At 33.6% G+C, this 57,671-nt stretch carries 49 protein-coding genes (2 of these 49 cut by a window edge); 7 read left to right on the forward strand and 42 right to left on the reverse strand.

Annotation, left to right across the window (positions count from 1 at the left end):
* The 12 genes from BN2390_RS12080 to BN2390_RS12135 form a co-directional block, all read right to left on the reverse strand.
* A protein-coding gene (locus BN2390_RS12080) for a sodium-dependent transporter (protein WP_053984603.1) crosses the window boundary here: on the reverse strand, nt 1-1,061 show its 5' portion. Its footprint begins 253 nt before the window's first position; 1,061 of the gene's 1,314 nt are visible here — the first part of the coding sequence; it begins with the start codon at nt 1,059-1,061; its stop codon lies beyond the left edge, outside the window.
* 367 nt (nt 1,062-1,428) lie between these two features.
* Nucleotides 1,429-1,731, reverse strand: coding sequence for a hypothetical protein (locus tag BN2390_RS12085; protein ID WP_053984604.1), 303 nt, complete (start codon nt 1,729-1,731; stop codon nt 1,429-1,431).
* 71 nt (nt 1,732-1,802) lie between these two features.
* Nucleotides 1,803-2,801: a tryptophan--tRNA ligase gene (gene trpS / locus BN2390_RS12090; protein WP_053984605.1), complete on the reverse strand. Its 999-nt coding sequence runs from the start codon at nt 2,799-2,801 to the stop codon at nt 1,803-1,805.
* Nucleotides 2,802-3,217: 416 nt separating this feature from the next.
* Nucleotides 3,218-4,228, reverse strand: a complete 1,011-nt coding sequence (locus BN2390_RS12095; RefSeq protein WP_053984606.1) for a phosphotransferase — start codon at nt 4,226-4,228, stop codon at nt 3,218-3,220.
* 22 nt (nt 4,229-4,250) lie between these two features.
* Nucleotides 4,251-5,552, reverse strand: a complete 1,302-nt coding sequence (locus BN2390_RS12100) for an RNA polymerase sigma factor (protein WP_053984607.1) — start codon at nt 5,550-5,552, stop codon at nt 4,251-4,253.
* 169 nt (nt 5,553-5,721) lie between these two features.
* Nucleotides 5,722-8,361, reverse strand: coding sequence for a translation factor GTPase family protein (locus BN2390_RS12105; RefSeq protein ID WP_053984608.1), 2,640 nt, complete (start codon nt 8,359-8,361; stop codon nt 5,722-5,724).
* Nucleotides 8,362-8,532: 171 nt separating this feature from the next.
* Nucleotides 8,533-9,402 (reverse strand): YitT family protein, encoded by an 870-nt coding sequence (locus BN2390_RS12110; protein ID WP_053984609.1) that lies wholly within the window; start codon nt 9,400-9,402, stop codon nt 8,533-8,535.
* 47 nt (nt 9,403-9,449) lie between these two features.
* Nucleotides 9,450-10,436, reverse strand: a complete 987-nt coding sequence (locus BN2390_RS12115; RefSeq protein ID WP_053984610.1) for an ADP-ribosylglycohydrolase family protein — start codon at nt 10,434-10,436, stop codon at nt 9,450-9,452.
* A 25-nt stretch (nt 10,437-10,461) separates the two neighbouring features.
* Nucleotides 10,462-11,973, reverse strand: a complete 1,512-nt coding sequence (locus tag BN2390_RS12120) for an extracellular solute-binding protein (RefSeq protein ID WP_053984611.1) — start codon at nt 11,971-11,973, stop codon at nt 10,462-10,464.
* A 41-nt stretch (nt 11,974-12,014) separates the two neighbouring features.
* The gene (locus BN2390_RS12125) at nt 12,015-12,905 is read right to left on the reverse strand and encodes a carbohydrate ABC transporter permease (protein ID WP_053984612.1); all 891 of its coding nucleotides are present in this window, start codon (nt 12,903-12,905) and stop codon (nt 12,015-12,017) included.
* Between the two features lie 13 nt (nt 12,906-12,918).
* Nucleotides 12,919-13,884 carry an ABC transporter permease gene (locus tag BN2390_RS12130; protein WP_242847671.1) on the reverse strand — a complete coding sequence of 322 codons (966 nt, stop codon included), beginning with the start codon at nt 13,882-13,884 and terminating at the stop codon, nt 12,919-12,921.
* Between the two features lie 165 nt (nt 13,885-14,049).
* On the reverse strand, nt 14,050-15,060 hold the full coding sequence (locus BN2390_RS12135; RefSeq protein ID WP_053984613.1) for a LacI family DNA-binding transcriptional regulator: 1,011 nt from the start codon (nt 15,058-15,060) through the stop codon (nt 14,050-14,052).
* Between the two features lie 268 nt (nt 15,061-15,328).
* Between BN2390_RS12135 and BN2390_RS12140 the strand changes: the two genes are divergently transcribed.
* From BN2390_RS12140 to rbsK, 4 genes are read left to right on the forward strand one after another with little or no spacing between them, the layout of a single operon-like run.
* Entirely contained in the window at nt 15,329-16,687 is a 1,359-nt protein-coding gene (locus BN2390_RS12140) for an acyclic terpene utilization AtuA family protein (RefSeq protein WP_053984614.1), read from the forward strand.
* A 2-nt stretch (nt 16,688-16,689) separates the two neighbouring features.
* Nucleotides 16,690-16,998 carry a DUF4387 domain-containing protein gene (locus tag BN2390_RS12145; RefSeq protein ID WP_053984615.1) on the forward strand — a complete coding sequence of 103 codons (309 nt, stop codon included), beginning with the start codon at nt 16,690-16,692 and terminating at the stop codon, nt 16,996-16,998.
* A 28-nt stretch (nt 16,999-17,026) separates the two neighbouring features.
* A complete protein-coding gene (locus BN2390_RS12150) occupies nt 17,027-19,132 on the forward strand; it encodes an ADP-ribosylglycohydrolase family protein (protein WP_053984616.1) in 2,106 nt (701 codons plus the stop codon).
* A gap of 31 nt (nt 19,133-19,163) precedes the next feature.
* Entirely contained in the window at nt 19,164-20,066 is a 903-nt protein-coding gene (gene rbsK / locus BN2390_RS12155; protein WP_053984617.1) for a ribokinase, read from the forward strand.
* A 58-nt stretch (nt 20,067-20,124) separates the two neighbouring features.
* Here rbsK and hemL read toward each other — a convergent pair whose 3' ends face one another.
* The 19 genes from hemL to BN2390_RS12250 form a co-directional block, all read right to left on the reverse strand.
* Entirely contained in the window at nt 20,125-21,417 is a 1,293-nt protein-coding gene (hemL, locus tag BN2390_RS12160; RefSeq protein WP_053986318.1) for a glutamate-1-semialdehyde 2,1-aminomutase, read from the reverse strand.
* A 16-nt stretch (nt 21,418-21,433) separates the two neighbouring features.
* Entirely contained in the window at nt 21,434-22,393 is a 960-nt protein-coding gene (hemB, locus tag BN2390_RS12165) for a porphobilinogen synthase (protein WP_053984618.1), read from the reverse strand.
* Nucleotides 22,394-22,628: 235 nt separating this feature from the next.
* A complete protein-coding gene (gene cobA, locus BN2390_RS12170; RefSeq protein WP_053984619.1) occupies nt 22,629-24,125 on the reverse strand; it encodes a uroporphyrinogen-III C-methyltransferase in 1,497 nt (498 codons plus the stop codon).
* Entirely contained in the window at nt 24,122-25,027 is a 906-nt protein-coding gene (hemC, locus tag BN2390_RS12175) for a hydroxymethylbilane synthase (RefSeq protein ID WP_053984620.1), read from the reverse strand. Before hemC ends, cobA begins: the two co-directional genes overlap by 4 nt.
* Nucleotides 25,028-25,105: 78 nt before the next feature.
* Complete coding sequence (gene hemA, locus BN2390_RS12180; protein WP_053984621.1) at nt 25,106-26,338, reverse strand: glutamyl-tRNA reductase; 1,233 nt, start codon at nt 26,336-26,338, stop codon at nt 25,106-25,108.
* Nucleotides 26,339-26,557: 219 nt separating this feature from the next.
* Nucleotides 26,558-27,607: a sulfite reductase subunit C gene (asrC, locus tag BN2390_RS12185; RefSeq protein ID WP_053984622.1), complete on the reverse strand. Its 1,050-nt coding sequence runs from the start codon at nt 27,605-27,607 to the stop codon at nt 26,558-26,560.
* Between the two features lie 11 nt (nt 27,608-27,618).
* Nucleotides 27,619-28,413: an anaerobic sulfite reductase subunit AsrB gene (asrB, locus tag BN2390_RS12190; RefSeq protein WP_053984623.1), complete on the reverse strand. Its 795-nt coding sequence runs from the start codon at nt 28,411-28,413 to the stop codon at nt 27,619-27,621.
* The gene (gene asrA, locus BN2390_RS12195) at nt 28,406-29,440 is read right to left on the reverse strand and encodes an anaerobic sulfite reductase subunit AsrA (RefSeq protein WP_053986319.1); all 1,035 of its coding nucleotides are present in this window, start codon (nt 29,438-29,440) and stop codon (nt 28,406-28,408) included. The genes asrB and asrA overlap by 8 nt, the downstream gene beginning before the upstream one ends.
* Before the next feature lie 252 nt (nt 29,441-29,692).
* Nucleotides 29,693-30,574, reverse strand: coding sequence for a LysR family transcriptional regulator (locus BN2390_RS12200; protein WP_053984624.1), 882 nt, complete (start codon nt 30,572-30,574; stop codon nt 29,693-29,695).
* Between the two features lie 317 nt (nt 30,575-30,891).
* Nucleotides 30,892-31,908: an A/G-specific adenine glycosylase gene (mutY, locus tag BN2390_RS12205; protein ID WP_053984625.1), complete on the reverse strand. Its 1,017-nt coding sequence runs from the start codon at nt 31,906-31,908 to the stop codon at nt 30,892-30,894.
* Nucleotides 31,909-31,952: 44 nt separating this feature from the next.
* Complete coding sequence (locus tag BN2390_RS12210; RefSeq protein WP_198524910.1) at nt 31,953-32,438, reverse strand: hypothetical protein; 486 nt, start codon at nt 32,436-32,438, stop codon at nt 31,953-31,955.
* Between the two features lie 59 nt (nt 32,439-32,497).
* Nucleotides 32,498-33,451 (reverse strand): beta-galactosidase small subunit, encoded by a 954-nt coding sequence (locus BN2390_RS12215; protein ID WP_053984627.1) that lies wholly within the window; start codon nt 33,449-33,451, stop codon nt 32,498-32,500.
* On the reverse strand, nt 33,435-35,321 hold the full coding sequence (locus BN2390_RS12220) for a glycoside hydrolase family 2 TIM barrel-domain containing protein (protein WP_053984628.1): 1,887 nt from the start codon (nt 35,319-35,321) through the stop codon (nt 33,435-33,437). The genes BN2390_RS12215 and BN2390_RS12220 overlap by 17 nt, the downstream gene beginning before the upstream one ends.
* 30 nt (nt 35,322-35,351) lie before the next feature.
* The gene (locus tag BN2390_RS12225) at nt 35,352-36,185 is read right to left on the reverse strand and encodes a carbohydrate ABC transporter permease (protein ID WP_053984629.1); all 834 of its coding nucleotides are present in this window, start codon (nt 36,183-36,185) and stop codon (nt 35,352-35,354) included.
* Nucleotides 36,178-37,080, reverse strand: coding sequence for a carbohydrate ABC transporter permease (locus tag BN2390_RS12230; RefSeq protein ID WP_053984630.1), 903 nt, complete (start codon nt 37,078-37,080; stop codon nt 36,178-36,180). The genes BN2390_RS12225 and BN2390_RS12230 overlap by 8 nt, the downstream gene beginning before the upstream one ends.
* A 66-nt stretch (nt 37,081-37,146) precedes the next feature.
* Nucleotides 37,147-38,529 carry an ABC transporter substrate-binding protein gene (locus tag BN2390_RS12235; protein ID WP_053984631.1) on the reverse strand — a complete coding sequence of 461 codons (1,383 nt, stop codon included), beginning with the start codon at nt 38,527-38,529 and terminating at the stop codon, nt 37,147-37,149.
* A 160-nt stretch (nt 38,530-38,689) separates the two neighbouring features.
* Entirely contained in the window at nt 38,690-40,951 is a 2,262-nt protein-coding gene (locus BN2390_RS12240; RefSeq protein WP_053984632.1) for a helix-turn-helix domain-containing protein, read from the reverse strand.
* 172 nt (nt 40,952-41,123) lie between these two features.
* Nucleotides 41,124-41,927: an ECF transporter S component gene (locus tag BN2390_RS12245; RefSeq protein WP_053984633.1), complete on the reverse strand. Its 804-nt coding sequence runs from the start codon at nt 41,925-41,927 to the stop codon at nt 41,124-41,126.
* Nucleotides 41,928-41,948: 21 nt separating this feature from the next.
* Complete coding sequence (locus BN2390_RS12250) at nt 41,949-42,770, reverse strand: pyridoxamine kinase (RefSeq protein WP_053984634.1); 822 nt, start codon at nt 42,768-42,770, stop codon at nt 41,949-41,951.
* A 161-nt stretch (nt 42,771-42,931) separates the two neighbouring features.
* Here BN2390_RS12250 and pdxR point away from each other — a divergent pair, with 161 nt between their 5' ends.
* From pdxR to BN2390_RS12265, 3 genes are all read left to right on the forward strand, one after another.
* Nucleotides 42,932-44,338, forward strand: a complete 1,407-nt coding sequence (gene pdxR / locus BN2390_RS12255) for a MocR-like pyridoxine biosynthesis transcription factor PdxR (protein WP_053984635.1) — start codon at nt 42,932-42,934, stop codon at nt 44,336-44,338.
* Nucleotides 44,339-44,430: 92 nt separating this feature from the next.
* Nucleotides 44,431-44,733, forward strand: coding sequence for a hypothetical protein (locus BN2390_RS12260; RefSeq protein ID WP_053984636.1), 303 nt, complete (start codon nt 44,431-44,433; stop codon nt 44,731-44,733).
* A gap of 87 nt (nt 44,734-44,820) precedes the next feature.
* Nucleotides 44,821-45,153 (forward strand): winged helix-turn-helix transcriptional regulator, encoded by a 333-nt coding sequence (locus BN2390_RS12265; protein ID WP_053984637.1) that lies wholly within the window; start codon nt 44,821-44,823, stop codon nt 45,151-45,153.
* A 2-nt stretch (nt 45,154-45,155) separates the two neighbouring features.
* Here the strand turns inward: BN2390_RS12265 and BN2390_RS12270 are convergent, their stop codons facing one another.
* The 11 genes from BN2390_RS12270 to BN2390_RS12315 form a co-directional block, all read right to left on the reverse strand.
* Nucleotides 45,156-45,977, reverse strand: coding sequence for a metallophosphoesterase (locus BN2390_RS12270; protein WP_053984638.1), 822 nt, complete (start codon nt 45,975-45,977; stop codon nt 45,156-45,158).
* 289 nt (nt 45,978-46,266) lie between these two features.
* Nucleotides 46,267-46,437, reverse strand: a complete 171-nt coding sequence (locus tag BN2390_RS21725; protein ID WP_154668822.1) for a hypothetical protein — start codon at nt 46,435-46,437, stop codon at nt 46,267-46,269.
* An 85-nt stretch (nt 46,438-46,522) separates the two neighbouring features.
* Nucleotides 46,523-47,665, reverse strand: a complete 1,143-nt coding sequence (locus BN2390_RS12275; RefSeq protein WP_053984639.1) for an HlyD family secretion protein — start codon at nt 47,663-47,665, stop codon at nt 46,523-46,525.
* Nucleotides 47,666-47,701: 36 nt separating this feature from the next.
* Nucleotides 47,702-50,002: an ABC transporter permease gene (locus tag BN2390_RS12280; RefSeq protein WP_053984640.1), complete on the reverse strand. Its 2,301-nt coding sequence runs from the start codon at nt 50,000-50,002 to the stop codon at nt 47,702-47,704.
* Between the two features lie 74 nt (nt 50,003-50,076).
* Nucleotides 50,077-50,778, reverse strand: a complete 702-nt coding sequence (locus BN2390_RS12285) for an ABC transporter ATP-binding protein (protein WP_053984641.1) — start codon at nt 50,776-50,778, stop codon at nt 50,077-50,079.
* Nucleotides 50,779-50,802: 24 nt separating this feature from the next.
* The gene (locus BN2390_RS12290; RefSeq protein WP_053984642.1) at nt 50,803-51,663 is read right to left on the reverse strand and encodes a cation diffusion facilitator family transporter; all 861 of its coding nucleotides are present in this window, start codon (nt 51,661-51,663) and stop codon (nt 50,803-50,805) included.
* Nucleotides 51,664-51,849: 186 nt separating this feature from the next.
* Nucleotides 51,850-53,763 (reverse strand): ABC transporter ATP-binding protein, encoded by a 1,914-nt coding sequence (locus BN2390_RS12295; protein WP_053984643.1) that lies wholly within the window; start codon nt 53,761-53,763, stop codon nt 51,850-51,852.
* Nucleotides 53,753-55,489 carry an ABC transporter ATP-binding protein gene (locus tag BN2390_RS12300; RefSeq protein WP_053984644.1) on the reverse strand — a complete coding sequence of 579 codons (1,737 nt, stop codon included), beginning with the start codon at nt 55,487-55,489 and terminating at the stop codon, nt 53,753-53,755. Before BN2390_RS12300 ends, BN2390_RS12295 begins: the two co-directional genes overlap by 11 nt.
* Before the next feature lie 131 nt (nt 55,490-55,620).
* The gene (locus BN2390_RS12305; RefSeq protein WP_082238776.1) at nt 55,621-56,064 is read right to left on the reverse strand and encodes a MarR family winged helix-turn-helix transcriptional regulator; all 444 of its coding nucleotides are present in this window, start codon (nt 56,062-56,064) and stop codon (nt 55,621-55,623) included.
* 65 nt (nt 56,065-56,129) lie between these two features.
* Nucleotides 56,130-57,125, reverse strand: coding sequence for an SH3 domain-containing protein (locus BN2390_RS12310; protein ID WP_053984645.1), 996 nt, complete (start codon nt 57,123-57,125; stop codon nt 56,130-56,132).
* 170 nt (nt 57,126-57,295) lie between these two features.
* A protein-coding gene (locus BN2390_RS12315) for an ABC transporter ATP-binding protein (protein ID WP_053984646.1) crosses the window boundary here: on the reverse strand, nt 57,296-57,671 show its 3' end. 422 nt of this gene lie beyond the right edge of the window; only the last 376 of its 798 coding nucleotides appear in the window; its start codon lies beyond the right edge, outside the window; the stop codon is at nt 57,296-57,298.

Genomic DNA, 57,671 nt, shown 5'->3' on the forward strand with positions numbered 1-57,671 from the left:
AATGCTAGTATAAAACTTATACCTCCAATGACTGCACATGCTACTACACGAGATTTTTTTGTCCATGCCATGAAAGCTTCCATACTACCTTCTAACATATTAACAGATGATGAAATGGCTGCAAAAATAATACTTAAGAAGAATAATCCACTAAGTACATTACCGTATGGCATCGCTTGGAATACTTGAGGTAATGTAATAAAAAGTAAAGATGGTCCTGCTGCTGGATCAAGTCCAAATGCAAATACAGCTGGCATAATCATAAATGAAGCTAAAAGTGCTGCTAATGTATCAAATAAAGCTGTGCTAAATGCTGCACTTGGAATATCAAATTTCTCACTAATGTAACTACCATATACAACCATTCCACAACCATTCAGTGAAACCGTGAAGAATGCTTGCCCAAGTGCCATAACCCATGTCTCAACCTTCAATAAGTATGACCAATCAGGAGTCATTAAGTATTTAACCCCTTCCATAGCACCAGGTAATGTAATACCTCTAATGGTTAATACAATGAAAAGTACAAAAAGTAATGGCATAATCCACTTATTTAATTTTTCGATTCCTTTTGTAATCCCTAAAGATACGATAACAACTGTTAAAAGCATTGCAATAAAGAAGTATGGTACACTGCTCATAGTTCCTGAAAAACTATCAAAATATGTAGCTGGATTAATCTGCATAAGCTCCCCTGTTACACTCATTGAGAAGTATTTTAAAATCCATCCAATAACAACACTGTAAAACATTAATACACCCATAAGACCAATTGGTGGAATTAATCCAACCACTTTACCACCTTTAAAGTTGCGTCTTTTAAAGACTTCTCTTATCCCTGTATAAGACCCGCCTTTGAAATGACGCCCAAACGCAAACTCGATAATAAGCCCTGTTGATCCTAGTACAAAAACGAAAATAAAGTATGGAATTAGAAATACTGGTCCTCCATATGCCCCTAACCTATAAGAGAACATCCATATATTCCCTAGCCCTAGTGCTGCTCCTACACAAGAAATAATAAATCCAAATTTGTTTGAAAAGCTTTCTCTTTCTTTCATCTCGATCCTCCCAATATTTTTATCACCTATAGAAGTTACTTTTAAAAATATAAAAAAGCAGGCCTCATAGTAAATTCTATGTAGCCTGCTTTTGTCTTGTAATATCAAAAGGCCACATAGTTTTTCTATGTGGCCTGCTCTTATCTCACGCAAAGTAAGCCATCATAGATACAACGTTTTGTTGACGTTTGTATCTATGATGATCTCTATATCATAAATACAAACCTATCTATAATAGCCATAATAAAAGTTATTAAATTTTACTTGGTTGAAAGTAATAGTTAAGTTCATGTTTATTCTCCTATAAATAATATTGTTTTAAATTGTATTATATATTTTACATAATGTCAACGATTATTTTTAATAATTAATAATAATCTATCAATGACAACTGCTCATGCTTCTTCTTTTCAACACTAAACCATAGTTTAAAACTACGTGGAAATTCTTTACGTTGTAGTACGCGTAGAAGATTAATAAGGTTTTGTTCATCAACATTCTCATAGCTTCTCTTCTCAAATCCATCTTGTACTATATCATAGCCTTCTTCTTTCTTCGTAACCATAATATGTCTATCTTTTTTAAAAGAACTTGCTATAATTTTTTCTCCCCACTCTAGCCTTTTTAATGTTTTTATGGTGACCTCTATAAACGCCTCATTTTCTATCATCGTTGAAGTACCTCTATTTTCTTTTATTCCAATTCACAATTAAAATAAAGTATTAATGACATATAGCTTTATTATAAATGAATGTTCATGGCTTCTTTTATATGTCTTACAGTTTCATTACCTATTTGATTAGCCTTATCACTTCCTGTTTGAACAATTTCTTTCACTTCATCTAGGTGTTCTTCATAGTAAGCACGCTTTGTTTGAACGGGTTCAAGAATATCATTAAGTGCCTTACCTAGCTGCTTCTTACAAGCTACACATCCTATTTTTCCACTACGACACATATCACATATATTATTATATTCTCCTGGATTAAAAGCTTTATGATACTGGCTTACACTACAAATATCCGGATTTCCTAAATCGGTTATACGAATACGGTTTGGATCTGTAACAGCTCCATTAATCTTCTGCTTAATCACCTCTTGTGAATCAGAAAGATAAATAGCATTACCTAAACTTTTACCCATTTTACTTCCACCATCTAATCCAATAAGTCTTGGTGTTTCACTAAGTAAGGCATCTGGCTCTCTTAATATTGATTCACCATGTCCATATAAATCATTAAAGCGCCTCACTATCTTTCTTGTCAACTCCATATGTGGCAATTGATCTTCCCCTACAGGTACTAAATCAGCATGACAAAATGTAATATCCGCTGCTTGACTTACTGGGTATCCTAAGAATCCATAGGTCAAATCATCATATCCATACTGCGCTGCTTCTGTCTTAACTGTTGGGTTATGTCTGAGTACATTTACTGGTACAAACATTGAATAAAATACAGTTAACTCTGCTATTGCCGCAATTTGAGATTGTTGTACAAATGTTACTTTGTTAGGGTCTAACCCTACAGATAAATTATCTATTGCAACCTGATAAATGCTATCCTTAAGCATACTAGGATTCTTGAAATGAGTTGTTAATGCTTGTATATCTGCTAAAAGTATAAAAGTTTCATAGTCATTTTGTAGTTTCACTCTGTTTTGCAAACTTCCTACATAATGTCCCAAATGTAACCTACCCGTTGTTCTATCACCTGTTAAAATTCTTTTTTTATTTTCCATTGTTATTCGCTCCTTTGTTATAATGTATTCTCTAGCCACCACCAATCATCCGACATATCCACCATCTCCTTTTATCAAATTTATGACAATAAAAAAACTCCCATTCCTAAAATTAGGAACAGAAGTCTAAATGTCTGTTAGCCACCTAAAAAGGTCTTATCACATACTATCATATGCTCTCATCATAACGGTTAGAGTTTCCGTGAACGCCTACTGTAGTTTAATTAACTTTTCAGGTTCCCCTCGTAAGCCCATTCACTATAACTTGAAATATTGCATCCCACCACCTGCAACTCTCTGGAATTTCTCTGCTATAACTACTCTTCTTACTCATTGGTTTTAGATTTATGTTATTTATAGTATATCTTATTCTTCTTGAATTATTCTGTCAATATCTTTTATTAAGCTTTCTTTTATTACATCTCTAAAATAATATTAATTAATTTTAAAACCTTATCTACATGTTGATGTTTTAAGAGCATTGAATTCCATAAACATACGTTAGGATAAAAGGACATATAAATAATCTTTTTATAATACCTCCACGCAGTATGTTCTAAACTATTTAATTGATAGCATTTCAGTATTTCAGATAGCATTTTTTCTTGTTCTTGCTCCATCTTACTAAATATTTCTTGCACTGTTAAGGTATCAAAATCTACTTTTTCTAAATAGTACATCGTTTCATTCAGAAAACAATTAATATTAACCTCTGTACCAAACATATTAAAATCAATAATCCCTTTGAATACTCCCTCATCATCAACTAGAATGTTTCTCTCATTTAAGTCACCTTGGTAGACGCATCTAGGTAATTGCTCAAGAGACTTCTCAATCTGTTTTCTAATTTGCTGATTGGCTATTATTAATTTTTCTGCCAATATATCTTCTTGGCATTTTTTCAGCGCATTAACAAGGGTATCGAAATTTTCTTGTTTTTCATCTCTATCTATATCAAATGGGCCTAATTCAATAAGTGACCACATTGATTTAGTTTGTGATAAATTAATATTAGAAAATAGTCTCGCTAACTTTCCAAGATGTCCTATGACAGCTTTCTTAAATGTATAGTCTATAGTATTACCTTTTGATGAATAAACTTTATAGGGAGCGCACTCTTCTACATAACAAGCATAGTGTATATCTTCCTTTTCATAAAAGTAAACTAATTTTCCACTTTCATCTTTTATTAAGCTTGGGCAATAGACTCCTATTTCCTTATATCTTAAAGTTAAATTCATAATATCTTCTAAAAACACTTCATTAATTGCTTTACTATTATTAATCTTTAAGAAATAGCTATTATTAATCTTATAATTATAGCGTCTATCCTCTTCGCTTCTAGATGTATCTATTACATCACTTATTTGATTGCATTCAATATCAAATTTATCGCAAATATCTTTTATCTCACTCAAACTAAACATACTTCCCCTTCTTTAGCCTTTATTAATTGATCACATAGTCTGGTAAGCAATTATACCAGTGCACATAAATTTCTCCATTTAGTACCACTCTATCTGTATCTGGTAGCATTTGGGTCCATGGTTTTGTATATTCTCCGTCTTTTCCTACATTCCAGTTGTACTTGTTAAACCTTCTAAATAAAATATTCTTCCCTTCTCTAGAAATATAATTTTCTACTAATTCATCATGCTGATTAAAATAGATCTGCCTAATCGTATCATAAGTTTGGTTACCAATAGTTACTTTATATCTTCCCACTATATCATAATTATGTGCTTCTATATGCTCTTTATAGAGGCTTCCATCTTCTTGCATCTGGATGTACCCACCATGTTTCTTCAATATGGCTTCCCCACAATTATCTTCTCCTATCCCCCAGAATGCCCAAAAGTCATCATCTAAAAATGTAGATAATTTTTTCACTCCCTGTGCATCCTCCTCCCATGCTGCTAATGTTTGGATATAGTCTTCGGTTTCTCGCAAATAATATTTATAGCTATGTACGGCCATTTGTACTTTGACTTCTACACAGTCTATGCCATGAATACTAGCCCTTCCCTCTACTGTAACCTCCACTTCACCACCTTTTTTCATCTCTGGGTATACACTAAAGTTATAATCTGCAAACTTGACTTTATTTCCTAGTATAGGTCTAATAAAATAGCCTATATCTTGCATACATCTTACTTCAAACTCTGGTTCATCTATTTTCTCAATTGTAATTATTGGACTAATCTCTGGAAAAATACTTTCTTTCATCTTTTCATCTCCTTTTTTATCTTTATAATAGGGATAACAAGCTTTAAAGTTTTTTCTTGCTGTATTTAATCTGCTTTTTACTGTCCCTTCTGGTAAGCCTAGCCTTGTGGCAATTTCTGCAATGGGTAGCTGATAATAATAAAAAAGTTGAAGAATTCCTCTTTGTTCTTCTTTTAATTGCTGTAACGTATCTATTACCTCTTCTTCTAAAGCGCTTCTCATTCTCCATTTCCTAGCATCTTTCACAGAAGTACTTTCTAATATTTGTTCATCTATTGCCACTTCATTACTTTTAAATACTTTACGGTAATAATTAGAACAAGCATTGCTAGCAATTTTAAGCATCCATGCTTTAAAAAGCTTTTTGTCTCTTAGCATCTCATATTTTTCATAACCTATAAGCCATATCTCTTGTAATATATCTTCTGCATCTTCTCTTATAGGTATTTTGTAATAAACAAGCCTACTAATGGCATCTTTATACTGTTCTAAAAGTTGCTCAAATTCTTCCCTATCCTCTCTCATACAGTATTGCCTCTCCTATCTTTTGAACCGGTTCTAACTATAAAGATGAAAAATAGTCTTAAAAAGTTCACTTTTAAAATTTATTTTTTGATTAAATCTCTATGCATTAGTTTTACTGCCTATAGAAAAAGCACCTCCCTTCTATAGGAAAGCGCTCCTCTGATTTACTCTATTCAGTCATTCTAATCTCTTCCATTTGTTTTACTATATTTTCTGGCATATTATCTATCAAATAATTTTTGTCACTTTTATTTTTCTCTTCATACTCTTCCCAGTACTTCTTAGCAGTAAGAGCCATCTGCTCATACAGATCTTTTGCTGATAATAAATAACATCCCTTACCTCTTGTAATAATTTGTTCTGTTCCATCAGAAGTTGCTACCGTTATACGATATTTACTTGCATGCTCATGAGCAAACTTTTCGATAAATTGGTCTGCTGTTTCTGCTTCTTTTGTGTATACAACACGGATATTATGATAGTCATAAATTTCTGTTGGATGACCTTCTAAACGATAGGCATCAAAAACAACCATTAGATGACACTTATGATATCCTTGGTAATTACAAAGCAAGTCTAACAATCTATCTTTTGCTGCATCAATGTGTGTTCTGGCTATCTCATTTAATTCTTCACATCCAAAAATGACATTATAACCATCTACTAGTAAGTATTCTTCTTTACTTGTAGGCTTACTTGCCGTTCTAATAATAGGCATTTGAGTAGCCCATTCATTGCGCTTGCCCATACGTTTTCTAGGTACATATTCTTTTTTTTGATTAGAGTAAAAGGTTCTTTCTAAAATAGCGTCTATTTCGTCTGTACCAATGCTCTCTTCTTCCCAATAAGCTTCATTTTGTATAGTAACTTCTTGAGTGGTAGTATTTCCCAACTTGCGGCATTCAATATGCATATAGTCATAGACCCTATCCCAGCTTACTAGGAATCCACTACCATGGGCACAAAATACTGAACCTGTTGGATTATCAATATCAGCTTCTGAATCATATCCATAAGCTGATATGACTTCTTCAGCATTATGACATGGTTCATAGCCTTTCAAGCTACAAAATAGCCTTCCATGCCCTTTGGTATAAGCTATAACCTCTTTTTGATAATCTCTCATCGTCACTACTGGAGCTGTTCCTGTTAGTATAGCCATTCCCTTTTCTATATCTGGTGGATTAGATTTTCCACACATCTTCTCAACATCCATCATTGCCCTACCAACCATATTTTCTGGTATTTCTAAACGAAACTCATAAAATGGTTCAAGAAGTATGGACTGTGCTTGCTTTAATCCTTGTCTTACCGCTCGGTAAGTTGCCTCTCTAAAGTCTCCACCTTCAGTATGTTTATTATGTGCCCTACCAGATACTAAAGTAATTTTCATATCTGTTATGACGGAACCGGTCAATACACCTTTATGTTCTTTTTCTTGTAGATGCGTTAATACAAGACGTTGCCAGTTTTTACCTAGATTATCTTCACTACAATCTGTAGCAAATTGTACACCACTTCCTTGTGGTAGTGGCTCCATCAAAAGATGAACCTCTGCATAATGGCGTAATGGCTCAAAATGCCCTACCCCTTCTACTGCATTAGTAATTGTTTCTTTGTAAACAATATTGCCTGCTCCAAAGCTTACGTCTATTCCAAATCGCTCTAATATCATATGTTTTAAGATTTCTATTTGAACTTCACCCATAATCTGCGCTTGGATTTCCTGTAAAGCTTCATCCCATACGATATGAAGCTGTGGATCCTCTTCTGAGAGCTGTAATAGCTTTGGTAGTACTGCTGCAGGATCATATTGATCAGGTAATATAATTTGATAAGTCAGTACAGGTTCAAGCAAAGGTTGATTAGTCGCTTCGGCGTTGCCTAACCCTTCACCTGGATAAGTTTTTGTAAGCCCTGTTACAGCACAAACTGTCCCAGGCAAAGCCTCATTAATAGCGTCAAACTTATTACCTGAATAAATACGAATCTGATTAACCTTTTCCTCTTCTTTCGTAAGTACTGACCTTACTTTAAGACTACCACCTATAATCTTCATATAAGTCAAGCGATTCCCCTGCTCATCTCTTGCAATTTTAAAGACCTTTGCTCCAAATGATTCAGGGTATTCTGGCACTTTTGCATGCTTACTTATACCTGCCATAAATTCTTTAACTCCTTCAAGCTTTAAAGCAGAACCAAAGTAACATGGGAAAAGTTGACGCTTTGCAATCAGCTCACTTATAGCTTCATCTTCAACTTTTCCAGTTTCTAAGTAAGCTTCTAGTAGCCCTTCATCGCACACTGCCACACTTTCATAAAAGTCCTCATCTTGCTCATCTGAGAAGTCCGTACATCCCTCATCAAGACGCTTCTTTAATTCTTCTAGAAGCTTATCCTTGTCTGTTCCATCTTGATCCATCTTATTAATAAATAAAAAGACAGGTATTTTATATTTAGATAATAATCTCCACAGTGTTTCAGTATGCCCCTGTACCCCATCTGCTCCACTTATCACCAAAATCGCATAATCTAATACTTGTAGCGTACGTTCCATTTCTGTAGAAAAATCCACATGTCCTGGGGTATCTAATAAAGTTATTTGTATATCTTCTAAATCCATCACAGCTTGTTTAGAAAAAATAGTGATTCCTCTTTGTCTTTCCAACTCATACGTATCTAAAAAAGCATCCTTTTTATCGACTCGCCCAAGTTTTCTCAGCTTACCGCTTAGGTAAAGCATCCCCTCAGATAATGTAGTCTTACCGGCATCTACATGGGCTAGTATTCCTATTACTAATTTATTCATGTCCAATCTCTCTTATCGTTTCCTGATTTTTGCCATACTTTATCATATGAAAAATAGTAGCCCTGCCAAGTGGTGCGCTACTATTTGATATTACTGTTTATTACTTAATATTATAGCATTCTAAGCAATCCTCATTCAAGTTAGTATTCATTATTGCACTTAAATCAATTTTTAAGTTACTTTTGTTATTTCTGGATGTATAAAACCCTTTCCATTTCCTATAACTTGACATGTATCTGATATAGTCATAAAAGCTCCACTGTCATGTTTTAAAACAATTTGCTTAGCCTTACTTACTTCACTAATACTAATAGTAGAATAAAGAAAATATTTTTCTTCATCTGTGTAGGCACCTTTGGCAGCCATTACAGTAACTCCTCTCCCTAATTCATTGATAAGACCTTCTGACACCTCTTTATATTTTTCTTTACTACTAATAATAAATAGCGTTCTCTTATGATTAAGCCCATCTACCATAAAATTAGCGACTTGGCTACTAACAAACATAGTAGCTATTGTTACTATTGTTATATCTAAACCATAATAATACATAGATAAACTTAATATAATGCTATTTAATACAAAGTTAACTGTTGCCATACTAATTGAAAAATGCTGATTTATGATTTTTGCTATAATGTCCATTCCACCTGTAGAAACATTTCCTCTAAAAAGTATTCCTGTTCCCATTCCATGGATTACTCCACCTACTAAAATAACTGAAAGCGTATCTGTTGTAGGAATAACTATACCACCTGTTATTTCTACCCAAAAAGATAAGCTACTCATTCCTAATAAAGCATAAAATAAGAACCGTTTATCTAGATAAAAATATCCTATTATAAATAATGGGATATTCAGAACAAGTACAAGTAAGCTAATTCTCCATTGGAATAGAAAATGTAATAACATAGATATCCCTGTTAAACCTGCACTTAATAGCCTGTTGGGTAAAAATATACTATTAGCAGCAATTGCCAATAATAGTGTTCCTATTATAATCGCTACAATCTTATTTAAGTCAATAAGCTTCTTATTCATATCTGCTCCTTATAACAGTAAAAGGCTGCCTAAGGCAGCCTTTTATTTTATTTAATAAGCGTAGCAAGCCCTGTTGCAAGCTCTTTAATATCTAATCCTTTTGTAAATTCAAGGCAAGTACCACTTGGATAACGTGTTTTTTCTATCCATGCTTCTGGCATCTTACTTGCACCATATTTTGCACCTAATATAGTACCAGCTACAGCTCCAATAGTATCAGCATCGCGACCAAAGTTACCAGCTACAATTACTCCCGTCTTAAAGTCTTGGTGAGCTAGCTTTAAACAAGCAAATGCTTGCGTTACAGCCTCTGCTGTTGTAGCCCATGAACTAGTCCATAATGCATCATGTAAAGGCATCCATGCATCAATAATTGAACCATCTGCCTTTTCAATAATTTCAAATGCATTATTCATAGCGTAATAGAACCAAGAATCTTTAGGAATTTGTAACATTGCAGTATCTATAATTTCATCCATAGTCGCATCTACCATTGCAACTGATACAGCTGCTGCTACCGCTTGTGCTCCCCATACACCCTCACGATAATGACTAACCGAAGCATCTATGGCAGCCATATGTGCAGCTCTTTCAGGGTCTCCTGCACATATTATTCCTACAGGTCCAATTCTCATAGCTGTTCCATCACTCATATGTGCACTATTGTACATTCCTGAATAGGGTGGTCTTAACCCTTTTCTTAAGTTATTAGCTGCTTCTATTTCACTTGCTCCACCTCTTTTAAACTCATCTTGTGTAGCAACATTATTAAGCCACGCTTTGACTACTTCATCTGTTGTTAAATGTCCACCACATTCTATAAGTGTTTTAGCTGTTAGAAGTGCAAACTCTGTATCATCTGTGCTCCATGATGCACCTTTGTTAAAATCTGTTGTCACTCCATAGTTTGATTTATTTTCTGGTTTTCTAGAGGCATCTCCAAAAGAATCTCCTATTGCTAATCCTGAGAGCGATCCATATGCTTTATCAAACGCAAGTGCTTTATTATTAATCAAATCTAATCGTGTTAACATGTATATCACATCCTTCTTATATGATTTATTCTAAAACTGTTGCCAAATACTCTGATAATTCTTGACCTCCCATTTGATTAACTTTTTGTACAAATTCATCAAAAGCACTAATTGGTTTTACCCCTCTTACAATATCTGTACTATATTCGTTGTAAAGCATTACAATGGCATCCCATTTTCCCTGTAATTCTTCTGGCATAATAATATTAGTATCTTCATAATAATATTTTTCACCATTTTCAAGGGACTGGAGCATTGGTGCTGAGAATGGTTCTTTTACATAAGGCATGCCTGCATCAAATGTATAAAGTGTATCCCAGAATCTTGCCCACCACTCAGAAAATTTATCTGTAATAGCAATTTTCCCATCCTCGATATTGTAATGTACTCCTTCAACACCCATTTTGTCTAACATACGTCCCTGTGGACTTGCCATATATTCTAAAATAGCAAATGCTGCATCTTTAGCTTCTGAATCTACAGGAATAGCAAATCCACGAGATTCTTTTGTTGTATCTACTGATAAATAAGCTTGCCCTGCCCCTTTAGCTGGAGGAAGTACAACAAGTTCTGCCTGTTCACCATTTTTAGCCACCATCTTATCATTATAGATTTGAATTACGCCTCCTTGTGTACCTGCAACTAGTCCTACAGTTCCTTCATAAAAACGTTGTTCAAATACATCCCAAGTTGTTGTGATATACTCGCTATCCAATAACCCTTCTTGATAAAGTTTTGCATAAAACTCTAATTTATCTTTTTCTGGCTGTGAAATCATGCTAGGAATCCATTTTCCATCTTCCTTCATAAAAGTACCTGTTACTCCAAATGCATGATTAAAAATACTATCTAATTTAGTTAAACTTCCATCTGTTGTAGTGGCATACTTAGTTAATCCTGTGTTAACCATTTCTTTAAATAATGCATAGTAGTTATCTACTGTCGGATTTTCAATCACTGCTTGAGCGGATGTGAGTTGTTCTGCCCAATCTTTTCTCATTACAGGTACAGCCACACGTGGTGGTGCTAACCAAAGAAGATATGGGTAATTTTTCATTGATTCTTTATTGTGCTCTTGCATTAACTGTTTAACATATGTAGATCCTTCAATATAAGATGTTAAATCTTCTAATAACCCCTCTTGAGCAATTGGTAAATCTCCACCTTGGAAGTACACTAAGTCTGGTAAAATTTCCCCTGTTCTAAGTGCTAATGGTACTACCTCTTTATACGTTCCAGTTGGTGCTTCTAAAAATTCTAGTGTTACATATTTTTCTTGCTCTGCCATGCCTTTTTCTATTTTTTCTTTGAGCATTATAACGCCTTCTTCTGTTGGCGGCACATCCTTAATCAGAATCTTAACATTAATAGGTTCACTTTGTGTCCCTATTTCTCCTACTTCTACAGGGGCCTCAGCTTTAGTTTGTTCAGGTGCTACTGGTTCTGCACTTTCTTGCTTACTTGAACAACCTGTAAAACCTGCCATAGCTACTGTAGCAGTAAGTAATCCTACTATTAACTTCTTTACTTTTTTCATTGTTCTTCCCCCTTAAATTTAAATATAGTTATAGACCAAAGCTATTCTTTTACACCTCCAGCCATAATATCCTTAGTATAGAACTTCAGTACTAAAGGATATATCAGCAATATAGGTAAAATAGCTATAACTATCGTTGCATTCTTTAATGCAATCATATCAACTTGGGCCCATTCATTATTATTAAGTAAATTCTCTGCTCCAATTAGTGATGCTGTATCATTTAAAACAACAAATTGTCTTAGAAGTACTTGTAGGGTCGTCTTAGAGGCTTTTGTCATATAGATACCTGATTTAAAATATTCATTCCATCTTACTACTGCATAGAACATAGTAATTGTTGCAATACCTGGCTTAGCTAGGGGTACTGCTATATGGAAAAATGTTTTAAGATGTCCTGCTCCATCAATTGTTGCAGCTTCATACAAAGCAGTTGGCACCTCTTCAAAAAAGCGCATCATAATGATGAGGTAATATACATTGACTGCTGTAACAAGAATAACTGACCACAAACTTCCCATTAATCCTAATTCTTTAATCACAAGGTACTCAGGTACAAGTCCTGGATCAAATAGCATCATAATAATGAGGAAAATCATAATGACCTTTTTAAAAACTAACCCTGGTCTCGTTAATGCATAAGCTGCCATTGTTGTAAGTAAAATATTTATTGACGTGCCTACTATTGTAATAAATATGGAGTTTAACAATGCAGGAATTAAGATTGGATGATTGAGGATAATCTTATAATTTATTAAATTAAATTTTTGTGGCAATATATCAAGGCCACTCATATAAGGTGAAACAGATGGATCTGATAACGATCTTGCTAATATATTTAGTAATGGAATAATCATTGTAAGAGTTAAAAGAAACATTCCTATTACTAATATAAGTTGCCAAGCACTAAATTTTTTTATGAGTTTCTTCATTTTCTCTTCCTCCCTACCATACTCCTTTTCCTGTAAAACGTTTAGACACAAAGTGTGTTATAAGGACAAGCGCTGTTCCAAACAACCCTTTTATAAGTCCCACTGCCGTTGCCAATGAATACTGACCATTTAAAAGACCAATTCGATAAATATATGTATCTAAAATATCAATCGCACTATTGACAGAATTATTAGTAAAGTTAAGCACTTGATCAAAGCCTGCATTCAAAAAGAATCCTAAATTTAGAATAAACATTGTAACCATAGGAACTACTAATGCTGGTAAGATGACATAACGAATAACATTAGCTCTTGAAGCACCATCAATAGCTGCTGCTTCATAAAGACTTGGGCTAATTGATAAAATGGCTGCAAAGTACACAATTGAATCCCATCCTATACTTCTCCAACCTTCTGACCAAAAAAGCACCCATCTTATATGTTCTTTACTTGTCATAAAATCAATAGGCGTTACACCAAACCACCCTAAGATTTCATTAACTGCGCCACTAGTTGGTGATAATACAGAAATCCAAATCCCTGCAATAACTACCCAAGAAAGAAAATGAGGTAAATAAGAAATGACTTGTACGTATTTTCTAAATCCACGTGATCTTATTTCATTAAGTAAGATCGCAAAAATTACAAATAACGGAAATAACAATACATACTTCATAAAACTTATAATCAATGTATTGCGTAAAATCTCAAAAAACACGGGTGTATCAAAAATCATTTTAAAATACTTAAAACCTTCAAATACCCATGGACCTTTTGTTTTAAATGTAAAGAATGCCAATCTCATGTTAATAATAGGCCATACTCTAAAAATAATAAAATAGATAAGTGTAGGGATAATCATAAAATATAAAACTTTATCCCTTTTGATTTTAGCTATATTACTTTTTATTTTTCTTTCTTTGGGCATATTACTGTTCATTTGATTTTCTAAGAACAATTTTTTGTTTACATTTTCCATACTCTCTCCTTTCATTGTGTTAAAATTTATTAATTTCTCAATAACTAAACCGGTATCTTTTAAATATATTATATTATAATAAATTTTTATTTTCAATTTAAATTTTTCAATAAACTTATTTTATTTTTTTAGACATATATACTAAATAAAAGTACATTTTGTTTTTCAAAATGTACTTTTCGTTGTATTTCTTAATTCTAATGTCGGTTCTACCACTATATGTCTAATACCTCCTATAGAATTTTCAATAATACCTACTAGCATCTTTGATATTTCTACCGCCATTTCATATATTGGTTGTATAACTGTTGATACACTTGGTTCAAATATTTCACTTAGCTCAATCCCATCAAAACCTATAATTTCTATGTCTTCTGGAACTTTTTTCCCAAGTGCCTTTATAGCCTTAATAGAACCTATTGCTACCATATCACATGCTGCAAAAATTGCATCTACTTGGGGACTTTCTTTTAAGAGCTCATAGGTCATTTTATAACCGGCTTTCACTGAAAACTCCCCCGTACGTATGAGTTTATTATCTACTTTTATTTTATTATCCTCTAATGCTATTTTATATCCTTCTAGCCTTTGTTTAGTAGAGATAGCTTCTCTTTCTCCTCCTAAAAAGGCGATACTTTTCTTATTATTTTTTATAAAATATTCCATAGCACTTATAGCACCACTTATATTATTAACACATACACTTGCATCACAAAATTTTCTATCAACAACTCTATCAGCTAGTACTATAGGAATATTAAACTCTTTTATTTTAGAAATACCATTTCCTTCTCCTATTCCTGTTGCAAGTATAATCCCATCTACTCTTTTATCAATGAATGATAATAAATATTTCTCTTCTTTTAATGGATCATTATCTGAATTACATAGAAATATAGTATAACCTAACTCACTTAAATAATCATCAATTCCCCGTACAAGTTGTGGAAAGAAAGGATTTGTTATATCCGGAATAATAACGCCTATCATTTTACTCCCAATACCTGCCACACTTCTAGCATGCACATTAGGTCTATATCCTACTTCTTTTATAGTTTTAAGTATCCTTTTTTTAGTTTCTTCACTTACTCCTTCTGATTTATTATTAATAACTCTAGATACTGTAGCTTTTGAAACTCCTGTTATCTTTGCAATATCTGCTATAGTATATGCCATTTACTTCTTTCCCCTTTCTCTATTTTATCCTTAGCGATTAATGTCATCATCATATCATTCAAAAATTTAATTTTCAATATATATTAATATTTTATTATTTTAATCTTATATTTTATACAATATAGCTAATTATAAAACTATATTTTAGTTTTATTTTCTTAAAATTAAATCATATTCAGTATTGTTTATTATATTTTTTTCCCGTATAATCAACTTATAACTAAACCGGTTACTCATTTCACACCAATACGTAAAAGGAGTTTTGACTATGGCATTTAAAATTCTTTCCCCTTGTGGAATCTTAGGTTATGGCTACCCACTCTCTTCATTTATGGCTGGTATTAACGAACAGCCTGATGCTATTGTAGTTGATGCTGGTTCAACAGATGCTGGCCCACATAAACTAGGTGCTGGCGTACCTATTGTAAGCAAGAATTCTTGCAAAAAAGATTTACTTCCAATGATTACAGAAGGTATTAATCATAAAATCCCTGTTATTATCGGTTCAGCTGGTGGCAGTGGCGCTAAAAAACATGTTAATTGGACACTTGATATTATTCAAAGCATTCTAAAAGAACAAGGACTTAAAAATGTAAAAATAGCTATTATTTGGGGTGATATTGCTTCTAATGTTGTGAAGGAACGTTTAGCTGAAGGGAAAGTAACACCTTTAGGTAAAATGGTAAAAGAATTAACTCCAGAAATTATTGATAAGACAAATGGAATTGTAGCACAAATGGGTGAACAACCTATTATAGAAGCACTTAAAGCTGGTGCTGATATTATTGTATGTGGCAGAGCCTATGACCCTTCTCCATTTGCTGCTCCTGCTATCTTAAATGGTTACAATCCTGCTTTTGCTTATCATTTGGGTAAGATTTTAGAATGTGCTGCCCTTTGTTGTGAACCTGGTACAACTAAAGATTGTATGCTTGGCATTATTAATGAAGATAACTTTGAAGTAGTACCTTTAAATCCTATACGTAAATGCACCAAAGTAAGCGTTGCAGCCCATACTTTTTATGAAAAAGATCATCCCTATCTCCTTAAAGGACCTGGAATTACCATGAATTTAAAGAACTGTACTTTTGAGGAAATAGGGAATGGTAGTGTACGTGTAAGAGGAAGTCAAATTAATTATGATGATATATATAGAATTAAATTAGAAGGTGCTATGCCTGTAGCTTTTAGAACCTTTGTTATTGCTGGAATCCGTGATCCTCTTCTGATCGCAAAACTAGAACTTGTTGAAGACCTTGTTAAAGATCAAGTTCAGGAATATTATAAAGAATTTGATCCCTCTACCTATGCTATTAATTTTATTAACTATGGTATTAACGGTGTAATGGGAGATATTGAACCTATCAACTCCCGTGGTCATGAAGTATGTGTTCTTATGGAAGTTTTAGCTAATACTCAAGAAATTGCTTCTACTATTTGTGCATCTCTCCGTTCCACTTTCTTGCACTATGGTTATGAAGGCCGCAAGTCAACTGCTGGAAATCTTGCTTTTCCATTTGCACCAAGTGATGTTGAATTTGGTCAAGTTTATGAATTTTCTGTATATCATCTTATGGAAGTTAAAAGTGGAAATGAACTCTTTAAAATCGATTATTTGGAGGTGTAGTAATGCCTAAATGCTATGAACTAGCTAAAGTACTACGTAGCAAAAATTCTGGGCCTTTTGAAATTACGCTAGATATACTATTTGATAATGAAGCTTCTTATAATCTTGTAAAAAATAGTAATAAGATTACTAAATCTACGATTGCAAAGCTTTATCATATGGACGAAAGCATGATAAATGATATTATCTTCTTTGATACTGCATTAGGTATTAAAATTACTTATGCTAGAAAAATTTCATCTGGTACTTGTTTTGAAAGAGATGTTTATGGTTCCCAGCAACATGCACCTCTTATGGAATTAGAAATTTAATTACTACACTTTATGAGGAGGCAACTTTATGATTCCTAATAACTATTTAGAAAAAGTCTATGCTGGTTTTCTCGGAATGAATATTGGTATACGTCTTGGTGCACCTGTAGAACCTACTCTTTGGACTTATGAACGTATCCAAAATACATATGGTGATATAACAAGCTATGTAAAAACTTACAAAAATTTCGCTGCAGATGATGATGCTAATGGACCTGTTTTTTTCTTACGTGCACTTTATGATGATGCTAAAGACCGTGAATTAGTCCCACAAGATGTTGCACGTGCTTGGCTCAATTATGCTAGAGAGGAAAAGGGCATGTTTTGGTGGGGTGGTTATGGAATTAGTACAGAACACACTGCTTATCAAAACTTAAAAATGGGTATCCCTGCTCCAAAATCGGGTTCTATCGAACAAAATGGTCAAATTTTAGCTGAACAAATTGGTGGCCAAATTTTTATTGATACCTGGGGGCTAGTTCTACCTTGTAACCCTGAAAAAGCTGCCCAATATGGAGAATATGCAGCAAGTGTATCTCATGACGGAGATGGTATTAACGGTGCTAGATTTTTCTGCGCTGCTATTTCAAAAGCTTTTGAAAGCTCTAATATTAGAGAAATTATCGATACTGGACTATCTTATATACCGAAAACTTCTACATACTATGCTGTAGCACAAGCCGTTATCAAGTTCTACGAAGAAAATCCTAATGATTTTAGAGCATGCCGTTCTATGCTAGAAAATTACTGGGGTTATGATAAATACAAAGGTGTCTGTCACATAATTCCGAATGCTGGTGTATGTATTTTAGCAATGCTCTATGGAAAAGGTGAATTCAATCGTACTATCGAAATTGCCACTATGTGTGGCTGGGATACTGATTGTAATGCTGGCAATGTAGGTACAGTTCTCGGTGTAATGTGTGGTATAACAGGTTTAGCGAAAAGATATAGAGATCCTATTAATGATAGCATTGTACTCTCTTCTATCTCTGGTTACTTGAATATTTTAGATATTCCTTCTTATGCAAAAGAACTTGCCCTTTTAGGATATCGTTTAGCACAGGAAGAAGCACCTCTATCTTTAAAAAATAGTTTCAAAGAAGGTGAAATTTATTTTGACTTTGAACTTCCAGGCTCCACTCATAATATTCGCCTTTCTGACTCCTTCTTATGTAGTATAGAGCATACTTTTGATCATGGTTATAACAGTAATGGTTCACTTAAGATTCTCTTTGATCGTATGTCTCGTGGCCAAAACTGCAAAGTTTATTATAAACCTTATTATTTAAGAAGTGATTTTAGTGATGAACGCTATAGTCCTGTCTTTTCTCCTACTGTATATTCTGGACAAATAGTATCTATGAAAATTTATTTAGATCAATGGAATGGAAATGAGACAATGGGCTTTGCTCCTTATATTCATTTAGCAAATAGTAAACAGGATATAATTCAAGGCTATATTAAACTTATTGACCAAGAATGGTTAGATGTAGAATTTATTATTCCTAGTACTGAAGGTGACCTCATTGATGAAGTAGGTATTATACTAGAAAGTTACTCTCCCGCAAAGTTTAAAAGTTTAGGTTGCATCTATTTAGACGATTTTAAAATTTCTGGTCCATCAACTTATAGTATAGATTTTTCTAAACAAAAATCTAACTTTGGTTCTATATCACCCTTCTCACATAATTATGGTGCTTGGAGCTTAGAAAATGATAAAATGTTAGCCATGTCATATGGATATGCTGAATCCTATGCTGGTAACTATTTTGCAAAAAATTATGTAGTTACTGCTATTATTACACCTCTTCATGGAAATACCCATATGCTATCTGTACGTGCTCAAGGTGCCCAAAAAGGCTATCATGCTGGTTTTGATAGGCCTGGCTTTGTAGCTCTCTACCTCAATGATTTTGGATTTACCAAACTTACCGAAGTACCCTTCGACTGGACTTTTAATACAGAATATACCGTTTCGTTTAGCTGTAATAATGTATTATTAGAAGTATTTATTAATGGTAAACAACTTATTGCTTATAATGATTCTACTTTTACTTATGGAATGTACGGCTGTAGCCGTCTTTCTATGGGGCGAACAGCATTTAGTCATTTTAAAATAAGAGAATATTAACTTTTATTCCTTTTAGAAAGAAGGTGATACAATGATTACAGTTATTGGCAGTTTAAATATGGACCTTGTTCTATATACATCTTATTTCCCTCAAGTAGGTGAAACAATCTCTTCAACACGCTATCTCGAAATCCCTGGTGGTAAAGGTGCTAATCAAGCTATGTCAATTGGTAAACTAAACGGATCTGTTGAAATGATAGGTGCTATAGGCAACGATGGCTTTGGGGATAAATTAATTCAAAACTTATCTAATCATGGTATTGGTATACAAGGTATTAAACGTTGCACTTCTACTACTGGTACTGCTTTTATCAATGTTGATGACCATGGAGATAATAAAATTATTCTTGTTCCAGGAGCGAATTACGAATTAACTACGCAGCATATTGATGAAGAAATTCATCTTCTAGAAAAAAGTGAATTTATAATCTTACAACTTGAAGTTCCATTAACCACTGTTTTCTATGCAATTCAAAAAGCTAAAGAGCTCAATAAAACAGTTATTCTTAATCCTGCTCCAGCATGTAAATTAGATGCTAACCTATTAAAAAATGTAGATATCTTAACTCCTAATGAAACAGAACTTGAGATTTTAACAGATACTAAAATCAATACACTCAAAGATATTAAGTATGCCTGTCATAAACTTCTTGCACAGGGTATCAAAGCTGTTATCGTTACAATAGGCGCTAAAGGTGCTGTTATTGTAACCATGAATAACTTTATCTCAATTCCTGGCTATGAAGTTGATGCTATCGATACAACTGCTGCGGGTGATTCTTTTACAGGCGCACTTGCTTTAGGCCTAAATCAAGGATATGACTTAGAGGCTGCTACTCATTTTGCTAATCAAGTTGCCTCTATCACCGTTCAAAGAAAAGGTGCCCAGATTTCCTTACCTACTTTAGATGAATTTCATACTTACTTCAAATAAACTCTATTTTTCAAATAAATAAAAGGGTCAGAAACTATACAGTTTCTAACCCTTTTATTTATTGATGTGCTACACGTAATGCATTGCCGATTGCAACAAGTGCCTTATCTAAATCTTCTTTTGTATGTGCTGTACTTAAGAACATTGCTTCGTATTGAGCTGGTCCAACGAGAACACCTTGTTCGAGTAAAGCTTGGAAGTAATGATTAAATTTCTCTGTATCACATGTCATGGCATCCTCATAGTTACGTACTTCTTTATCTGTGAAGAAGAGACATACTAATGAACCTGCTTGTGCTACATGATAATTTAAGCCTAAATCTTTTAAATGTGTACGGATACCTTCTGCAAGGTAGTTCGCTTTTTCTTCTAATTCTTTATAGACCTCTTGATGGTCACGTAAGTATTCAAGTTGTTTCTTACCAATGTACATAGCAAGTGGGTTACCTGACAATGTACCTGCTTGATAAACTGGTCCTACTGGTGAAACCATATCCATAATTTCTGCTTTCCCTGCGTAAGCACCTACTGGAAGGCCGCCTCCAATAATCTTACCAAAGCATACCATATCTGGTTCAATATCAAAGTACTCACGGCTGCTACCATATGCAATTCTAAATCCAGTAATAACTTCATCAAAGATAAGTACTGTACCATGTTCTTGTGTTATTTTACGAAGTGCCTCTAAGAAGTCACGCTCTGCTGGTACAAGTCCCATGTTTCCACCAATTGGTTCTACAATAACAGCTGCAATGTCGTCACCTTGTTCATTGAAGATGGCTTCTAATGCTTCAATGTTGTTGTATGGTGTTACAAGTGTATGTTTAACAACATCAGCTGGTACACCTGGGCTAGTTGGTACACCATAAGTAATTGTACCTGAACCTGATTTTACAAGTAATGCATCTGAATGCCCATGGTAGCATCCTTCAAATTTAAGAATCTTGTTACGTCCTGTGTAACCTCTTGCTACACGTAAAGCGCTCATTGTCGCTTCTGTACCAGAGTTTACCATACGTACTTTATCTATTCCTTTATAGGCATCTACAATAAGTTTTGCCATTTCAACTTCAATAGCAGTAGGTACACCATAGCTTGTTCCTTTAGCTACCATATCGGCAATACCCGCTGTAATTTGTTCATTACTATGACCTAAAATAAGAGGGCCCCATGAACAAATAAAATCAATATATTCATTACCATCTACATCCCAAATATGACTTCCATGTGCATGATCAATAAAAATAGGATTAATTCCTACTGATTTAAATGCACGAACAGGGCTATTTACCCCACCTGGAATATACTTTACTGCTTCTTCAAAAATCTCTGCTGAACGTTTATGTTCCATCGTAATCTCCACCATCCTATATCCACTTACATAATTCTTTTGCAAAGTAAGTAATAATAATATCTGCTCCTGCACGTTTGATAGAAAGCACACTTTCATAAATTGCTTTCTCATCTAAAAGGCCATTTTCTACTGCTAATTTGATCATAGCATACTCACCGCTTACATTGTAGGCTGCAATAGGCATGTTAAAGTTATCTTTTACACGTCTAATAATATCTAAATAAGAAAGTGCTGGCTTAACCATAACAATATCTGCACCTTCTTCAATATCAAGCTCTACTTCACGTAAAGCTTCATCTGTGTTTGAAATATCCATTTGGTATGTTTTACGATCTCCAAATGCAGGTGCTGAATGTGCTGCCGCACGGAATGGTCCATAGAAGCTTGAAGCGTATTTTGCGCTATAAGCCATAATAGGTACATTCATAAATCCTGCTTCATCTAATGCTGTACGAATAGCACCTACTCTTCCATCCATCATATCTGATGGCGCTACCATATCAGCACCTGCAACTGCATGGCTTACTGCAATACGCGCTAAGTAAGAAAGTGTCACATCATTTTGCACATTTCCTGTTTTATCTAAAATACCACAGTGACCGTGGTCGGTATATTGGCACATACATACATCTGTAATCACATATATCTCTGGTGCAAGCTCTTTCACTTTGCGAATAGCTTGTTGTACAATACCTGTTTCACTGTAAGCTTCTTTTCCAAAAGCATCTTTTTCATCTGGCACACCAAATAAAATTACATATTTAATACCAAGGTCTACAAGTTCTTTAATTTCTTCTTCTAAACGGTCAACAGAATAATGGAAGATGCCCTTTAAAGAAGATATTTCTTCTTTTTTATTTGTACCTTCTACTACAAAGATAGGGTACACAAGGTTTCTTCTTTCTAGTGTTGTTTCTCTTACCATTTCTCGAATTGCTAAATTACCACGTAATCTTCTTGGTCTTTTAATCATCATATAGCCTTCTTTCTATCTATTAGACTTTTTGTATACTGTTTGTTTATAACATCAGTATACATCCTTTCAATTTTACTCCTATATACAAAGTCTGGCAAATTTATTTATCTGATGACTACCATCCGTAATACTCCATCCTTTATAAACTGGAGTAAACGGATGCTACGTCCCTAGATAACGATTTCTAAAGTTCAAATGGAGTATCAAACTCCACCTGAACTAAGAAATCTGTTTATGCTTCACATAAACACTCAATCAAACCTTCTATGGTAAAAGGATTTGCTTCTCTATATACTTCTAATCCTAAGTTTCTCATGGCTTTGCTTGTAATTTCACCAATAGAAACACATTTTATTGTCTTAACTTTTTCTTTATATTCTTCATCTAAAAGTGCCATTAAATTATTAGCTGTTGAAGAACTTGTGAAAGTAATATAATCAATAGTCTCTTCATCTAAAATTTCTTTTAATAATGCTTTAGAATTTTTATTAAGCACTGTGTCATACATTAAAAGTTGTTCTACTTGGCAAATCGTTTGTAAACGTGTAGAAAGGATATCACGCGCTAGGCTTCCTTGTGGCATAAGTACTTTATCTTCATTTGTCAATTTACTTTCTAAAAGTTCAGCAATACTTTCTTGTGTAAAGCGCTCTGGCATAAAGTCTGGGCGAATACCATAAGCTTCAAGTATCTTTGCAGTAGCACTTCCTACTGCTACAACTTTAAGATTAGAAAGTGCTCTTGCATCTTTTCCTAATCCATAAAGCCTATCAAAGAATAAACTTACCGCATTTTGACTACCAAATACAACATAAGTATAGTCATTTAATCTATTTAAAGTTTCATCTATCTCATCTGTCTGTCTTGCCACAATCTCTATTGTTGGAATTTCAAAAACATTTGCTCCTAACTCTTGAAGCTTAGCTTTAAGGTCACTACTTTGTGTACGAGAACGTGTTACAACAATATTTTTTCCAAAGAGAGGGCGTTTTTCAAAGAAATTAAGTTTATCACGTAACTGAACCACTTCACCTACTACAATTAAGCTTGGAGAAGTAAGCCCTGCTTTTTTCACTTCTTCTTCAATTGTTAAAAGTGTACCTGTTGCTACTTTTTGATTGGCTCTTGTTGCCCAATTGATAACTGCTGCTGGAGTAGATTCTGCTAATCCATTCTGCATTAAGTTGGTACAAATTTTATTTAAATTACTAAGTCCCATTAAGAAAACAAGTGTTCCTTGCATACTCGCAAGTGCACTCCAGTTAATACGGTCTTTTGTCTCATCTTTAAGATGTCCAGTAATAACATGGAAAGATGGTGTATAGTCACGATGAGTAATAGGAATACCTGCATAGCAAAGTCCACCAATAGCAGAAGTAATACCTGGTACAACTTCAAAAGGAATATCTCTTTCTAATAAATATTCACCTTCTTCGCCGCCACGTCCAAATACATATGGGTCTCCCCCTTTAAGACGTGTTACCACTTTTCCTTCTTTTGCTTTTACAGCTAAGACTTCGTTGATTTCATCTTGAGTCATTGTATGATTGCTAGAAGCTTTCCCAACATAGATTAATTCTGCATCTGGTCTTGCAAGCTTTAAGTACTCTGCATTTGCTAATCTATCATATACAAGTACTTCAGCTTCTTTAATACAATCCAATCCTTTTAAAGTTAACAGTCTAAAGTCTCCTGGTCCTGCACCTACTAAATAAACTTTTCCACTCATCTGTTTAGCTCCTCCATTACGCTGTCTGCTAATTTATACCCTATCTGTCTAGCTACTTCAATACTATTGCATTCACTTGTTAATGCTTGTTTTACAAGTTTTGTTCCCTCTTCATCACCTAGTAAAGCTGTTAAATGAAGTCTTCCTGCTTCAAGATTGGCATAAGCACCAATTGGTAAGTGGCAACTACCTTCTACACCCGCAAGGAAAGCACGCTCTGCCTCTATCTGTATTTGACTTTTCATATCTTCAATTGGACGAATTAAGTTATAAATACGTTCATCATTTTCGCGAATTTCTATAGCTAATGCTCCTTGTGCTGGTGCTGGTAAAACCACATCTACTGGTAAATAATAGCCTATTTCATCTTCTCTTCCAATACGTCTAACACCCGCTGCCGCAAGTACAATACCATCTAAGTTTTCTGTTTCAATTTTGCTAATACGTGTATCAATATTTCCCCGAATCGGCTCAATTTGAAGATCTGGTCTAGCTTCTAAAAGTTGATATTTACGACGTTTACTTCCTGTTCCAATACGTGCACCATGAGGAAGTTCAGATAAATCATTAATAGGTTGTTTTAAGATAAGTACATCTCTTATATCTTCTCTAACAGGTGTATAAGTAAATTGTAAGCCTTTGCATACTTCGCTTGGCATATCTTTCATACTATGAATTGCTAAATCAATTTCTCCATCTAAAAGCTGTTGTTCAATCTCTTTTACAAAGAGTCCTTTATCTCCAATTTTATCTAAAGGTACATTTTGAATAAGGTCTCCTTTAGTTTTTATAATTTTTATTTCAAATTCTACTTCAGGATTACAAGCTTCTAGTTGACTAACTACCCATTTGGATTGTGTTAGTGCAAGCTTACTTCCTCTTGTCCCTACAACAACTTTCATCCTCGTCACCATCCTAATCTTTTGCTTAATTTCAATCTTTTGCTTCCTTTATTCTATTATGCACTAAAGAACTTATATTTAAAGGTCAAAAAGTTCCTGCAACATAGACATATAAGCTTCTTGTTTCGTTGTGTCATCCATTTCTTTTAACGCTTTAACAGGTTCTCTGATTAAACGTTTTAAAGAGGCCATCATCATCTTATCAATAATTTTATGTTCTCTTGATGTAAGGTCCAGTTTGTTTTCTATATAATGCATACTATCTCTATGAATTTCTTGGCATTTCTCATTGAGTGATTGTATCGTTGGATCAATTTTTGTCATCTTAAGCCATGTAATAAATTCTTCTACATAGCTTCTAGTTATTTTTGCTGCTTCCTCTGCTAGTTCTTCGCGTTTAGCACTATTTTTATCTGATATATCTTGTAAGTCATCCACATCATAAAGACTTACATCTTCTAATGTAGCAACTTGACTCTCAACATCACGTGGCATTGCAATATCTAATATAGTAAGAGGTTTGTTTAAATGTGGCATTTGTTCTTTTAGCAATACAAGGTGTGGTGAAGCTGTTGAAGTAATTACTACATCTACCTCTTGTAATAACTCATAGCGTTTATCAAATCCTACTGGTATAGCCTTGTCTATCTCATCTGCTAAATCACTTGCTTTACAGAATGTACGATTAGCAATATAGATTACTTCTGGCTCTTCTAAAGCTAGATATTTTAAAGATAGTTTACTCATTTTCCCTGCACCTAGTACAAGTATCTTTTTATCTGCTAATGTTCCTAGCCTTTCTTTTAAAAACTTAATACCTATATAGCTAATAGATAGAGGATATTCTGATATTTTAAGTTCACTACGAATAAGTTTGCCACAAGTGATGGCTTCTCTAAATAGTTTATTGAGCACTTTTCCACTAGCACCTATCTCCATAGCAAAAGCATGTGCATCTTTTACCTGTCCAAGTATTTGATCTTCTCCAATAACTATAGACTTTAGACCTGCTGCTACATCAAATAGATGCTTAATTGCTTCTTCTCCCGTTTCTATATAAAGGTAGCTTTTTGCTTCTTGTCCTAATATTGTATTTAATAACTCATGTACATCTTCTATTGCATTTTCAATGTTCTTTGCTGCAATATAAAGTTCACTACGATTGCACGTTGAAACAATGACAAGTTCCTTGCTTGACTTTTCTAAAAGTATATCTATAATTTCCATCTTTTTAGAATCTGTAAAGCTTACTTTTTCCCTAACTTCGACTGGAGCCGTAACATGACTCAGTCCAATTACTGCAATATCCATTATCCACCTCTTAATTTAAGTCAATAAACTTTTGCATCCTTTATTATACTATATTTATTACCAGTTAAAAATACTACTAAACTCAAAATAATAATAATAATTATTACTTACCTAATAAAAAAGCAGAGTATTATAGAATGCCCCCTATAATACCCTGCCCATTTTATCTGATGTATATCAAATTAGTTTATCTTTTGTAAAGACTCTATAAACTAAATCTTAGTGGTGACCGTCTTGGCTACCAGGACCTGCTGAATTGTGTTTAGCAATTGGTTTAACGTTAATGTTAGCACGTTTTTCATCTTCATGCCAGTAAATACGTTCAGCAATTTGAGCTTCTGGATTAAGTTCAACACCTTCAAGAATAAGTTCTTTGAATTTGATGTATCCAGCTCTATCGATTAAGTGACCACCGTGAAGGTAAACTGGTTTGTAATCAAGTGCCCATGCAGAGAATTTTGGCCAGTTTCTGAAGATAGAAAGTACTACATCTTCTGTTACCCAGTTAGCAAACATTTTACCCATACGTGGATATTGTTTACCTGTACGACCACCAAGCATGATTCTATAGAATTTTTGAGGATCACGTGTCCATGCGCTTGTTGGACAAGCGATTACACACTCACCACAACCTACACAACAACATGTATCTTTTTCGATTTTACCATTTACTAATGAAAGTACGCGAGTAGCATGGTGTGAACAAGCTTCAACACATGCGCCACATCCGATACAACGATCTCTATCGTAGTTCATTTTAGCAATACCGATTACACCGAAGTCATTGAAGTGACCTTTACCACAGTCATTTGGACAACCTGAAACAGCTGTTTTAATGTGGTAGTGACTTGGGAATACTTCTTTTTCGATTTTTTTAGCTAATTCATGTGTATTGATATTAGCTTTAATACAATGTGTGTTACCGATACAAGCCATGATGTTACGTGCACCAATTGTTGGGTAACCTTTACCACATGTTTCCATTTCAGCGTCACATTCAACAACTTCTACTTCTTTGATGTATTCGTTGATGTATTCGTTAACTTCTGGAATGCTTGGATATTTAATACCTGGGATATTAAGTGTATGTCTCATACCTACGTGGAATGTGCCATCACCCCAAGTTTGTGCTATATGTTGTACAGCTTGTAAATGTTTCGCATCGATAATAGAACCTGGAACACGTAATTGTAACATGAATTCTCCAGCTATTTTAGATTGACGGAAACAGTTAATTCTGGTTGCTTTTACATCAATATCGTGATTCATTGTGTGGCCTCCTAGTCAATTAATTGTTTTGCTACAGTGTAGTTGAATACTGGTCCTTCAAGACATACGTATGTCTCATCGATACGGCAGTGTCCACATTTACCGATTGCACATGACATTTTTCTTTCAAATGAAACCCAGATTTTTTCTTCTGGAATACCTTGTTTTACACATTCAAGACCTGCAAAATGCATCATGATTGGTGGTCCAACGATTACTACTTCATAGTTATCACCAAAATCTTTGAATGGGATTTCTTCGATGAATTTAGTTACAAGACCTGTTCTAAATCCTTCTTTTTCATCTCTATCTAATGTGAAGATAGTATTGAATTTTTCTTCCCAAACTTTAAGTGTATCTTTGAAAAGGATACCGTTTTCATCTTTGAAACCTGCAATGATGTTTACGCTTTGTGCGAAACCTTCTTCATTTGCAAATTTGTTGATCATACTTTTAACTGGAGCAACACCTGTACCACCAGCGATGATTACAACGTTTTTACCTTTGAATTGATCTACTGGCCAACCTTTACCGTATGCACCACGAACGAATAAAGTATCACCTGCTTCAAGTTTGAATACTTCGTCAGTTACTTTACCAACTGCACGGATTGTGAAATCCATCCAGCCATCGCCGTAATCACTTACAGAGATTGGACATTCACCAATTTTAGGAAGTGATAATTGACAGAATTGACCATGTTCAACTTTAAGGTCACCTGTTGCAACTTTAATTGTGAATTCTGTTTCTGTTTCTTGTTTGAACTCAAGAATTTGACAAGCTACTGGCATTAATTCATTATGCATTGCATTCACCTCCGCAGATTTCTTTTACAGCTTTGTTTACTTTTTCGATTGTCGCTGAGAATGAGATGAACTCTGGACATCTTTCAGTACATCTACCACAACCTACACACATATGGCCTTCGCCAAATTTTTCGTTGTAATCATGGATTTTGTGAAGTGTTTTATATCTGTAACGAGCAGCAGTTGTTTTTCTAAAGTCATGACCACCAGCCATTTCGTCAAATCCTGCAACTTGACAAGATGCAGCAGTTCTTCTTCTTTCACCTACTGAACCATTTTCATTGTAAGCAATATCTGTTGTTGTGAAACATGTACATGTGCTACAAGCAATTGTACAGCTTCCGCAACTGATACAACGTTTGTTGAATTCATTCCACATTTCATGTTCTTTAAGTTTGTTAAGAACTTCTTTGTTTGGAATTGTTGGGATTGTAACTTTTGTTTGGTTTTCTTCGATGAATTTAACTGTGTATTCAGCTTCTTCTTTACCTTCAAAGTAAGGAGCGAATTTTTCATCTTTAACGCTAATAAGAACTTGTCCGTCTTCGAAGCGAGCAGCTAAGCCATAGTTATCTGTTTTGTTTGTTCCCATTGAACAGCAGAAACATGTATCTTCACTTGAAGAACATTCCATCATTACGTAGTTTACTTTATCTCTCATACGTTTGTAGAAAGTATCTTCAAAACCGTTTTCTAAGAAAATTTTATCTTGGTTCATTTGTGCATTAATATCACAAGGTCTAGCAAAGATTAAAACTTTTTTATCGTGAACTTTAGCTTCACGGTATTCATCTTCTGTGAAGTAGAATAAAGTTTGAGTGATTGGTGAAACCACATCTTTTGCTGGATAGTCAGATTTTTCGTCAAATACGATTTCTTCTACATTTTTGATCTCAGCGTAACGGATAATATCTGTATCTGAGTAACGTCCTGCTTTTGGAAATCTTTTTGGTGCATAAATTTTGTACTCTTTTCTTAATTCGTTAAAGAGACTGTTAACTGTTTCAAAGCTTAATTTATAGCCCATCTTCTTGTCCTCCATTCGCATATTCCCCCCGTTACATTTTTAACGGAGTGCTGTATCTCTATTATATGCCTATTTACCCCCCCTGCCTATAGCTATAGACAACTTTACAATTTAACATTTCAATGCTAACCATTATGTTTTGTAATGGTTATTTATAGGTTTACATATTGACTTTGATATTTTTCTAACATATGTTAATAAAAAAAGATAGACTCTTATATAACTCACTGACGTTATACAAAAGTCTATCCTTTATCGTTTATATTCCTTAAGTATTCTGATAAATGCTTCAACATCTTCATCAAGTACTTTGTCTTTAGGTAAAATATATGAATAGTTACGTTTAGGCTCTATTTCAAGAGGTAAGATTGTAAGTTCTTTGTCAAAGGCTGCATGGCTAACCACGCATTCCGATATAATAGTAATGCCTAAATCATTCTTAACTGCTTCCTTTACTGCATAGTTACTATTGAATACAATTACATTTCTTGGTGTAATATGATGCATCTTCAAAAAGAGATTTAAGTACTCTTGAGTACCAGAGCCCTCTTCCCTACTAATCCAAACTTGATCATTTAAATCTGATAAGTTAACAGGACTTTCAACCAGCTTTGATTGATTACTTACGGCAATAACCATTTTATCCTCATAAAAGTAATCTCTTATAAAGTCATAATACGGATCTATACCCTCTATTAATCCTATTTGTATTTCTCCCTCATTCATCATATCGCAAATATGAGCAGTATTTTCGATTAAGATTTCTAATTGTACATGAGGGTATGCCTCTGAGAAGGCACCAATAAGAGGTGGTAAATAATAATCACCTATGGTCTTACTTGCACCTACTACTATTTTCTTCTTAGCATGATGACTAAGTTTAAATATATCTTCCTTTAAGCAATCTATACCTGCTATTAAATCTTGGCCTCTCTCATATAAAAGCTGACCTTCTTTTGTTATCAAAACTTCTTTACTCTTACTTGATCGTTTTATGAGGGTAGTATCAAAGTAATTCTCAAGTCTTTTAATATGCAAACTTACAGTAGGTTGTGATAAGTTTACTTTTTTTGCTGCCTTTGTAAAGTTACGATCCTTCACTACTTGTATAAAAGTCTTAAGTTCTTCTAACATTTTTCTCCCTCCTTTTCAAGTCTATAATTTCATATAGTGTATAGGTTATAGTATATCACGTTTTTCGGGATATTTCTACACTATCCTTTCCTATTAAATGTTTCAAAACATATAATAAAAGAGTGGATCAGAACCGTATTCTGCCTCCACTCTTTTTGAGTACTCAATATCTTTTTGTTTTATAGGATTAAGAAATGAAGTACAGCACTATTGTCTTACTTCAATCTTAATCCTAAGTGAAATGGAAATATCATATAATTGATATAACTTTATTATACTATAGTTTTAAAAAATTTCCACCCATAATTTAATATTTGTTACAACTTTCTTAAAATCTTTGTAAAAGCCGTTGCTACAGGATACTCCTTAATTTGACCTTTAGGCACAAACTCACCAATATTTTGTAAAATTCGATTTATTATTTCCTGTACTTTTTCATTATACTCTATAACAATAGGGCTCATCATCCAAACTCTATGAGTAAACACATGCTTCACTTGATCTAATACTTCAAATTTAATCCCCATCTTTTGAACAACTTCCCATTGTTCTAGTGTAATAAGAGGTACTCCCCATAGTGATGCCAGGAGTCCTTCATCTTTTCTTTTTTCTAGATAAATACTATCTTCTTTTTTAATAACAAGCGCTTTATAAAATTCTGGCTCTGCTTTTGTTTTACTTGATTTAACAGGATATTCTGTTTGTGCACCTTCATGACAAGCCATACATAATGTTTGCATTGGACATATATTACACTTAGGATTTTTCGGTGTACAAATAAGAGCACCTAATTCCATTAATGCCTGGTTAAAGTTCCTTGCGTCTTCAGGCATCAGCGACATCACTTTTGCTTCAAAAATCTTACGTGTCTTAGCTACAGCAATATCATCATCTATTAAAAATTGACGTGATAAAACACGCATTACATTGCCATCTACAGCTGGGTAAGGCAAGTTAAAAGCAATACTTAAAACTGCTCCCATAGTATAAGGTCCTATTCCTGATATATCTTTTACCAATCTAGCTTCCATTGGAAACACACCATCATACTGCTCAGCTACAACTTTTGCACCTTTATGTAAGTTGTCTGCTCGCCTGTAGTAACCTAATCCTTGCCAATAAGTATAGACTTCTTCTTTGTCGGCACTAGCCAAATCCTTTACCGTTGGAAAACGCTCCATAAACCTTTCGTAATAAGGCCTTACTGTATCCACTTGAGTTTGTTGAAGCATCACTTCTGAAACCCAAATACTATAAGCATCTCTTCTTTCTCTCCAAGGCATTTGTCTTTTATTTTTGTCAAACCATTCTAGTAAATATTGTTGATAGCTCACGTGTCTTTCCTTTCTTGTTCTTCTCTATTGGTCTTTTTTATATTTTATACCAAACCACACATCTTCATAGCATTTTCTACAAACTTCTTCATATTTTTTGGAACCTCTTCTAAATTAATTCGCTCATTTTGAAGTATTTTTTTTCCATAGTAAACACCCCATTCATGCTCATATGTGGGCTTCCCAACTTTTTCATCTAATAAATAAACTGGACCATCCAGGCTTATTTCTTCATAAACTTCTACATAAAAAGGCATTCCTTCGTAGGTTATAAAATCATCTTGATAAAGAGCAATTAGATATAAAAAGGCAACCTGTTTTTTCTCTATGTTATCCTCAAAACGGAGTATTTTCATTTGTTCAGATAAGCTCTCAAACCTTTCTCCCCTTTTCTCTAAGCCTAACAACTCTGCTTGCTCAAGTAACGAATAAAAATTTTCTTCATGCTTTTGATCTTTAAAATATTGTATTTTCATGCTAAGCTCCCCTTGCTTCTTGATAACTGGTTCTATCTTTTTAAATCTTATCATATTATTTCTTTTTTCTCTAATAAAAAAGTGGCTATCGCCACTTCTCTACTTGTTTTAATTTATCTCGAAATTATAAAAGAATACACTATGTCATGTTCACCACTTATACGATAGCCGTCTTCTACATCTGCTCCCCAACTATTAATACCTCCTACACCTCTTACAGCTCCTAAGATACTTACTACAGTCCTTCTTGCAAGTGGTAACTCCTCATGGTGAGTTGCATTTTCCAACTCTTCTGCAGTATAAGGAATACAAGAAAATGCAAAAGGTTTCTCTCCTTGTGAAAAACGTATTTTAGTTGTGACTTCATCTTTATCGGCATTATTTAAGGTTTTACTACGATAAATCTCTAGCCATTTTGTCTCCATATGTACATTACAATCTTGTGGCACCAAATACTGTGTAATAGGTAAGCCTTCTACGTGATACACCCCAAGCTTTCCTCCCGCCATTCTATCAGGATAAGTCTCTCCTGATAAGCCTTCATAAGTATAACCCGTTGCTGCAGTTGGCACCACAAAGCGCATACCAAATACCGGAAGTTCTGGTAATCCTTCTTTTCCAAAATAATGTACATGAACTTTAATTTCTCCGTTTGCTGTAACATCATACTTTACCTTTACTTCTGTTTTAGGTACTGTAATCGTTTCATAGATAAAACTTATGCTTAATTCATTAGCTGTTTCATCTCCTATAAATCGATTATTAAAAGGTGCTATGACTTGAGGCACTCTTTCTCCATCAATAGCTATTTCTATATCCTTACATGTCATAAACATATCTGCACTCAACCACATTCCAGATTTTATACCAAACCCACTGCCTCTATCATTATCTGTCATTGCACGCCAAAAAGTAGGTTTAGGCGTACGATAAAGCCATTCTTTACCTTCGATAACTAAAGATTCTAATCCACCATACTGATAAGAGAATATATAATGAAATCCTTCACCCAGTACACCTAACGTTACATCACCATATACTATTTTAAATTTATTTGTACAGTCCATAATAATAGCTTACCTCCTGTATCGCTGGTTTCTCAGTACGATTTGCAAATACAATTCCATTACCCGAGAATTCATAATCAGAAGGTCTATCATCAAAATCGCCTCCATAACGTAATACCATTTTCCCAGTAATTTCATCTTCTACCCAAAGCGCTTGATCAATGTAATCCCATATAAATCCCCCTTGATACATCTCATACTGATCAATTAAATCTATATAGCACTTCATCCCGCCTAAAGAGTTTCCCATATCGTGCATATACTCACATAATATAAAGGGCTTTTTAGGTTCATTTTCTAAATAGGCTCTAATCTCTTGTGGTGTTGCATACATACGACTTTCTACATCAGAAATAGTATCTTTATACTTAGGGTTATGATATACACCTTCATAGTGTACAAGTCTGGATGGATCTATCTTTTTGAAATACTCATGCATTGCTAAAAGGTTGTTGCCTGCATAAGATTCGTTTCCTAATGACCAAAATAGAACACAAGGATGATTTTTAAAGGTCTCAAAGTTTGTTTTTGCTCTATCTAACACAGCATCCTTCCATTTAGGATGACTTCCTGGAACATTCCATAAAGGTTCTATTGCTCCCATCTTTTGCCATGAACCATGAGATTCTAAATTGGTTTCTGCCATAACATAGATACCATGTTGATCACACATTGTATACCATGGTATTTGGCTAGGGTAGTGACTGGTTCTAACTGCATTTATGTTATTTCGCATTAAACATTCAATATCCCATTGCATATCCTCTATAGTAATGCATCGCCCACTGTTTGCATTCCATTCATGTCTATTCACACCATTAAGTATTAAGCGTTTACCATTTAATAAGATTAATTTATCTTTTATCTCAATCCTTCTAAATCCAACTTGATAAGGAACAATTTCTACCAAATGATTTGTCTCATTCCAAAGTTCTATAATCAAAGTGTATAAATAGGGATTATGATAGTCCCATAAACTAACCTGTTCTATCTTTTCCACCATAAAACAGACCTGTTGATCGATTGCAGCTTCTTTTTCTAAGATACAGCTTCCATCTTTATCACAAAGTATCATTTTTACCTTTCCAACAAATGTTTTAGCAGATATTTTTATATCTGCACTTATTTGCCCCGTTACATTATCTTCTTGTAATACGGGTTTAATCCAAATGTCTTCAATATGCATAACTGGTTTGGCATATAAAATCACACTTCTAAATATACCAAAAAACCTAAAGAAATCCTGATCTTCTAAATAGGCTGCTGTACTTCTTTTATGTACCTCTACAGCAAGTATATTCCCCTTTGCTTTTATATAAGGTGTCAAGTCAAACTCTGAAGGTGTAAAACTATCTTCTGCATATCCTACAAAATGACCATTTAGCCATACATACAAGGCTTCTTCTACACCCTCAAAGCGAATACATACCCTTTTTTCTCTAAGCCCCTCATCTAAATCAAAACACTTTCTATAAGAACCTACTGGATTGTACGCTGCCTCTGAAAAACATCCAATGCCTTCTCTCATTTCATCAAAGATATAAGCTGGTCTTCTAAAAATATGTCCTTCCCATGGATACATTGTATTGATGTAATGTATCTTGTCATAACCACTTAATTCAATATGTCCTGGCACTTGAATTGTATCAAATGCTTCATCATTAAAGCTTACTTCATAAAAGCTTACTGGCCTCACCTTACTATTTTCAGAATAGGCGAATCGCCACTTACCATCTAAACTTTGTAAAAGTGCACTTTCCCCCTTATGATAAGCCTCTTCGCTCTCATAAAAAGTATGATCGCTATGAGCTGCTAATTGATTTACACGAAAAATTTCTGGATTATCTAACCATTTTATTTCTGCTTCCATCATACCTTCCTTTCTTCTTCCTCTTTTCTCTTATTCTTTTACGGCTCCAGCAGCTACTCCAGCTAAAATATATTTTTGGAAGAATATATAAATGATTACAGTTGGAATCATAATAATAATGATACCTGCTGCTAGCGTTTGCCAAGATCCTTGTTGTGCATTGGCATAATCCATTAAAAATGTTGTTAATGTACGCAACTTATTTTTTGGCATGTATAAATAAGGAATGTACATATCATTAATGATATTAATGGCTTTAATAATACATACTGTTGCCGTTGCTGGCTTAAGAAGTGGAAAAATAATTCTAATAAATAATTCGAAGTAGGAGCATCCATCTATTAGTGCGGCTTCATCTAAGGAAACCGGTAATTTTGAAATAAATTGCCTATAGATATAAAGTTGCATTAAATCTGAAGCGACATAAATAACAATAGGCGCACCCAAAGTATTATATAAGTTAAGACCTTGAATAATTTGGAATCTTGCTATTTCTGTTACAAAACTAGGAATCAGCATGCCCATAAAGAAAAGCATAATAATAAAATTCTTAAATTTAAAATCAAATCTTTCAATAACAAAAGCTGTAATTGTACCAAAAATAACGTTAAAGAAAATAGAAACAACTAAGATAATCCCTGTATTCTTAAATCCTATCAATAAGTATTTATCAGAAAATACTTTTCTAAAGTTATCAAATGTAATACGATCAAAGCTAGGCAAGAGAAGGGGTGATGTGGTCGCCATATCTCCCTTTGTTTTAAGTGCTGCAAACAATGTAAGAAGTATAGGTGCAATAACAACAATAACCATACCAATACAAATGATTTGCTTAAGTACTTGTGTCATCGTACGTTTAAACATTTTTCTCCCTCCTCTCTTTTAATACAATGCCATGAATGATTTTATTTTGTATGAAGTAAATGATAATAATCATAACCATAATAGCTACTGCCATTGTTGCTGCAAGCCCAAAGTTGGAGAAGGTAAAGGCTGTTTTAATGGTATACAAGGTAAAGGTAGAAGATGCATATCCTGGCCCACCTGATGTCATAACAAATGGAATATCAAATACTTGTAAAGCGCCTCTAATATTATCAAATAGAACGAAATCTACCATAAGCATAATAGATGGGATTTGTATATATCTAAACAAATGCCATTGATTTGCACCATCCACTCTTGCTGACTCCTCAATATCTTGAGGTATAGATTGTAACGCCGCCATAAATAAAATGACATGGTAACCACTAAAGCGCCAAACAGATACTGCTGATAATACAAAGTTAACAACTTTAGGGTCTGATAGCCAACTACGAATAAATGCTTCTAAATTAAAGAATTCTAAGATCGCATCAAAAGCTCCGTTTATGGGTGAAAAGAAATAAGAAAATGCATAAGCAATAGCTACTCCATTGATAATGTAGGGTAAAAATACCATAGTTTTATAAAACTTGGCTGCACGCAATTTACTTGTTAGTAATACAGCAAAGGCAAGTTCTACTACAATCATGAGTAAATGCACAAAGAAATACACTGCATTATTTCTTAAAGATAACCACAAGTCTTTATTTTGTAGCATAGAAATATAATTATCTAATCCAATAAATTGGCTATTAGGTGAATATCCATCCCAATTTGTAAAGCTCATTCTAATTAAATCCATTCCCGGAAATACAACGAAACCAATAAGAAGTGTAATAGGAATAATAAGTGATATAATGATAAATTTCCATCTTGATTTAGCTAATTGATTCATGACTGCCCCCCTATTCAAATATGAGGACTTAATTACTAAGTCCTCATATTTAGATCTTCTATTTACTTATTGAATCCCTAGTTTCTCTCTTGCTTTTGTCCATTTGCTATTTAAATCTCCAAATGTAGCTTGTAAATCAAAGCCTTGTGTTAACATTTGAGCCCCTAACTTCTTATAGTCAAAAGTTGTTTCATTTTGGATAGCCATAAAGTTATCGCCACCGCCATCATACATAATAAGTACTTTATCAGGGCATAGCTCATCTGCTTGCGCTAAAATAGGATCTTTGTCTTTAGGGAAGTTAGACATTGAAGATGCTGAAGATACATAGTTAATAAAATCTGGGTACCATGCATCAGAGTAGAACCATTCTACAAAAGCAATTGCTGCTTCTGGATTTTTAGAGTGTTTGGTTACACCCATGAAAGAGTCACCTTGTACAATGACATTATATGGATCACTTACTGTATTTCTTGTTGGTAAGTAGAATGTGCCAAGTTCTGAAATATCCTCTCCACTGTTTTGGATATTTTGAAGTCCCCAGTCACCTAATGCAATAATCGCTGCTTGTTTGGTTGCAAATAATGAAGTTACTTGATCATTTCCTAGACCTAATGGGTCTTTTCCAAGTACGCCTGATGTAAATAATCTATAAATTTTTTCGTAAGATTTATAAACATCTGTTCCTTCTGCAAATGGTTCATCTTGTGACGCCATTGTATTCCAGTTTTGTCCATTACCTGATTCTAGAGCTGGCATAAATTCCATATAAGGATAGTCTGGCCATTCATCTTTTAAACCACATGCAATAGCCATAAAATCTTTATTATCTTTTCCATAGTAATCTTGTAGTTTTTTTGCTACTTCTTCAAGTTCTGGCCATGTTGTTGGTACCTCTACCCCTACTTCTTTAAACATATCTTTCCAATAGTACACATACTCATAGCCTGAAGTCATAGGAATACCTAATACTTTGCCATCAATTGCATAACCTTCCGCTAATTCATTATTTGCACAAGCCTCTGTTGATGAAAGATCTACTAAGTAATCTTTAAATCTTGCTAATGTAAAAGGTTTATTAAACATAACATCTGGTAATTGGTTAGCAGATGAACGCATCTTCATGGCATTCCAGTATTCACTATCATCTTTAATCTTTTCTACTTCGATATCAATATTTGGGTATTGTTCTTGGAATTTTCCTATCATATCATTTTCTTCAATAAAATCATTTAAGTTATTATCCCAAATAGCAAAAGTAAGTGTTCCACTTAAACTCTCTTTCTTTTCTGTATTACTACCACTCTCTTGTTTGTTTTCATTAGAAGATGTATCCGCTACTGTACTATCTGTTTTCTCTGTATCACTAACTCCCCCACTTGCACATCCTACTAATGATGACGCTACCATTAGACCACTTAATACAGCTGTAAATAACTTTCTTTTCATTACTACCCCTCCTGTGTAATTTGATATCTAAAATTTATACTTTTACACATTTTTTTACCATGAAATATATTAATTTTTATTGATTTTTTTCTACTTCTAACCTTTTAATAACTTGATAAATGGTAAGAAATCTTATCATAAAGTAAGAAAAGACTATGTTTTACATAGTCTTTCTGTATTGTGCAGGCGTTATATCATTGATTTTTTTAAATACCCTATTAAAATGTTCTACATTGTGGTACCCTACCATCTCTGCAATCTCATACACTTTAAATTGAGTTGTCCTAAGCATTTCTTTTGATTTTTGCATCCTTATACCTGTTAAGTAAGTCAAAAATGTCTCTCCTGCTTCTTTAGAGAAACGATTTGCAAAGTATTTTTCATTTAATCCAACATATTCAGCAACTTTAGCTAAACATAGCTCACTATCATCAAAATGATCAATCATATATCTTTTTGCTTTAATAATAATATCTGTTTCGGAAATATTTAATTTGCTCGCTGAATAGTCCATAATCCATTCAAAATAATTAGTTACCCAAAGTTTAAGTTGCCTTATATCTTCTATTCTCTTAAGTTTCTCTATATAATCATATCTTTGACCAAAGATATCTATAAAACTAAAATGGTGTATACTAGACTGCATACCAATGGCTAAAACAGCTGCCAGTACATGGTTTATTGCATGTGTTTCATCTTTCTTAGCAAATTGCTCAAAAAGTTTTTCTCTTTCCTCTACCATATTCTTTTCATCAGCTATATATAAGGCGTTAGCTAGCTGTAAATAATTCTTAGATAACTCCAAAATCTCTTCTAGTTGCGCTTTATCCTCTTCTAAATCAATAATACCTTGATTTCCTTTTAAATATCTTAGGCACATTTGTTTTTTTATAACTTCTACTGCCTCTTCAAATTGCGTACTTTCTGCTTGTAGTGCTCCTACACACGCTGTTATTTGAATGTCAAATTGCTTCATAGAAGAATGCTGCAATTCTCCTAACATTTGCTTAATATTCCCTTTGTCCCCCTCTTCTCTAACACTATAAAATACTAAGAAAAAGGATGGTGTTTGAGCATATACTAAGCATCTAGATGAAAATCTAGGATTCTTTTGAAAATGACATATGAGCTTTTCCCTACTATCACTCTCATTTTCTTGATGATGAACCCCCTCTAACCAAAGTCCAATTATAATAAAACGGTCACTAAATAACTCTTTGCATTTGCTCTTAGCTTCTGCAACACTTATTTCTTCTTTAAGTAATAGCTCAAAATAATCTTGTGGGGTCTTCTCAGTATTTCTAATTTTATCTTCATATTCATCAATTAGCGCTTTCAGTCTTCTTACCATGGCATTAAAAGAATGAATCATAGTCCTTAATTCATGTTGTCCACTTGGCAAAATATGAATATCTAAGTTTCCTTCTTCCACTGTTTTTAAAGCAGTACTCATCTCTTCTATTGGTCGTACAATACTTTTCAAAAAATAGCTTAGACAATATCCAACTAATGCTAAGATAATAATAGCTACCCCTAATATAATAAAGGCTTTTTCCCAATAGTCTCCCATAAGATGAGAGGTCTGTATATAACTTTCTATGTACCAAGTTGTATCATTATAAAATATAGGAGAGGTAATACAAAGAACATTCTTTTGATCTTCTTTATAAGTATCCCCCTCTATAGTAGAAAAAATAATCTCTCCATTCTGATCTCTAATAAGCGTTACACCCAGCTTATTTTGTCCTTCTAAATATTGATTGTTATACTGTCTAATACGCTCCCCTGCCGAAACAGACTGATACATAGTTATCATTTCAATTTTTTGTGACCTATCTATAACTACATTAGGTGACAAAGCATACACCAGTATAAGTAAATCTTTTTTTCCACCTGTAAATAGGTCATTCATATAAGCTGTATCATATGCACCAAGATGAACTGTATTAGGATTTTCTATAGCCCCTTGATACCACTCTGTCTCCTTCAACTCTATATCTGTTCGTTTAATAGGATTTTTAACATAAATATTTTTTCCATTCTTCATATGAAATCCTAAAGAAATAATGTTTTTTGTTGGCTCTAGTGCTAAGCTACTGGCTTGATTTAGCTTTTGTTCATAGTGATAGCGTTCCACTTGATCTAATGTGTCCATTTTAGATACATAATTAATAACCTCATTATCATTTGTATAAATAAGATGTGACAACTTCATAGACATAGCATTAATATCTGCCATTAACTCTGTTCTTATAGTCTCTTGAGCTTGCTCAATATTATGAATAGCTTGTTCTCTAAACTCCCAATTAAGCCAATTAAGTGCAGCAATAAATATAATTAAAATAGGTAGTACAATAAAAAAAGCAAAAACAAAATAGTACACCTTTTTTAAAGGTAATTTTTTGAACTGTGTTTTGCGCATTTTGATCCCCTTAGAATAAGTCTTTCTTTATTTTTTGCCTTATAACAATCTCACCATAACCTTATCATAATTTTATCAACTCTTATATTTTTTGTATATATTTTATTTTATTTTTATATACAATTTAGTATTTTAATTACAAAAAAATAGATCCCTTAGGATCTATTTTAAGTTAAACTTTAAAATTTGATTTTGCCACTACTTTTGAAAGTGGAATATATAAAAGTACTGCTATAACAATAGAGAATGTACCATTAATAATGGTAGATGGTAAGCTTATTAAGGCACTCATTACTGCTGGCATAAAACCGCTTCCTACAATCAGAAGTGAAACAACAGCAAATAAAAATTCACCAACTAAGTTAAATCCAATACCACACACTGCACCTAAGATTGCATATTGTACTTTAATAGATACTTTTTTAATAAAGAAGCAAGTTACCGCAAGACCAATTCCTAAAACAAGTGAAAAGATATATAACACAGGAATAACAACAAGAGTTGTTTTTAGCCCTTCTGTCGTTTCAGCTGCTTGTTGAAGGAAAGGAATATTAACTTCATATCCATATACAAGAGATGTAATACATAAACCAAGTCCAATAATAATAAAGAAAGCTGCTGCTATCATAATGCCTACAAGTGGAGATTTTGCATCCTCTTTATGACCTTTTGATGCTACTAAACCTGTTACAAAGCCTATACCAAACTTTAAGATGATCGTTTTTGGAGCACTTGTTGCCCATCCATTAAGTAAGTCAAAAAGTCCCATTCCAATAGAGCCAGATAGACCTGCTATTGTTCCACTAAATAGTAGTGCTGCAAGGATTACAAACATATTCCCAAAGTGAATAAATGGTTTACCAACTGGTGATGGTATTGGTATTTTAAATAGCATAAGTGCAATATAACAAATTGCACTAAATAGTCCTATTAAAACCATTGATTGTAAAGTTAACCCCTTCTTTTTGTTTTCCATACTAAATCCCTCCTAAATTCTTTATAATAAATTTTCTAACAAGATCCCTTCCCTTGTATCTGTACCTGCTTCATACGTTGCCTTTACCCCTAACGTTACAAAGGATGTTGCTTGCTTAGTTGCCTCTAATAATGTTTCACCTTGTAATAAAGCACCTATTAACTTACTTGTAAAACAGTCCCCAGTTCCTGGGTAGTTCTGTGGTACTTCCTCATAAGGAATCATTCCAAACAACTCTGTTTGCTTATCATAAATCACATTTACTTTCTGCCCATTTTCATAAGGTACACCTTTAAGTACAATTTGTTTTGGTCCTAGCTTTGCAAGTGCTTTCATCATACTTTTGATCTCCTCCTTATTAATAGGCTCCATGTTATATGGTCTATGTAGTAAGAAAGAAGCTTCTGTCCAATTTGGTGTAATAACATCTGCTTTTTCAACCAAATGCTTCATCTTTTGTTGCATCACCTCATTATAAGTTTTATATAGCTTGCCGTAATCTCCCATAACTGGATCTACAACTATAAGCGTATCTTCTCCTTTAAAGTTCTCAAAAAAGTACAATACTTCTTCAATTTGTATAGCATTACTTAAAAATCCGCTATAAATACAGTCTAGTTCTACGCCTACTTCTTTCCAATGCTCTGTTAAACCATGCATCATTCCAGTTAAATCTGTCATCTTCGGTGTACCAAACCCTCCAGTATGTGTACTAAATACTGCTGTTGGTACAGGACAAACTTGAACGCCCATTTTTGATAATATGGGAATAATGACACTTAATGAACATCTTCCAAAACATGATAAATCTTGTATCGCCGCAACACGTGGTATTTTTCTCACTTTGCCCTCCTTATTTTCTTCTTTGCTTTACAGCAAAACTATTCTTCTTTATAATAAAAGCATATTAAATTGTATCGAAACACTTTAGCCTTATGTATGGCAATATTCTGCCATACATTTTAATCTATAGTCAATATTTTCTCACAACAGGAGGATAGAAAATGAATTTTGTATCCATACAATTAGATAATACAAGTAATGAGCCCCTATATTTACAACTTTTTAACCAAATTAAACAAGCTATACTAAGTGAACAACTCCCTACTAACTATCGTCTCCCAGCTATTCGAACACTTGCAAAAACTTTACAAGTTAATAATGTAACGGTAATTAATGCTTATAAGCAACTAGAGTCTTCGGGTTATGTGATCTCCAAAAAGGGCAGTGGCTTCTATGTTTCAAAACCTAATACATCAGAAATTAGTTTAATGACTACCCCTAACCCAAAAGCTGCAAAAGCTTCTATTAACTTCTCTAGTGCATCTCCTCACCCGGCTATCTTCCCCACAGATTCTTTTAAAGCTTGTCTCAATCAAGTTCTTGACCGCGATAAAGGCTTTGCTTTTGGCTATCAAGAAACTAATGGTTTTATGCCCCTTCGTGAAGTTCTCGTTGAATACTTGCAAAAAGAACATCATATCCTTACAACACCTGAATCTATCCAAATTGTATCAGGTGCTCAACAAGGAATTGATATTATCTCCAAAAGTTGCTTAAATGCTGGTGATTATGTTATTACGGAAACACCTACTTATAACGGTGCTACCGATGCATTTAAATCTCGTGGTGCACGCATTGTACCTGTAGAACTTACTTCAGAAGGCATTGATCTTATTGCACTTGAAAAGCGTATTAATATCTGTAAACCTAAACTTGTTTATGTGATGACTAAGTTTCAAAATCCTACTACTCTATGTTATACCCAACAAACCCTTAAGACACTCCTACAGCTGGCCCAAAAGTATGATTTCTACTTAGTCGAAGATGATTCTATGTCTGAACTGAGCTACAAAGATAAATCTACCTATAGTTTAAAATCCTTAGATACATTTAATTGTGTTATCTATATTAAAAGTTTTTCTAAACTTCTTATGCCTGGATTACGTATAGGATTTCTAGTTATCCCTGATAATCTTTTAGATCGTTTTACCAGAACAAAACAAATGACTGATATTGCTGCTTCTGGTCTTATTCATCGTAGCCTTGATTTATTCTTTAGAACCAATAAATGGGAAGAACACTTAAGCTATATGAAAGCCATCTACACTAGTAAGTATGAACTTATGCTTAGCCAGCTTAATAAATTAAAAGTTTATAATATTACTTATACTGAACCTAATGGCGGGCTTTGCTTCTGGCTCAAGCTCTCCAAGAATATTTCCGCTTACAAACTCTATGAACTTTGTTTGGATAAAGGCCTTCTTATCTTACCAAGTACAATTTTTTATCCTAATACACACAAGCAAAGAGATAGTTTTATACGTTTAAGTTTTGCACCTTGTGATGCAAAAGAAATTGTAGAAGGTATAGCTATATTAGAACAAGTCATTAAAGGCTACTCTTATTAGTCTAGTGGTTACAAAAAAGTACCTAATTGCCTCATCATACGCACAAAATTATACTTACTTTAGAATAAACTTAAAACTCTAAGGTGATAAATATGACAAATAAACTTACTTATAAAATTAAAGAAATTATTACTAGCAAAGAATATACTGATGTAATTATTAAACACAAGCATGATAATTATGACGTTGAAATTAGTAGTGCTAAAATAAAATTTAGATATGAACCAAAAGTTGATAAATCTTGCTTAAGCTTTGGAGATTCTAATGGTTATACAGTCTGCGAAGTTGAAGATAAAAATATTAATGAAGTTATTCTTTTAGAGGATTCTTTAAGTATAGAAACAGATGAAAAAATTTATTATTGTTATATAGACAAAAAGAAGTTATATTATTAAACTAAAAATAGACAAATACTATAGACAAAAAAGCGTAGAGTAATCTACGCTTTTAAAATTAAGATCTATCAAGGAGGTATAATATAGATGTATAATATAGATGAAATAATCTACAGTTGTCCCGTAGAAGCACTCTCTAATATATTAGGCAAAAAATGGATTGCTATTATTATCTGGAAATTACAAGATAATAAAATGCGCTTTGGAGAACTTCAAAGAGCTATAGATGGCTGTACAAAAAAAATGTTAATCCAACAACTGGATGTTTTAATTGACCAAGGTATTGTTATAAATGATAAAAAGGTTAGTAATAACTCCGTAGAGTCTACTTATTATTTAAGTGAAGCTGGTATAAAATTACTTCCTATTATGGCAAATATGATGGCCTGGAGCAATCAGCATCTTCCTTGTGGTCATTAATTTTATTGGATATCCTCTGAAACAGTTGGTAACTTTATATTCAGTACAGCTATTTGAGGTGGGTTCCAGAATCGTATTTCCATTTTAGTCGTACCTACACCACTATTCACATACAAATACTTCTCATCTTCTAATTCATATAAACCATGAGTATAAATTTCAGCAAGCCCTGGTGTATAAATAGGCCCTATAAATGGAATTTGTATTTGTCCACCATGGCTATGCCCTGCTAATACTAAATCATAGTTATTGGCACTTACACGTTCTACCAAGTCTGGTTCATGCATTAAAAATATATTATATGCCTCTTCCTTTATACCTTTGCACGCCCCTTGTATATCTACTTTTCCAAGCAATGCATCATCTATCCCAATCACATTAATTTTATGACCTGCCTCCGTATAAACCGCTTTACTTTCATTTTGTAGTAATGTAAAACCTGCTGCTTCCATAATATCTTCGTAGTACCTTACCCCTGCTCCTCCATGGTCATGATTGCCCCATACTGCATATTTACCATATGTACTCTGAATACCTGAAAGTATCTTTCCAATTTCTTCCTTGTAAGGATATTGGCCTGGATGATCCATCAAGTCACCTGTAAATACTACAAGGTCTGGATTTTGTTTATTAGTCTTTTCTACTAATTTTTTAAGTTCTTCAAGGGTATAACTAGGTCCTAAGTGTGTATCTGTAAAGTGTACAATCTTTAGTTTTTCTCCCATATTCCCTTTACCTATTTCTAATTTTTTCTCTATAAGAATATTAGGTTCTATATAGCGTATATCTATCCACAATGCAATTATAATCACTAAAATAATCATTATACTCACACCCACTATTTTTATTAGACTTTTAATAATATGCTTCACAAGTTCTTTCCTTCCTTTGTACTTCCATTACTTTTATCAATAATCTTCTTATATATTATATCAATTTCATACTCATTGATAGCATTATTGCCAATATGTATATGCTCTCATACCTCATATAAAATCTACTCATTTTTAAAAAGTCCACAAACATTAAGGAGCTGTTACATTTTTCTATGCAACAGCTCCTTTCTATTTATAAGTTATTAACTAAAAGTTATATCTCAAATTAAATACATTCTTAGCAAATTCTATCTTTTGATAAGAATGCTAAAATAAATCCAGCTACGATGAGGATACTTGAAATATCTTCTGCCTTTTCTTCACCTGCACAATTTAAGATAAATAAAGAGGCAACTACGATAAGAATAATCCATTGAAGATTAGAACTATCTAACATACAATTTTTCATGTTTTTCACTCCTTGTAAGCATCTACAATTATAATATATTACATTTATTACCATTTTGTGCTTACAAAATAAAAAATCTTATATTTTAAAATTGAATATCTACATTTCCTCCAATAGTTAGTAATCCTTTTGTATCCTCTACTTTAATAATGGTTTTAATTACTGTTTCACCATAGCTTTCTGTAGCATGTTCAGCCTTTCTTATAACTTTACCTTTTAAAATTGCCCCTTGATCCGTATAGGGTAATACCTCTACTGTATCTCCCAGTTGCAAGTCTCCATTATATTCTTCCGGTAGATTAGCTTCTATAAAAAGGCTTTTCTCATCTAACCCCTCCATCAAAGGTCCAATAATTGTTTCTACCTTACTTCCCTTTTGACAATTAATATTATAGATAATCAACCCCTCACTAGGAGCAATAATCTGATTCTCTTGAAGATATTCCCTATCTAACTTACTTTTCATACTTTCTAATTGCAAAGTCGCAGTTTCCATTTGAATCCGAAGTTTATCTGTACCTGTTGCACTTTGCTTCTTTCCATTATTCACTTGGGTCGTTAAATTTCCTAACTCTGCCTTTAGACTTTCAATCTCTAATTTTTTACTTTGCTTCGTTTGTTCTATACTTAGTTCTAGATTTTCTATCTGTTTACTCGCCTCTTGAAGAGCTAGTTTAGCCTTTGTCACCTCTTCTTGTGAAACAGCTTGAACTTCTAATAATTCTTCTAATGTATTGTAATCCTTTAGGCCTTTATCATAGTTTTGTTTTGCAATCTCTAAATTGTTTTCTAACTTCTTAACATCTTGGTCTGTTCCTTGTTCTAACTGTGCTTGTTTCTCTTTAATATTATTTGAGATTTGTGTAATATAGGCATTTTGAGGATAAAGAACTTCACCTAGCTCTTGCAACTCTATCTCATAAAGTTTTATTTCATTTTCCTTTTGTGCAATTTGATTCTTGTAATCTTCTAAATCTAAAGTAGCAAGTATATCCCCTACTTTTACTTTTTCACCGTCTTTTACATGTACATTGGTAATGGTCGCTGGAAATTCTATATTAAACTCCATCTTGTCTTCTACAGCTACTACGCCTTCAATTTCTATTTTTGTTTCAGGTACAATCACTTCTTCTACTGGTACTTGTGCCTTTTCACATCCTGCAAACATCATACTCCCTAAGCATAATGTCACTATTCCAATACCTAGTTTAACCTTCTTGCATCCCATAGCCTTACCCCCTTACTATTTAGTAATCACCTTGCTTTATTCTCTATAAGCCTTAAGTACTTCTTGAAGTGATACTTTGTCAATATGACGTTTAGCTGCATATGTCCCCATTAAGAATATGATAAGAATAATTCCAAACCCTACAATAACGTGCCATCCTTCTAGTTCTAATGGCATTACAAAATCAAAAGCACTACTAAAATAAATTACCATTACTTTTACAAGCAACCACGTTATTGGAATACTAATAGCATAGGTTATAATCGCATAGATCAAATAACTATTTAAAATCATACGGTTAACTTCCTTTTGATTGTAGCCCATTACTTTTAATAATGAGATATTGTAATAGTTATCTTCAACAGTCAATGTTGTGAGTACATATAAAATCAAAGCTGACATCATAATTGCTGAACCAAACATAGCATACATAGCTAATTTAATAAATCCTTGCATAAGCTCTGTTTGTTCCATTAACGTTCCTTTGCTGACTACAGTCATAAACATTTTTTCATCTAGCGATTCTTCACTATAAATACCTGTATAAAGTTTCTTGGATTTATTTTTTGATAAGACTAAACTTAAATCTTCTATCTCACAATACACTGTGTTTTCTCCATAAGTTGTAGCAATCCCTACTACTTCATGCTGATACACTCTATCCTCTATCTTAAGTACAAGCTGATCCCCTTTTTTAATGCCATATGAAATTGCAAAGCTTTGATTCACGATAAAGCCTTCGTCTAATAAGTGGGTAATTTCCTGTCCTTTTTTATCTACTAGTTTATGTAATTTATTGTCTGATTCTAATCCTTTTGCAGTAATAGGTTCATCTTCATAGAAAATATTACTTGCTGTCAAAAACTTTTCTTGCCCTGCCTTTACTTTAGGCTTAGGCTTGGAGTAATCTAAATAACCTTCATATTGATAACCTACATTTTGATAATATTCAACGGTCATCTTATCAAACATACCGCTCATCATAAATCCTAGTAAAATCAACATAGACGAAAATGTAATTCCCCAGAAAAATACAATAAACTTACCTGTATTTTTAAAGATAAAAGTATACTTAAATTTTGTTTCAGCTTTTGTACGTGAAAGAATCTTTCCTATCATCTTTCCAAGTTTAGTTATCTTTTCATTTTCCCCAACTTTAAGCAATTTGATTGTTTCTTTACTGAGCATCCGCCAAATCATAAAGAAAGATAGCCCCAAAATAAAAGCTAATGGCACTAATACTGCTGTTATAAAAACATAGCTGTTAGTTGTAATCGCCTCATTAAGAAGCAAATAAAATTCTAAATAAAAATCTTTCATAGGATCTGCAGCATATAGTCCCGTCATATACCCTATAACAAGCATAGGTACACCAATTACTAAGAGGAGTAATATATAAGGTATGGCAATCTCCCATGGTTCATATCCTAATGCTTTCAATACACCTATTTGTGTCTTTTCACTTCTAAGAATCTTAGATACCAAAATACCTACTATCATAACGGCAATCGCTGCAATAATAATGCTTATTCCAAGGGTTGCTGCCTTACCTGTTCTAAGTTCTTCGTATATTGCACCACTACGCATTTGATTTTCAGTTGCTACAATACTTGCAATAAACCCTAAGGTATCATGGGACTTATAATCATCTTCAACTTCTTGCTTGAAGTTTTCCATTTTGCCTTGCTTTGTCGCTTTTCCAGCTAAATAAAAATATTCTTCACCTTTTAAGTTATGGTAGGCACTATCCTTGAGCGTACCTATAGTAATTTTACTATTATCAATGATAAAATCATTTCCTAACATTGGAAGATTCATATCGGAAAATAATACATATCCAGTCAATGTATACGGTTTTCCACCAAGGGTAAGTGTGTCTCCAAATTGCATGCCATTTTTCTCACCATAAATTTGATTTACGACTATTTCATTAGCTGTATGGGGCATACGCCCACTTATTAAGTAAGTTTTATTAATGTCTCGCCCATCTTTAAAAACGCGAATAGTATGACTCGCTCTATTATGAACAAAATCTATGTCCTTGTACGATCTAACCTCTAAATTATAATCTGGATATACTTTATTAAACGCCTTAATCCTAGTCTTTAATATGCCTTCATAGCATTTATAATCTATACGCTTTAGGTCTGTTAACTTATAAGAAGCATACTCTAATTGATGTTCTTTAGGGATCTGCCCCAGCTCACTTGGCAAAACAGCATTGATTACTTCCACAGAGAAATCTTCCTGATTACAAGCTTTTGCTAACTTTTCTATTCCTAAAGTCATGCTATCCATCGTATAATACATCATTGTATAGAGCAAAGAACTCAACATAATAATAATTCCTATACACAGTAGTTGAGTCTTCTTTTTCCAAAAGGTTCTGAGGGTATTAAGACATAAATATTTTATCCCCACTTAATCTCACCCACTCTTTTCTTATCCACGTTTTCATAAACAGTGTGAATAATCCCTGAATTCATTTTGATGACTCGATCTCCCATTAAGGCAATACTCGGATTATGCGTAATAATAACAATAGTCGTATAGTATAAATCATTCATTTTTTCAAGTAGCTCTAATACTTGGCAAGCTGTCTTTTCATCCAATGCTCCTGTAGGTTCGTCACAAAAGAGTACTGCTGGATTCTTCACAACACTACGCGCAATAGCAACCCTTTGTTGCTCTCCACCTGAAAGTTGAGAAGGATATTTTTTTGCCTTATCTGTTAAACCTACCGCATCCATTACTTCATCAATAGATAATGGATGATCGCTTAATGCTGCTCCCATTTCTATATTTTCTTTTACACTTAAGTTCTGAAGTAAATTATATTGCTGAAAAATAAATCCTAAGTATTTTCTTCTAAATTTAGTTAGTCCTCTTTGATCTAACTTATGTATAGCTAAATCATTGTAGTACATTTCCCCAGCACTTGGTGTATCTAGCCCACTCATTACATTAAGTAGTGTACTCTTACCACTTCCACTTGGTCCTAAGACAATAAGCACTTCCCCTTCTTTAATAGTCAAGTCGATATCTTTAAGTGCACTTGTCTCTACTTCTCCTGTTTTATAAACCTTTGATACCTGTCGTAATACAATCCCCATATCATCACCCTTTTATCTAGATTTCTAGTAAGGCTCTACGTGTACCATACAATGTTTCAATTCTTCTATATCCTTTTCTAATAAGTCATGTACTCGTGTTGCAATATGATGTCCCTCTTCAACACTTGCTTCTTTTTCTACCAAAATCTCTAAGTCTGCATAAATTTTATTTCCAGCTATTCGTGTTTTAAGATCATGAATCCCTTTTACACCTTGTATGGAATAAGTAAGTTCTTCAATTTTTTGAATAACGCTCTCTGGTGCGGCCTCATCTACTAATTGATTAGTTGCCTGCATAAATAAGTCTATTCCTACTTTGATAATAAATATGCTTACTATGACAGCTGTTAATGGATCTAAAAATGTCCATCCAAGGGATGCACCTAAAATCCCAATAAATGTTCCTATTGAAGAAAATGCATCTGTACGATGATGCCATGCATCTGCCTCCATAGATACACTCTTAATTTTTTTAGCTGTACGTAATGTATACCAATACATGCCTTCTTTTACTATAATAGATGCAACTGCTGCCACAAGTGCAATAGGTGCTGGTTTTGTAAATTCACCTTTAACAAGAGCCATAATCCCTTCATATCCAATCATAACACCAGTAAAAGCTAAAAATAAACTAATTAATTTCCCAAATACAGGTTCAAATCGTTCATGCCCATAAGGATGCTTGTCATCTGCTCCCTTATTAGAAACTTTCACTCCTATAATCACCATAACAGTTGTTACAACATCTGATGCGGTATGCATACCATCTGCAATCATAGCTGTACTATGACCTAATACCCCAGCAATCACTTTAAATACTCCTAGTACAACATTAAGTATAATCGTTACAATGGAAACTTTTTTTGCTTCTTCATAAACATTCATTATTACCACTCCATTCTCAATAGAAAATAAATATTTTATTAGATTATATGTTTAATTGTTGTATTTGTAAACCTTTTTAGACAAAACAGATACAACTATCATTCTCAATTGAAATTATAACTTAAAAAGAATAGAGCTATTGCATAAATGCAATAGCTCTATTCTTTTTAAAGAAATGTATTTCTCTTAGCTAAGTTCAAAAGCACCTGTATAAAGCTGATAATACTTACCGCGTTGTTCAATCAGTTCTTCATGTGTCCCACGTTCAATAATATGACCTTGCTCAAGTACCATAATACTATCTGCATTTTGAACAGTAGAGAGACGATGGGCAATAACAAATACGGTTCTACCGTGCATTAAGGCATCCATACCTTTTTGAACAATAGCTTCTGTACGTGTATCAATACTAGAAGTTGCTTCATCCAAAATCATAACTGGTGGATCCGCTACAGCAGCTCTTGCAATAGCAAGTAACTGTCTTTGTCCTTGTGAAAGGCCTGATCCATCTCCTTCTAAAACAGTATGATATCCTTGTGGTAACATGGAAATAAAGGCATGTGCATTGGCACGTTTTGCTGCTGCATAGATTTCTTCATCCGTTGCATCTAGCTTCCCATAACGGATATTCTCAAGCACTGTGCCAGTAAATAAATGTGTATCTTGTAGAACAATTCCGAGTGACCTCCTTAAATCATCCTTTTTAATCTTATTAATATTGATACCATCGTAACGAATTTTTCCATCTGCAAGATCATAAAAACGATTGATTAAGTTAGTGATTGTTGTTTTCCCCGCTCCTGTTGCACCTACAAAGGCAATTTTTTGACCTGGTTTAGCATAAAGAGTTACATTGTGTAATACAATCTTTTCTTCATTGTAGCCAAAATCTACATCAAAGAATCTTACATCTCCCATTACTTGTGTATAGGTTACTGTTCCATCTTCATGAGGATGTTTCCAAGCCCAGATACCTGTTCTTTCTTTGCATTCTCTAAGCTCACCATCTTCTTCTTTTGCATTTACAAGTGTAACGTATCCTTGGTCTTCTTCAACTGTTTCATCCATTAAGTCAAAAATACGCTCTGCCCCTGCTAATGCCATAATTACAGAGTTTAGTTGTTGTGATACTTGGCTAATAGGCATAGTAAAGGATTTGCTAAGTTGAAGGAAACTTGCAATAGCTCCAAGTGTCACTCCACCAAATCCTGTTACAGCAAAGGCTCCACCTACAATAGCTAGTAATACATATTGTAAATGTCCCATATTCCCCATAATAGGCATTAATATATTAGCAAATCTATTAGCCTGCGTAGCATTCTCACAAAGCTCATCATTAAGTTTATCAAAATCTATTTTTGCTTCTTCTTCATGACAAAAAACTTTTACAACTTTTTGCCCTTCAATCATTTCTTCAATAAATCCATTTGTTTTACCAATAGACTCTTGTTGTTTTAAGAAATAATGTCCACTTTTCCCTGCAATCTTACCTGTACAATAAAGCATAAGGATAAGTGATAAAATAACAATAATTGTAAGATAAATGCTTGTTGTAACCATAGCTACAAATACAAATACAATACTTACAACAGAAGAAAAAAGTTGTGGTAAACTTTGTGCAATCATTTGTCTTAATGTATCTGTATCATTGGTATAACGGCTCATGATATCTCCATTAGAATGAGTATCAAAATATTTAATTGGTAACCTTTGCATATGTGCAAAAAGTTCATCACGAATTTTCTTAAGCACACCTTGTGCAATCCCTACCATTAAGAAATTATAAAACCATGTAGAGAATACACCTACTATATAAACAACTGCCATAATCATAATCATTCTAAACAGCGGCATAAAGGATGGATTTGCTATACCTACAAGTGGTGTAATGTAATCATCAATTAAAGTCCCTATAAATACAGATCCTGCAACACCTGCAAAAGCACTAACTAAAATACAGACAATAATAACAGCTAGTTCTAACTTATGAGAACCTGATACATAACCTAGTAACCTTTTAATAGTCTTTTTATTTGCTTTAGGTTTTCCTGGAAATGGAGGAGGACTTCCTTTTATATCTCTTGCATTATTAGGCTTCATCTTTATTTTCCCCCTTTACTTGTGAGTAATAAACTTGCTGATAAATTTCATTTGTTTTTAATAACTCATCATGTGTACCAACCGCATCAATATGTCCCTCATCTAGAACAATAATTTGATCTGCTTCACTAATAGAAGCTACACGCTGAGCAATAATAATCTTTGTTGTATCTGGAATCTCTTCTTTAAAAGCTTTACGGATTAAAGCATCTGTTTTTGTATCTACTGCACTTGTTGAATCATCTAAAATAATTATTTTTGGTTTTTTAAGTAAAGCACGTGCTATACAAAGACGTTGTTTTTGCCCTCCTGATACGTTATTTCCACCTTGCTCAATATAAGTTTCATACCCATTTGGAAAGCTTTCAATAAAATCATGAGCTTGTGCTAACTTACATACACGTATCATTTCTTCATCAGTTGCTTCTTTATTTCCCCATCTTAAATTCTCTTTAATCGTACCTGAGAATAAGACATTCTTTTGAAGTACCATCGCTACTTCGTCTCTTAGTACTTTCATATCATATTCTCTAACATCTATGCCACCTACACGTACAGATCCTAGCGTTACATCATATAATCTTGGAATAAGTTGAATCAGACTTGTTTTAGAACTTCCTGTTCCACCTATAATGCCTATAGTCTGACCACTTTTGATATGTAAATTTACATTTTTAAGACAGAGATGGTCTTTATCCTTTGCATAACTAAATCCTACATTTTCAAAGATGATTTCTCCATTCTTTACCTCAGTTTTTGGAGAAGGACAGTTTTTAATATCACTTTCTTCTTCAATAACTTCTACAATACGTTCTGCTGATGCACGTGATAATGTAATCATAACCAATACCATAGAAAGCATCATTAAGCTCATCAAAATTTGTGAGGTATAAGCTGTAAGACTGACTAATTGTCCTGTTGTCATAGATGATCCTACGATCATTTTTGCCCCGAACCAAGATATAAGTAATAGACTTGTGTACATTGTAAATTGCATTAGTGGGCTATTAAATGCAAGGATTCTCTCAGCTTTTGTAAAGTCTTTATAAATACTTTCTGATACCTTATCAAACTTATGTATTTCTTCGTTTTCTCTTACAAAAGCTTTAACAACACGGATACCCCTTAAATTTTCTTGTACAACATTGTTTAGCTTATCATATGTTTTAAATACTCTTTCAAAGATTGGATGCGCATTACGGATAATTAAATATAAACCAAATCCTAAGAATGGAATGGCTCCTAAGAATATAAGAGATAAAGTTGGATTAATGCTAAATGCCATAAATAATGAAAAGATTAGCATAATAGGGCCGCGTACTGCTACCCTAATAATCATTTGATAGGCATTTTGTACATTGGTTACGTCTGTTGTTAAACGTGTTACAAGACTTGCTGTAGAGAATTTATCAATATTATAAAATGAAAAATCCTGTATACGATGGTACATTTTTTTTCTTACATTTTTTGCAAACCCAGCTGAAGCACAGGCTGCAAAATGTCCTGATAACACACCAAAAAGTAATGAAATAAGTGTAGAAAAAACAAGGGCTAGACCATATTTCAAAATAACATTCATAGCACCTTGATTAATCCCAAAGTCAATCATATTTGCCATAAGTAAAGGTATAATAACCTCCATTATAACTTCAAAAATAATGAAAAATGGTGCAAGCAAAGAATCTTTTTTGTATTCTCCTACACACTTTAGCAATTGCTTAATCATGTTTATGCCTCCTTTTATGTTTTATAAGTTAATCAATCTCCAGTAGATTGTTAGCTTCCGTATTGTAAGTTCCCTAACAATTTATTCATTTTTTAAGGAGAGGGTAAACTTCTACGTTTACACCACTCCTCCTAGTTTACATTAACTTTAATTTTATCAATCAAATAAAAAAAGGTTTCAATTTCTTCTTGTGTTAACCCTCTCATTAATTGGCTTTCAATTTCTTTGATATTCTCAAGAACCATCTCCTGCCCTTTAATTGCTTTAGGTGTTAACTTAATACGCTTCAATCTAGCATCATAGTCAACTGCCTCACGAATAATAAGTTCATCTCGCTCCATGACTTGCAATACACCAGTAGCTGTTGAACGACGAATCTTGAATTCTTTTTCTATATCCCTTTGAAATATTTCTTTGCCTTCTTCATTGTCTTGTCTATGAATATAGGCAATAATCCATCCTTGCATTCCTGTTAAGCTATCAAGGTTTTTTACCCGTAACTTTTCTTCAAAGCGTCTCTTTATCAGATTTGAAAGAGTCTTTACTTCAAACCCAATATGTTTTTCCTTCTTCAAAGGATCACCTCATATTGTTAGGATGCTAACATTATAGAATAATACATCCTTTATTGTCAATCTTTTTATCCTGCATAACATAGTCCTTCAAACACTTCTAATGCATCTAGGCCTACTGAATGTATTGTACTGTATTCATCTATTTTTATCCAGCCCTTTCTCCCGTCCTGTGTTTCAATAGCTATCCAGCTTATATTATCTGTTCCAAGTAAACGAATCTTCTCTCCTTCTTTTACAGTAAAAGTTTCACTCATCTCATCTTTCTCTTGATAGATAGGTACTTCTCTAAGTAAGCCTACTACAAAATCTGTTTCATATAATTCTTGTGGTACTTCCTGTAATATATTATTTTTCAATTCATAAACCTTATCAATCCACCAAGTTTGTAGAATACTTGCTCGCTCACTTGAAATAATTTTGCCATCGCCTAAAACACCATTACGATCATCATAAGTCATCCCCAAATAAATCAGTTTACCATGGTCATATCTAAAATAGGTAGTTGTGTAATCTGCACTCGGTCCTTCATCTATAAATACGATTTCTTTATAATCATCTTTTTCATCAATATCTACAATAATAAACTCTTTAGAAGGTGCTTCTAGTAGTAGTTCTCCTTCTGCATTCTCTGCAGTTAATCTTTCTTTACCATTAATAAAAAATTTCATACGCTCTTCTACATTCGTAACCTCTTCATTATTTGCCCCAAAATCATTTTGCTGTTCTCTGACTTTATACTGTAGACTTTCTAGTACACCATCACCATCTAGATCCACTTTAACCTCTTCTCCTCCTTGATAAGTAACTCCATTGGTTTCTAAACCAAATATTTTCTCTGGAAATCCTAACTTCCATCCTTTTTCTTCATCGTCTGCTTGTTGTGCTTCTTCTTGCTTTATATGTATATTATCACTGGCTTGACCTATAATTTCTTCTTGTAATATCGGTTTCTCTATAGGACTTGCTTGTTCATTATCTGAGTGTGCTTGCATGTGGACTATATAACCACTACTTCCTAATAAAATTCCTAAGCTTAATAGTATGATTAGCTGCTTCTTCATGGTAATTTCCTTTCTACTCTCATTCCTTCCTAATCCATTAATATTGTATGCTAAGTCTTTCTTCTTTCATAATAAAAAAGAGATATGTAATCAAAATGTTACATATCCCTCTCATTTATTCACAATTTGTCCATTTTATCCAATACTAAAGATATTATTTATAAGTGTATCTATTTAGTAAGTAGTATACGATCATTATCAAGTGCTTTATGGCTTTCTTTCTTGAAGCGTTCAAGAAGGTCTTGCACAGTCATACCTTCTCTTTCTTTTCCTTTAATATCTAATATAATACGCCCATCATCCATCATAATCGTACGATTCCCAAGATCTAGAGCTGATTGAATATTATGAGTGATCATCATCGTCGTAATATGATCCTTCTTTACAACCTCTTGTGTAATAGCTAATACCTTATCTGCTGTACCTGGGTCAAGAGCTGCTGTATGCTCATCTAAAAGTAATACTTTAGGTGTAACGAGGGTACTCATCATTAACGTTACAGCTTGCCTTTGTCCCCCTGATAAGAGACCTACTTTTGTTTTCATA

Source organism: Niameybacter massiliensis, from assembly GCF_001282685.1.
Taxonomy (GTDB): domain Bacteria; phylum Bacillota; class Clostridia; order Lachnospirales; family Cellulosilyticaceae; genus Holtiella; species Holtiella tumoricola.

Coding starts and splice junctions, on each gene's coding strand:
- BN2390_RS12095 (WP_053984606.1), bottom strand. CDS start 4,228: ATGTTTAGTTTGAGTGAGATAAAAGATATTTGCGATAAATTTGATATT.
- hemA (WP_053984621.1), bottom strand. CDS start 26,338: ATGGATATTGCAGTAATTGGACTGAGTCATGTTACGGCTCCAGTCGAA.
- BN2390_RS12270 (WP_053984638.1), bottom strand. CDS start 45,977: ATGATTATTTTAGTGATTATAATTGCATTGTGGATAGATATACGCTAT.
- BN2390_RS12310 (WP_053984645.1), bottom strand. CDS start 57,125: ATGAAGAAGCAGCTAATCATACTATTAAGCTTAGGAATTTTATTAGGA.
- asrC (WP_053984622.1), bottom strand. CDS start 27,607: ATGAATCACGATATTGATGTAAAAGCAACCAGAATTAACTGTTTCCGT.
- BN2390_RS12235 (WP_053984631.1), bottom strand. CDS start 38,529: ATGAAAAGAAAGTTATTTACAGCTGTATTAAGTGGTCTAATGGTAGCG.
- hemC (WP_053984620.1), bottom strand. CDS start 25,027: ATGAAAGTTGTTGTAGGGACAAGAGGAAGTAAGCTTGCACTAACACAA.
- BN2390_RS12295 (WP_053984643.1), bottom strand. CDS start 53,763: ATGAAGCCTAATAATGCAAGAGATATAAAAGGAAGTCCTCCTCCATTT.
- rbsK (WP_053984617.1), top strand. CDS start 19,164: ATGATTACAGTTATTGGCAGTTTAAATATGGACCTTGTTCTATATACA.
- BN2390_RS12120 (WP_053984611.1), bottom strand. CDS start 11,973: ATGAAAAAAGTAAAGAAGTTAATAGTAGGATTACTTACTGCTACAGTA.
- hemB (WP_053984618.1), bottom strand. CDS start 22,393: ATGATTAAAAGACCAAGAAGATTACGTGGTAATTTAGCAATTCGAGAA.
- BN2390_RS12230 (WP_053984630.1), bottom strand. CDS start 37,080: ATGAATCAATTAGCTAAATCAAGATGGAAATTTATCATTATATCACTT.
- BN2390_RS12135 (WP_053984613.1), bottom strand. CDS start 15,060: ATGGCATATACTATAGCAGATATTGCAAAGATAACAGGAGTTTCAAAA.
- BN2390_RS12200 (WP_053984624.1), bottom strand. CDS start 30,574: ATGTTAGAAGAACTTAAGACTTTTATACAAGTAGTGAAGGATCGTAAC.
- hemL (WP_053986318.1), bottom strand. CDS start 21,417: ATGGAACATAAACGTTCAGCAGAGATTTTTGAAGAAGCAGTAAAGTAT.
- BN2390_RS12125 (WP_053984612.1), bottom strand. CDS start 12,905: ATGAAGAAACTCATAAAAAAATTTAGTGCTTGGCAACTTATATTAGTA.
- BN2390_RS12100 (WP_053984607.1), bottom strand. CDS start 5,552: ATGAGAGAGGATAGGGAAGAATTTGAGCAACTTTTAGAACAGTATAAA.
- BN2390_RS12115 (WP_053984610.1), bottom strand. CDS start 10,436: ATGTTAACACGATTAGATTTGATTAATAATAAAGCACTTGCGTTTGAT.
- BN2390_RS12110 (WP_053984609.1), bottom strand. CDS start 9,402: ATGAATAAGAAGCTTATTGACTTAAATAAGATTGTAGCGATTATAATA.
- BN2390_RS12245 (WP_053984633.1), bottom strand. CDS start 41,927: ATGGAAAACAAAAAGAAGGGGTTAACTTTACAATCAATGGTTTTAATA.
- BN2390_RS12085 (WP_053984604.1), bottom strand. CDS start 1,731: ATGATAGAAAATGAGGCGTTTATAGAGGTCACCATAAAAACATTAAAA.
- BN2390_RS12150 (WP_053984616.1), top strand. CDS start 17,027: ATGATTCCTAATAACTATTTAGAAAAAGTCTATGCTGGTTTTCTCGGA.
- BN2390_RS12280 (WP_053984640.1), bottom strand. CDS start 50,002: ATGTTGAGTTCTTTGCTCTATACAATGATGTATTATACGATGGATAGC.
- trpS (WP_053984605.1), bottom strand. CDS start 2,801: ATGGAAAATAAAAAAAGAATTTTAACAGGTGATAGAACAACGGGTAGG.
- BN2390_RS12275 (WP_053984639.1), bottom strand. CDS start 47,665: ATGGGATGCAAGAAGGTTAAACTAGGTATTGGAATAGTGACATTATGC.
- BN2390_RS12285 (WP_053984641.1), bottom strand. CDS start 50,778: ATGGGGATTGTATTACGACAGGTATCAAAGGTTTATAAAACAGGAGAA.
- BN2390_RS12265 (WP_053984637.1), top strand. CDS start 44,821: ATGTATAATATAGATGAAATAATCTACAGTTGTCCCGTAGAAGCACTC.
- asrB (WP_053984623.1), bottom strand. CDS start 28,413: ATGCATAATGAATTAATGCCAGTAGCTTGTCAAATTCTTGAGTTCAAA.
- BN2390_RS12105 (WP_053984608.1), bottom strand. CDS start 8,361: ATGAATAAATTAGTAATAGGAATACTAGCCCATGTAGATGCCGGTAAG.
- BN2390_RS12260 (WP_053984636.1), top strand. CDS start 44,431: ATGACAAATAAACTTACTTATAAAATTAAAGAAATTATTACTAGCAAA.
- BN2390_RS12240 (WP_053984632.1), bottom strand. CDS start 40,951: ATGCGCAAAACACAGTTCAAAAAATTACCTTTAAAAAAGGTGTACTAT.
- cobA (WP_053984619.1), bottom strand. CDS start 24,125: ATGAGTGGAAAAGTTTATTTAGTAGGTGCAGGACCAGGAGACTTTAGA.
- BN2390_RS12140 (WP_053984614.1), top strand. CDS start 15,329: ATGGCATTTAAAATTCTTTCCCCTTGTGGAATCTTAGGTTATGGCTAC.
- pdxR (WP_053984635.1), top strand. CDS start 42,932: ATGAATTTTGTATCCATACAATTAGATAATACAAGTAATGAGCCCCTA.
- BN2390_RS12300 (WP_053984644.1), bottom strand. CDS start 55,489: ATGATTAAGCAATTGCTAAAGTGTGTAGGAGAATACAAAAAAGATTCT.
- BN2390_RS12220 (WP_053984628.1), bottom strand. CDS start 35,321: ATGGAAGCAGAAATAAAATGGTTAGATAATCCAGAAATTTTTCGTGTA.
- BN2390_RS12215 (WP_053984627.1), bottom strand. CDS start 33,451: ATGGACTGTACAAATAAATTTAAAATAGTATATGGTGATGTAACGTTA.
- BN2390_RS12290 (WP_053984642.1), bottom strand. CDS start 51,663: ATGAATGTTTATGAAGAAGCAAAAAAAGTTTCCATTGTAACGATTATA.
- BN2390_RS12145 (WP_053984615.1), top strand. CDS start 16,690: ATGCCTAAATGCTATGAACTAGCTAAAGTACTACGTAGCAAAAATTCT.
- BN2390_RS21725 (WP_154668822.1), bottom strand. CDS start 46,437: ATGAAAAATTGTATGTTAGATAGTTCTAATCTTCAATGGATTATTCTT.
- asrA (WP_053986319.1), bottom strand. CDS start 29,440: ATGGGCTATAAATTAAGCTTTGAAACAGTTAACAGTCTCTTTAACGAA.
- BN2390_RS12210 (WP_198524910.1), bottom strand. CDS start 32,438: ATGATAAGATTTAAAAAGATAGAACCAGTTATCAAGAAGCAAGGGGAG.
- BN2390_RS12130 (WP_242847671.1), bottom strand. CDS start 13,884: ATGGAAAATGTAAACAAAAAATTGTTCTTAGAAAATCAAATGAACAGT.
- BN2390_RS12225 (WP_053984629.1), bottom strand. CDS start 36,185: ATGTTTAAACGTACGATGACACAAGTACTTAAGCAAATCATTTGTATT.